This window comes from Parachitinimonas caeni, from assembly GCF_030129945.1.
Lineage (GTDB): Bacteria > Pseudomonadota > Gammaproteobacteria > Burkholderiales > Chitinimonadaceae > Parachitinimonas > Parachitinimonas caeni.
Genome location: NZ_JARRAF010000004.1, coordinates 230,686 through 271,159 on the forward strand (window position 1 = coordinate 230,686; position 40,474 = coordinate 271,159).

21 protein-coding genes (1 of these 21 cut by a window edge) are annotated in these 40,474 nt (G+C 62.7%); 15 read left to right on the forward strand and 6 right to left on the reverse strand.

Annotated elements, in window-relative coordinates; translation table 11 throughout:
• The 5 genes from thiL to PZA18_RS05265 all read right to left on the reverse strand — a co-directional run.
• A protein-coding gene (gene thiL / locus PZA18_RS05245) for a thiamine-phosphate kinase (protein WP_284099743.1) crosses the window boundary here: on the reverse strand, positions 1–858 show its 5' portion. It extends 99 nt beyond the left edge of the window; the window shows 858 of its 957 coding nt (coding positions 1–858); the start codon lies at positions 856–858; the stop codon falls past the left edge of the window.
• Positions 859–867: 9 nt separating this feature from the next.
• Positions 868–1,368, reverse strand: a complete 501-nt coding sequence (gene nusB / locus PZA18_RS05250) for a transcription antitermination factor NusB (protein ID WP_284099744.1) — start codon at positions 1,366–1,368, stop codon at positions 868–870.
• Entirely contained in the window at positions 1,365–1,847 is a 483-nt protein-coding gene (gene ribH / locus PZA18_RS05255) for a 6,7-dimethyl-8-ribityllumazine synthase (protein WP_284099745.1), read from the reverse strand. Before ribH ends, nusB begins: the two co-directional genes overlap by 4 nt.
• A gap of 112 nt (positions 1,848–1,959) precedes the next feature.
• The gene (locus PZA18_RS05260; protein WP_284099746.1) at positions 1,960–2,421 is read right to left on the reverse strand and encodes a type II toxin-antitoxin system death-on-curing family toxin; all 462 of its coding nucleotides are present in this window, start codon (positions 2,419–2,421) and stop codon (positions 1,960–1,962) included.
• The gene (locus PZA18_RS05265; RefSeq protein ID WP_284099747.1) at positions 2,414–2,641 is read right to left on the reverse strand and encodes an AbrB/MazE/SpoVT family DNA-binding domain-containing protein; all 228 of its coding nucleotides are present in this window, start codon (positions 2,639–2,641) and stop codon (positions 2,414–2,416) included. Before PZA18_RS05265 ends, PZA18_RS05260 begins: the two co-directional genes overlap by 8 nt.
• Before the next feature lie 152 nt (positions 2,642–2,793).
• Between PZA18_RS05265 and gltX the strand changes: the two genes are divergently transcribed.
• Positions 2,794–4,206: a glutamate--tRNA ligase gene (gene gltX, locus PZA18_RS05270; protein WP_284099748.1), complete on the forward strand. Its 1,413-nt coding sequence runs from the start codon at positions 2,794–2,796 to the stop codon at positions 4,204–4,206.
• Positions 4,207–4,329: 123 nt separating this feature from the next.
• Here the strand turns inward: gltX and PZA18_RS05275 are convergent, their stop codons facing one another.
• Positions 4,330–5,583, reverse strand: a complete 1,254-nt coding sequence (locus PZA18_RS05275; RefSeq protein WP_284099750.1) for an Hsp70 family protein — start codon at positions 5,581–5,583, stop codon at positions 4,330–4,332.
• A 217-nt stretch (positions 5,584–5,800) separates the two neighbouring features.
• Between PZA18_RS05275 and holB the strand changes: the two genes are divergently transcribed.
• The 14 genes from holB to PZA18_RS05345 all read left to right on the forward strand — a co-directional run.
• On the forward strand, positions 5,801–6,814 hold the full coding sequence (gene holB, locus PZA18_RS05280) for a DNA polymerase III subunit delta' (protein ID WP_284099751.1): 1,014 nt from the start codon (positions 5,801–5,803) through the stop codon (positions 6,812–6,814).
• 29 nt (positions 6,815–6,843) lie between these two features.
• A complete protein-coding gene (locus PZA18_RS05285) occupies positions 6,844–7,224 on the forward strand; it encodes a PilZ domain-containing protein (protein WP_284099752.1) in 381 nt (126 codons plus the stop codon).
• A gap of 59 nt (positions 7,225–7,283) precedes the next feature.
• A complete protein-coding gene (locus tag PZA18_RS05290) occupies positions 7,284–8,060 on the forward strand; it encodes a TatD family hydrolase (protein ID WP_284099753.1) in 777 nt (258 codons plus the stop codon).
• Positions 8,057–8,824: an MBL fold metallo-hydrolase gene (locus PZA18_RS05295; RefSeq protein ID WP_284099754.1), complete on the forward strand. Its 768-nt coding sequence runs from the start codon at positions 8,057–8,059 to the stop codon at positions 8,822–8,824. The genes PZA18_RS05290 and PZA18_RS05295 overlap by 4 nt, the downstream gene beginning before the upstream one ends.
• Positions 8,825–9,639: 815 nt before the next feature.
• Positions 9,640–9,891, forward strand: a complete 252-nt coding sequence (locus tag PZA18_RS05300) for a phosphopantetheine-binding protein (RefSeq protein WP_284099755.1) — start codon at positions 9,640–9,642, stop codon at positions 9,889–9,891.
• Entirely contained in the window at positions 9,884–11,047 is a 1,164-nt protein-coding gene (locus PZA18_RS05305; RefSeq protein WP_284099756.1) for an acyl-CoA dehydrogenase family protein, read from the forward strand. Before PZA18_RS05300 ends, PZA18_RS05305 begins: the two co-directional genes overlap by 8 nt.
• Positions 11,048–11,265: 218 nt before the next feature.
• Entirely contained in the window at positions 11,266–12,831 is a 1,566-nt protein-coding gene (locus tag PZA18_RS05310) for an amino acid adenylation domain-containing protein (RefSeq protein ID WP_284099757.1), read from the forward strand.
• The gene (locus PZA18_RS05315) at positions 12,828–17,300 is read left to right on the forward strand and encodes an AMP-binding protein (RefSeq protein ID WP_284099758.1); all 4,473 of its coding nucleotides are present in this window, start codon (positions 12,828–12,830) and stop codon (positions 17,298–17,300) included. The genes PZA18_RS05310 and PZA18_RS05315 overlap by 4 nt, the downstream gene beginning before the upstream one ends.
• Entirely contained in the window at positions 17,297–18,532 is a 1,236-nt protein-coding gene (locus PZA18_RS05320) for an ACP S-malonyltransferase (RefSeq protein ID WP_284099759.1), read from the forward strand. Before PZA18_RS05315 ends, PZA18_RS05320 begins: the two co-directional genes overlap by 4 nt.
• 2 nt (positions 18,533–18,534) lie before the next feature.
• A complete protein-coding gene (locus PZA18_RS05325) occupies positions 18,535–21,804 on the forward strand; it encodes an AMP-binding protein (RefSeq protein ID WP_284099760.1) in 3,270 nt (1,089 codons plus the stop codon).
• Positions 21,801–28,229: a type I polyketide synthase gene (locus PZA18_RS05330; protein WP_284099761.1), complete on the forward strand. Its 6,429-nt coding sequence runs from the start codon at positions 21,801–21,803 to the stop codon at positions 28,227–28,229. Before PZA18_RS05325 ends, PZA18_RS05330 begins: the two co-directional genes overlap by 4 nt.
• Positions 28,222–31,335, forward strand: a complete 3,114-nt coding sequence (locus tag PZA18_RS05335; protein ID WP_284099762.1) for a serine hydrolase — start codon at positions 28,222–28,224, stop codon at positions 31,333–31,335. The genes PZA18_RS05330 and PZA18_RS05335 overlap by 8 nt, the downstream gene beginning before the upstream one ends.
• On the forward strand, positions 31,325–37,741 hold the full coding sequence (locus PZA18_RS05340) for a non-ribosomal peptide synthetase (RefSeq protein ID WP_284099763.1): 6,417 nt from the start codon (positions 31,325–31,327) through the stop codon (positions 37,739–37,741). The genes PZA18_RS05335 and PZA18_RS05340 overlap by 11 nt, the downstream gene beginning before the upstream one ends.
• A 17-nt stretch (positions 37,742–37,758) precedes the next feature.
• Positions 37,759–40,474: AMP-binding protein (locus tag PZA18_RS05345; RefSeq protein WP_284099764.1), on the forward strand; the 2,716-nt coding region annotated here is incomplete at its 3' end.

Genomic DNA, 40,474 nt, shown 5'->3' on the forward strand with positions numbered 1-40,474 from the left:
ACGGCTGAGGCGTAGGCCAAGTGCCGGTGCCAAGGCCTCGATGACCGATCGTTGGGCGGGGGCAGCGGTAAAGCACAGCTCGTAGTCGTCCCCCCCAGCCAGCACTGCTTGTTCTATGGTCGGCAGATCAAGCTCGCTGGCCGAGGCGAGAGCGTGAGGCAGGCAGTTCCAATCCAGCTCCGCACCCAGGCCGGAAGCCTTACAGATATGGCCAAGATCCGCGACCAGACCGTCAGATATATCAAGACCGCAGCGCGCAATGCCCCTGAGTGCCAAACCCAGCGCGAGGCGAGGTTCCGGCCAATCCAGCCTTTGTTCGCAACCTCGGGCAACGGAGGCGGGGAGTCGGTATTTGCCATAACGGGCGCCCACCGCCAGCGCTGCGGCACCGATTTCACCCGAGAGCCAGATGTCATCATCCGGCCGGGCCTGATCCCGCCGCAGAGCCTGGCCAGCGGGCAAGCTGCCCATGACCTGGATGCTGATACTCAGCGGTCCACGTGTGGTATCGCCGCCAACCAGGGCAATCCGCTGTTGGTCCGCCAGCGCCAGCAGGCCTGCTGCAAAGTCCGCCAGCCAGGACTCGTTGGCTGCGGGCAAGGTCAGGCACAGAGTAAACCAGCGCGGTGTCGCGCCCATGGCAGCCAGGTCTGACAGATTGACCGCCAGGCATTTGTGGCCCAAGGCGCGAGGATCGACGTCGGCAAAGAAGTGGCGGCCCTCGACCAAGGTGTCGGCCGATACAGCCAGCGCCTCGCCTGCAGGAACCTCCAGCAGGGCACAATCGTCGCCGACACCCAGCAGGGCGCTGGTGGTGGGGCGACGGAAGTAGCGCTCGATCAGCTCAAACTCGGTCATGGGCTTTACTTAGCCGCGGCGTTTGGCGCGAGCGGCTTCCACCTCGTCCTGCCGTACTCGCAAGGCCAGCTTGTCGAGCACGCCGTTCACGAATTTGTGGCCATCGGTACCGCCGAAGGTTTTGGCGATCTCGATGCACTCGTTGATGATGACGGCGTAGGGGGTTTCCGGTTTGTGCAGCAATTCGAAAGTACCCATCAGCAATACGGCTTTCTCGACGGGAGAAATCTCTTCGATTGAACGGTCCAGACAAGGGGTGAAGCCGATCTGCAACTCATCGGCCTGTTTAACGGCACCGTAGAACACTTCACGGAACAGTTTTTCGTCTGCCTTGTGAAAGTAGGGGCTGCTTTCGCGCAGGAAGGTTTCGATGCGGGTAACCGTGTCACCCGACAGCTGCCACTGATAAATGCCTTGTACGGCAAACTCGCGGGCGCGGCGGCGAGCCGACTTGTGCGGAGCCTTGGCCTGGGAGTCGGTGGCGTCGGACGGTTGAGCAGCGGTGTTCATTCAGTGATTCCTTTCAGGGCAGCTTGCAGATTGACCATCTCTACCGCGACCCGGGCGGCATCGGTGCCCTTTTCGCTCATGCGCACCAGTGCCTGGTCGTCGGTGTCAGTAGTCAGAATGGCGTTGGCGACCGGAATGCCAAAGTCCAGGCCAACCCGGGTAACGCCGGCGCCTGATTCATTGGAAACCAGTTCGAAATGGTAGGTTTCGCCACGGATCACGGCACCCAATGCTATCAAGGCATGAAAGCGGCCAGACTCGGCCATGGCCTGCAGGGCCAGGGGGACTTCAAGTGCGCCAGGAACGGTAGCGATGTGCATATCAGCATCTGCTACGCCCAGGCGGCGTAGTTCTGCGACGGCCGCATCCAGCAAGCCTTCGCAGACGTCAGTATTGAAGCGACTCATGATAAGGCCGATGCGCAAACCCTGGCCTGCCAGTCTGGGTTCAGTTTCCGGGATCGTGTCGAAGTGGGGCATTGAGTTTCCTTCCGCTTGAGCGAGCCGTCAGCAATGTGACGGACGGTCGTGAAAAGCTGTTTGGCAAAAGCATTGCAGAAACGGCGATTGCCGGCCTGCCGTGCCGGGATTGTCAGGGTCCGTTTGCACATTGCGCCGGTAGCCGGTTACCCGATCGGGAATCCCGCTTGCCGGAGTCAGCTGGCGGGGTGTCGATGGGTCGAGCATGGTGGCGCAGGTGCTCTGCAAGGCCCGAACGGTCAAGGTCGCCCAGGGCGACCTCCATGATCAGGGTATAAAGTTGGGCGTTGATCAGGCTAAGTGTCTGGCCGTTGAGCCGGAGGTAGGTCAGGGCGCAGTCGGCAGCGGTACGAACATTGCCATCGTGAAAGCCATCCGCGCGAACCAGGGCAACGCAGTATTCGGCGGCCGTCTGGTAAAGATCACTGCTGACCAGCCAGCAATCGCCCGCCGCATTCAGCGCGGCTTCGAGCGCGGACTGGTTGCGCACGCCATGTTGACCACCGAACACGGCGATCTGTTCGTGGTGGATGGTAAGCAAGGCTGGCAGGCTGAGCAGGCGCACCTCAGGCATCCTTCATTTGCTGAAAGGCGCTGCGATATTTTTGCAGAATGGCACGATGCGCCTGTAATACCTCGTCCATTTCGGCACCAACCGGTACCAGTACCAGACGGCCATTCTCAATGGCGATCTCGAACTTCTGCCCTTCCTGCAGCTGTAGTTCCTGCACCAGTTCGGCGGGGATGGTGGTAACAAAGCTGGAACCCACCTTGCGCAATGAAACCTGGCTCATGGCAACTCCATATATATGTGCGTATATATTAGGCCATGTCAGGTCTGCCGTCAAAATTCGGTAATGTTTGCATTGGTTGCACGGGTTTTTTGTGCTGGCTGGCTGGCAAGGTAGAATCGGTTTTTTTGCACCTGATCGGAAGAAGTCGAATCATGACCCGTAACGTTCGTACCCGTTTTGCTCCCTCGCCCACCGGCCTTTTGCACATTGGTGGCGTGCGTACCGCGTTGTTCAGCTGGGCCTATGCCCGCAAGCACGGTGGCACCTTTGTGCTGCGGATCGAGGACACGGACCTTGAACGTTCAACGCCCGAATCGGTACAAGCCATTCTGGATGGCATGCAGTGGGTCGGTCTGGCCCATGACGAAGGCCCGTTCTACCAGATGCAGCGGATGGATCGTTATCGTGAGGTCGTCCAGCAGATGCTGGCTGCCGGTACCGCCTATTACTGCTACACCAGCAAGGAAGAGCTGGACCAGATGCGTGCGGAGATGGAAGCCCGTGGCGAAAAGGCGCGCTATGACCGCCGCTGGCGGCCAGAGCCGGGCAAAACCTTGCCCGAGCCACCCGCTGGCGTAAAGCCTGTGGTGCGCTTTCGCAACCCTGTTGACGGCGTAGTGGCCTGGGATGATGCCGTGAAGGGCCGCATCGAGATCAGCAACACCGAGCTGGATGATCTGATCATCGCCCGGCCCGATGGCACCCCCACCTACAATTTCTGTGTGGTGGTGGACGATCTGGATATGGGCATTACCCATGTTCTGCGAGGGGATGATCACGTAAACAACACCCCGCGCCAGATCAATATTCTGTCCGCCTTGGGGGGTGAACTGCCGGTGTATGGGCACCTGCCGATGATTCTGAACCCGGATGGCTCGAAGATGAGCAAGCGTAAAGATCCGGTATCGGTGGTTGACTACGAAAAGAAAGGCATTCTGCCCGAGGCGCTGCTGAACTATCTGGCCCGTCTGGGCTGGGGGCACGGCGATGATGAATATTTCACGCTGGATCAGTTCGTCGAGTGGTTTGATCTGGCCAATGTCAGCCCGAGTCCGTCACGGTTTGATCACAGCAAGCTGCAGTGGATCAATCAGCAGCATATGAAAGCCGCCGACAACAGCCGTCTGGCCACCCTGACCGCGCCGTTCCTGCTGGAGCGTGGGATTGAGCTTCAGGCAGGCCCGGCACTGGCGGACGTGATTGCGTTGTTGAAAGAGCGGGTAACCAATCTGGTCGATCTGGCCGAGCAGGCGGTGTACTTCTATCGCCACCAGGCTGCGCCCGCCGAGCTGGCTGAAAAACAACTGGGCGCCGAGGCACTGGCCATCCTGCGCAAATTACATGGCGCGCTGGCCGCGACGGATTGGCAAGCAGCCGCCCTTAATGATGCGATCAAAGCGTTTGTGGCAGCAGAGGGCGTGAAAATGGGTCAGGTGGGTATGCCGCTGCGGGCTGCTGTATGTGGCACGACCCAGACCCCGTCGCTGGACCTGACCCTGACTTTGCTGGGACAAGCAGAAACCTTGCGTCGCCTGGATAAGACCCTGACGGATGCTGGCGTTTGAACGCGGTCTGAGCAGTGGCTGATTACTCCCCTGCTTGTGAGGGAGGTTCGCCAAAAACAAAACAGCCCCGGTTCTCCGGGGCTGTTTTGTTTTGGTGGCGAAGTTTGGGCGAACGGGCTTGCTTCAGCCATAGCGCTTTCGTGCCTCGACGGCCAGCCCGGCGCCAATGCTGCCAAACAGGTCGCCTTCAACCGCCCGTGCTTCGGGGAGCAGGGCGCCAATGGTCTTGCGTAGATGCGGTACACCGCTGGAGCCGCCGGTAAAAAATACAGTATCGACATCCGCTGCCCGAATGCCGGCTGCTTGCAGAATGCCGGCTGCTGCATCTCTTACCTGCATGACTTCACCATCAATCGCGGCATCCAGTTCGCTACGGGTCAGGGCATGGCGCAGGCCAGGCTCGGCCATGTCGAGCGCCAGCTCGGTCTGGTCGGCACTGGACAGGGCGATCTTGGCTTCTTCAATGCGCATGGCCAGTTCGTGGCCGCTGCGGTTGGCGATGACTTTCAGCAGGCGCTCGAACTTGTCGCGCTCAACCACATCGCGTGAGAGATCTTGCAATTCAGACCAGATGCGGCGGGTATAGACGAAGTTGATGGTGTGCCAGGTCGAGAGGTTGAAGTAGTAGCTATTGGGAATCTCTGCGTTATTGCGCAGACGGCTGCGGTAGCCGAGCAAGGGCATGACGGATGCCAGATTGAGCCGGCGATCAAGATCGGTTCCGCCAATGTGGACGCCGGCATTGGCCAGAATGTCACTTTGGCGATCATCAACCTTGTGCCGCTCTGGTGAGAGGCGCAGCAACGAGAAGTCGGAGGTACCCCCGCCGATATCGACGATCAGGACCAGCTCTTCTTTCTGGATGGATTCTTCGTAGTGCAGCGCTGCGGCAATCGGTTCGAACTGAAAGCTGACTTCCTTGAAACCAACCTTGCGCGCCACCTCTGCCAGGGTGAATTCGGCCAGTCGATCAGCTTCGATATTGTCATCGATGAAATGCACCGGGCGGCCGAAGACGGCGTGATCGAAAGAGCGACCGGCCTCGGTTTCGGCCCGTTGCTTCAGCTCACCAATGAAATGGCCGAGCAGATCCCGAAAGGCCAGTGATCGACCATGTACCTCGGTCTGGCTATCCATCAGGCCGGTGCCCAGGATGCTCTTGAGCGAGCGCATCAGCCGGCCTTCATAGCCATCCAGATATTCAGCAATGGCTGCGCGACCAAATGATACCGAGTCTTCTTCGGCATTGAAGAACACCACACTGGGCAGGGTCGCCTTGCCACCCTCCAATGGGAGCAGGGCTGATACGCCAGGGCGCCACCACCCTACTGTGGAATTCGATGTGCCGAAATCCACGCCACAGGCTTTTGTCGCCATGCTGCTCTCCTTGTCATGTGTGCTATGTAAAGCGGGGGGCGGGATTCTACCGAGCTCGCCCCGGCATGACAAGAAATCCCGTAGATTCAGAGGGTTTTCAAATTTGCCGCCTGGTGCGCAGGGGCGGGGGAACGGCGAGGGGAGGGCGTGGTTCAGACGGGGCGGGCTGGCACCGGTATACTGCGGGCCAGTTGACCATTCAAACCCATCTGATCCCATGTATTTTCCCTGGCACGACGCGCAATGGCGATTGCTGAGCGCAGACCTCAACCGCCTGCCGCACGCCCTGTTGCTGACTGGCGAAGCCGGAATCGGCAAACGGGCTTTGGCGCAGACCCTGGCCAAGGCCCTGCTGTGTGAGTCTGGTACTGCCGACGCCGCCAAACCTTGTGGCCGGTGCGAGGGGTGCCACTGGTTCGACGCCGGCAATCATCCCGACTTTCGCTTGCTGGCACCGGCTGCCGACGAGGCTGGCGATGACGAGGAGGGGGGTAAGGCAAAGAAGAAGCCCTCGCAGTACATCACCATTGATCAGATTCGTGAGCTGGCGGATTTCGTCAATATCAGCTCGCATCGGGCAGGGCGCCGAATCACGCTGATTGCACCGGCGGAAGCCATGAATGTCGCTGCCGCCAATGCGCTGCTCAAGACTCTGGAAGAGCCACCTGCCGACGCTTTGTTCATTCTGGTCAGCCACCATTGGCGACGCCTGTTACCTACCATCGTCAGCCGTTGCCGTCGCTACGCTATGCCGGTCCCTGCCGAGGCGCCTGCACTGGCCTGGCTGGAGGCTCAGGGCCTGGCTCATGCTGCTGATCACCTTGCTCATGCCGGTGGTGCGCCATTGCTGGCGTTGGCGGAGGCGGATCATGACTTGATGGTGGCACGTAAGGAGTTGATTGCCGAGCTGGCGGCACCCCGTCAGTTGGAACCGCTGGCGACCGCCGAGCGGCTCGACCGGCAAAAGCTTGATCCGGCAGAAGTGATTGACTGGCTGGCGAGATGGGTGTTCGATCTGGCTGGTTTGAGCCTTGCCGACAAAATCCGCTATTATCCCGACAAGCGGCAGAGTGTTGCCGAACTGGCCTCCCGGCTTGATCCTATCCGCCTGATGCGCTACGCCGACAGTGTGCGCGAGGCGCGAGCCTTGGCCCATCACCCATTAAATAACCGACTGGTGTACGAACAGCTATTGTTCGGTTATCTGCAAGCAATCAGACCGGCGCGCTAATTGCGCGTGCTGTTTTCAGGAGAGTTCCCATGGCTGAAGCGCCCAAACCGACCCCCGCCGCAGCAGCTGCTGGCCGCCCAGGTGTGCTGTCGCTCAGCATCAAGGAAAAAGCTGCGCTGTTTGCGGCTTACATGCCGTTTGTCAAAGGGGGAGGGATGTTCATCCCGACTTCCCGGCCTTACAAGATTGGCGATGAAGTGTTCATGCTGCTGTCTCTCATGGATGATCCGGCACGGATTGCCGTGAGCGGTCATGTCGTGTGGATCACGCCACAAGGGGCGCATGGCAATCGTACCCAGGGCATCGGTGTGCAGTTCTCCTCGAACGAGGCCGGTGGCCAGGCGCGTGCCAAGATCGAGGTGCTGCTGGGTGGTGCCCTGCAATCAACCCGCACCACCCACACCATGTAGTTCAACCTGCCATCCAGTGCCGGGTGGCATTTGCCACCCATTAAAACTGCTATTTCTAGATGTTCATTGATTCTCACTGCCATATCGATTTTCCCGAGCTCGCTGAAAAGATAGACGCGCTGCAAGACGCCATGCGTGCCAATCAAGTCAGTCATGCGCTGTGCATTTCAGTCAATCTGGCCGGCCTGCCCGGCGTGCTGGATATGGCAGAGCGCTTTGACAATGTATTTGCCACGGTGGGTGTGCACCCCGATTATGAAGATTGCGAAGAGCCTTCTGTCGAGCGGCTGGTAGCGTTGGCCAAGCATCCGCGAGTGGTGGGTATTGGCGAAACCGGGCTTGATTACTATCGCCTGACCGGTGATCTGGAGTGGCAGCGTGAGCGCTTTCGCGTACACATCCGTGCTGCGCGCCAGACCGGCCTGCCGTTGATTGTCCATACTCGTTCTTCCGCAGAAGATACCTTGCGCATTCTGGAGGAAGAAGGTGCGGCGGAGGTGGGTGGGGTGATGCACTGCTTTACCGAAAACCGTGAAGTGGCTGCGGCGGCGATTGCGCTGAACTTTCACATTTCGCTGTCTGGTATTGTCACTTTCAAGAATGCGGTGGAGCTCAAGGAGGTCGCCCGCAGCATTCCACTGGAACGGATGTTGATCGAAACCGACTCGCCTTATCTGGCGCCGGTGCCCTTTCGTGGCAAGACTAACCACCCAGCCCTGGTCAAGCATGTTGCCGAGCACATTGCCGATCTGCGCGGGGTGCCGTTGGCGACCATTGCCGAAGCCACTACCCGTAACTTTATCCGCCTGTTTAAACCGCCAGGACTATCGCAATGAACGTAGAGGTGCTGTGTCTGGGTGTCGGGTCCAGTGGCGGTTCGCCCGCGCTGGGATGCCGTTGCCCAACCTGCACTTCTGCCGATCCACGCAATCAGCGCACCCGTTGTTCAGCTGTGATGCGTGCAGGCGGCCTCAACTTTCTGATTGATACCGGGCCAGACCTGCGGCAGCAGGCCCTGCGGGAAAACCTGCTGCAAGTCGATGCGGTGCTCTACACCCATCCGCATGCCGATCATATGAATGGCATCGACGATCTGCGGGCCTTCTGTTACCTGAATCGTGCCCCAATGCCGGTATTCGGCAATGCCTTTACCATGCAGGATATTCGCAGCCGGTTTTACTACACCACGCTGCCGCCTGCCCCCTACTGGGATAAGCCTTCCCTGCAACTGACTGCGGTGGATGGCCCTTTTACCCATCGCGGGGTGATGATCACCCCCATCCCTTTGCTGCATGGAAAATGGCCGATCTTCGGCTTTCGCATCGGCAATGCGGCCTTTCTCACCGATGTTTCCGAGATCCCGGAAGCCAGCTTCCCGTTGCTGGAGGGACTGGACGTTCTGCTGCTCGATTGCCTGAAAGCCAAGCCCTATCCCACCCACTTTGGTCTGGATCAGGCGTTGGCGGCCGCTGCGCGCATCGCTGCCCGCCGAACCGTGCTGATTCATATGACCCACGAGCTGGAATACCACGCCACCAATGCCTTGCTGCCTGCTGGTGTTGAGCTGGCCTACGACGGTATGCGCCTGAGCGCCGAATAAGCCCCCCTGGTCGGCGCTTCCATCTGGACCGGCCATCAGCCCTGCGACAAGCCATGCACGGGTTGTAGTCAGGTGCCTCCTCTTGATCAGACTCCTGAGTGATTGGGCTGTCTGTAAGCTGACATTCCTATCGCCAAAAAAACCACACTTCGCCGGTTCCGGTGGGGTGCTCCCATCCCTTTCTTGTTCGAAGCAGTAGACCGCATTCTTGCTGGGGCATCAGTAGATATCCGTTTGATTGTTCTACTAAATATGCCTGCATTGTCCGCATCTGACGCCAATTGGCCTCCTGCTTGATACGCCAATTTACCCATAAAGGTAAAAATTCTTTCTTTGTAATAAATGTGTGCAATGCGCACAGTCAAAGAAAATGAATCATGTAAAATTTCAGAACAATATGTAAGATGCAGGCCCCTGATGCTTGCTGATTCCTTACAAAATCTGAATTTTCTTGTAATCGACACTGGCCAAAATGTGATTAGGCTTAAGCAATCTGCGCCCCCAGGGGCGAGGCGCTGGTGTCGGATATCTCCAGCTTTTGCACGATAATTCGGCTGTTTTGCATGAAAGTCGGAACGTAATACTGTCTAACAAATAAATTTTCAGATGAATGCTTGGAAGTGGGGAGTGATTACATTCTCATGACGTTGTCACTGAAAATATTTACATATAGCATAACAATGTCGTTGACATTATTTGGTGTAAATATGGCTATCTGACTGATGTTTGGTGATGTTTTGTCATCTTTCATCAAATAGGCCGTGTTTGGTTGTTGAAAATAAGATTTAAGCCCTCAAAGAAAGTGTCAAACATTTATGGACGTGTTCGCTCGTAAGAAGTTGGTCTCTGACTATTTTTTCAAGCTCGCTGGCAAGCAGGATCTGGATGAGGCGATCGATATTTTCGAGACAGGCCTTGTCAACTCGCTGGCTACCATCCAGCTGATTTCTTTCCTCGAAAAGAACTTCAAAATCAAAGTTGAAATTGATGATCTGGATCGGGCCAACTTCCGCAGCATTCAGGCGGTCTGCGGCTTTCTCGACAGGAAGGTTGCTGTCAATGCTTAACCGGTTTCTGATCCCCGCGCAGAACGCATACCTGCAGGCGTTCGAGGATTTTGCAGCGACAGAAGTCGCGCCTTTTGCCGATGCGTGGGACTTGCAGGAAGCCACCCCCCACGCAGTGGTACAGGCTCTGGCCAGCAAGGGCTGGCTGGGTGGCCTGGCCAAGCCGGAAAACGGCGGGCTGGGTTTTGATGCGACGACCTTTGGCTTGCTCAACATGGCGATTGGTGCAGGTAGCGGTTCGCTGACTGGCTTGCTCAATGTGCACTCGATGGTGCTGAAAACCATCGAAGACTGGGGAACTGCTGAGCAGAAGCAGCGGTTCTTGCCTGCCCTGGTAAAAGGGGAGCTGCTTGGTGCCTTTGCGCAGACCGAAGTCGCTGCCGGCGGCGATTCGACCAATCTTGGAACCCGCTTTGAAGTGCAGGGCGACGCGCTGACCATTACCGGACAGAAAACCTGGATTACCTACGCACAGATTGCCGATCTGTTTCTGGTGTTCGGCAAGCTGCAAGGGCTTGATACGGCAGTGCTGGTGCCCCGTAGCACTCCCGGCCTGACCGTGACCCCCAAGAAGAACATGCTGGGCTTCAAGAGTGCCGGGTTGGCGATTCTGGATTTTGCCGATTGCAAGGTGCCGGTAAGCCATATCGTCGGCAAGCCGGGGTTCGGCCAAAGCCTGATCTCGACAGCCGCTCTGGACTACGGCCGGATCAGCGTGGCCTGGGCGGCGTTGGGTGTGCAGCAGGCGGCGCTGGCGGCTTCGGCACATCGGGCGCGCGCACGTTCCACCTTCGGCACCCTGCTGGCGGATCAGGGCATCATCCGTGGTTATCTGGCTGATATGTCAGGCAATCTGCTGGCATCGCAGCTGGTTTGTCTGTCGGCGACCCGAGCCAAGGAAGCACGCGAAGAAGATGCGCTGGAGCAGATTCTGCAAGCCAAGCTGCTGGCATCGCAACGGGCGGGCGAAGCGGCCGATAAAGCGGTGCAGATTCATGGCGGACATGGTTGTGATGAAGCCAATGGCGTCAGCCGTCTGTATCGCGACGCCAAGATTCTGCAGGTGGTTGAAGGCAGTAACGAGCTGCAGAAGATGCTGATTGGCCGTGCGGTTTGCGACCGCTATCACAACGGAACGGCGTCGGCGTTTTCATAGCCGCCTGTCTACAAGCGCTCATCCTCTGACCCTGGTTCATGACAGCCCCCGATGGGGGAGTTGCGAGTCAGGGTCGTCCGAAGAGGATCACTACCTGAATGATTTTTCATTCGGCCAGCGGGCCGAAGGGCCGCGTATTGCCTGCAGATTTGCATTGGCCGGGTGTTGGTAACGCAGCAAGAAAGCTCACAAAGCCAGCAGGCGGAGGACATCTCATCGTGAATACCAGTCAAGCCATGATTACCGAGTATTTCAAACGCACGGCAATGGATAACCCTGCACCGGCGCTCCGATGGGGCAAAGGCAGTGTTTTGAGCTGGAGCGAGTTGTACGCCAGAGCCAGCCGGCTGGCGCAGCATTTATTGCATGAACGCGATGTGCAGCCCGGCGAGTGCATCGCCATCGGCATGGAACGCGGTCCCGAATTCATGGTGGCGGCGTATGCCGTATTGCTGGCTGGCGCCGTCTACTTTCCGCTGGATGCCAAGACGCCGGTTGCCCGGATGGCCTCGATGTTGGTCACCGCCCGTTGTCGTGTCGCCTTTTGTACCGAGGCCCAGTCAGCCACCCTGCTGGCAGCCGAGCCCGATCTCGAACTGATTCTGCGCGAACAACTGTCGGCCATCGACGAGACAGGCCAGCAGCGCCTACATGACCGGCCATTGCCTGAGCTGAGCGCTGCCGGCCCGGCCTATCTGATTTTCACCTCGGGCAGTACCGGCGCGCCCAAAGGCGTGCTGGTCAGTCATGGCGCGTTGATCAATCGCCTGGAATGGCATCAGCATCACAGCGGCATGCAGGCGGATGAGGTGATCCTGCAGCGCACGGCGCTGACCTTCGATGTGTCTTTGTGGGAACTGTTCCTGCCCGCGCTCAATGGAGGGAGTCACTACCTGTTGCAGCCGGGGCTGGAAGCGTTTCCGCGAGGCATCGTCTCGGTGCTGGCGAGTGAGAAGATTTCGATCATGCATGTAGTGCCGAGCCTGCTCAAACCGGTATTGCAGGAACTGCAGGAGGGCGAGTCGGTGCTGCCGGCCCTGCGGCAGGTGTATGTCAGCGGTGAATCGTTGTCGGCCAGCCTGGTTGGGCAATTCCGCCAGTGGTTTGGCGATCGCTGCCTGTTGACCAATCTCTACGGCCCGACCGAAGCAGCGATAGATGTCACCTGGTACGACTGCAAGGAAGATGGGGTAGTGGCCATTCCTATTGGCCAGCCGCTGCCCAGCTGTGAGCTATTCATTGTTGACCCAGAAACCCGAGCGCTTAAAGGCGAGCACGAAATCGGCGAGATTGCGATTGGCGGCATCTGCCTCGCCGAGGGCTACTACAACCGCCCCGATCTGACCGACAAGGCATTCATCGTTCACCCAGCCTTGCAGCAACGCCTCTACCTGACCGGTGATCTGGGTTGGTACGAGACCGGCCGGGGCTTCTTCTGCCAGGGCCGCAAAGACACCCAGGTAAAGCTGCGCGGCTTGCGTATCGAGTTGGGTGAGATCGAGCATCACCTGCTCAATCATGCGGGTATCAGCGAAGCGGTGGCCTGCGTGGTGGAAGATGGCGACGGCGAGCAGTGGCTGGTGGCCGCGATAGCGGGCGATTCCCCGCAGGATACCCAGTTGCTACGGCAATATCTGGCCACCCTGATGCCAGCCTATATGCTGCCGGCCCGTTATTGGCAGACCGGAAAATTGCCGCGCAACAGCTCGGGCAAGCTCGACCGCAAAGCCGTTGCCACAGCTCTGCGCGAGCACTTCTTCGCTGAGATGGCGGTGTCGGCATGAGTCTGCAGACCTTTGCGCTATCCCGGTCACAACAGGCCGTCTTCAAGATGGAAGCATTCCAGCTGTCGGGCCATCGTTTCTACCTTGGCGGCGTGGCCCGCCTCACGGGCGAAGTTTCACTGGCCCAGCTGGCCCAGGCAGGCGCCATCGTGCGCGATACGCTGGATGTCTTTCGCATCGGTTTTGTAGCCAATGCAGCGGGTGATTGCTGGCATGGCGTGCGTCATGGCCAGTTGCCCGCACACATTGCCCAGATCGAACAGATCGACTTCAGCCGCCATGCCGATCCTGATCTCGCCTTTGCCCGCTGGGCCGAGCGCCAGCTCTTGCTGGATGAAGACCTCAGCCTGGCACCGATGCGGATCTTCGCCGTGCGCTACCGCGAAAATCAGGCGGGCTGGTTTGTAAAGGCCCACCACGCAGCGGCCGATGGTGCCGCGCTGGCGCTGATGATGGAGCACTTGTCGAGCGCGTTGGCATTGGGTCATTGCGTGGCGGATGCGCCGGAATTCACGGTGCTTGCAGAGCGGGAATGTGACTACGAGCAATCGCCACGCTGCGCAAAGGACGCCGAATACTGGCATGCCCTGTTTGGGGATCACGCCGGGGCGGCCCCGATACCGGTACACAGCCGCAGCCCGATTGGCGACTACCGTGGTCAGCAGGCGCGCTCCCTGCGCATCCGCTTTGAGTTGACCGATGCACATCAGCAGACGCTGGCGCGGTTCAAGCAGCAGGGCGGCTCACTGTTCCGCCTGTTCTGTGCTGCGACCGCCTATTCGCAGATGGTGATTGAAGACGGCGATGGCGTGCTGTTGCAGGCGCCCATGCTCAATCGCTGGGATGAAGCCGAAAAGCGGGCGGTCGGCATGGCGGTGGCGCCGGCTTTGTTCCCGGTCTCGCGGGCTGCCGGCGAAAGCGTGGCAGATTGCTATCAAACACTCAGGAAAACCCTGCAGAAAGCGGTGGTTCATTCGCGCTTCGCCCCTGGCGCACGCTGGGGCGAGTTGGCATCGCCTGCCTGGCGGCAGGTGGTGCCGGCCTTCGGCGTGTCTTACCAGACGGGGGCTTTCGAGAAATCCGTCTGCGGCGCCGAGGTCGAAATCGACCATCTGCAGGCGGTCGAGGCACTGTTCGCCACCTTGCATATTCACGACCGCTTTGATGGTGGCCACTTCCGGCTCGAAGCCGATTTCCGCCAGCAATGGTCGCCAGCGCAGTGTCACGCTTTTCTGGCTTCGGTGGTCGATCATGCCATGCAGGCCGCTGCTGCGGTTCTGGACTCATCGGATGCCCAGCTGATCGAGCCCGACGTCGAACCGGTGGCGCCAATTGGCCCGCAGTTGCGGACGGCTTTTCAGCGCTTTGCTGATCGTTGCCTGATCAAACCCGCTGCCGGCCATGCGCTGACCTACGCCGAGGGGCAGGCCTGGATCGCCAGTTTCCTCACCCGGTTGGCCTCGCACCGTGCTGCCGGCAGCCGGGCACCGGTACTGCTGCTGGGCCGCCGGCTGCCCGAAACCACGCTGGCTTATCTCGCTTGTCTGATCGGGCAGGTCACCGTCGTGCCTGTCTGCCCGACCACGCCACATGCCCGGCTGGCGACAATCGCCCGCAACTCGGGTGCCGCGCTGTGCATCCATGCCGCTGCCGATCAGACCCTGGCCGAATCGCTGGGCCTGCCATTGTTGCCGGTGGCGCTTGAGGCCGCTGCGCCAGCCGCACTGCCGGAACCGGATGCCGACCAGGGCCAGCCGGCCTATATCCTCTATACCTCGGGCTCGACCGGCGAACCCAAGGGCGTGGCCATCTCGCCGTCGGCGCTGGCGTACTACGCGCTGGCCGCCACCGATGCCTACGCGGCGGATTGCCCGTTCAGCGCGCCGTTGTTCACCTCCTTTGGTTTCGACCTGACCCAGACCAGCCTGCTGGTGCCTGTGCTATCCGGTGGCTTCATTCAGCCTTGGGAACAGGATATCCGCGACGAGCCGTCCATGCTGCAGGCGCTGCTGGCGGACGAAGCGCTGAGCGGCGTCAAATGCACACCGGCCCACCTTGCCTTGCTCACCGAGCATGCCCGGCCGCGCCGCAACCCGCTGACCTTTGTTGTCGGTGGCGAAAACCTGCTGGCCGGGCTGGTGAATCAGTCACTGAGCGTCTTCCCCGCTGGCAGCCGGATCATCAACGAATACGGCCCCACCGAAACCACGGTGGGCTGCTGCATTCATACCGTCAGCCACCCACACAATGCCGGGCTGGATGCCGGCCAGATCACCCCGATCGGCGAGGCGCTGGGGACGGCCGTCATGTCGATTCGCGACAGCGTGGGCCGGCCGGTGCCACAGGGCTTCAAAGGGGAAATCTGGATCGGCGGGCCAGTGCTGGCAGATGGCTATATCCATAACCCCGCCCAGACGGCGGCGAAATTCGTGACGGGGCCCGATGGCCACAGCCGCTGGTATCGCACTGGCGATCTGGGTGTGCAGGATGCGCAGGGGGTCTTCCACTGCCTGGGCCGGATCGACGATGAATTCAAACTGCGCGGCTTCCGCATTCACCCCTCTGAAATCGAAAAAGCCGTCGAAGCGGCACTGAGCCGCAGCCGGGGGCTCGGCCAGCGCTGTGAGTTGAAGGCGCTGAAGCTGGCCTTGGCCGGGCAGGAAACCGTGGTGCTGTGCAGCAGCGAAACAGTGCCGGCCGGTCAGCCAGACTTTATCGAAACCCTGCATGCCCTGCTGCCCGAGGCCTGGCGTCCGGGGCGTTACTGCGTGGTGCAACCGTGGCCGGTCAACGCCAATGGCAAGGTCGATGCCGCCGCCCTGGCGGCTGCCGTGCGGGCTGTGTTGGCTTCGGATGGCGGCGTAGCAGCCGCAACGGATGCCACTACCCCGGCAAGGCGCTATCAGCTGCCCGCGTGGCTTGATGCAGCCTTCCTGCAGCCGATCTGGCCGGATGCCATCGACTGGCAACGCTCGTTTCTGGAACTGGGTGGCGATTCGATCAAGGCTATCCGCCTTGCGGCCTTGCTGGCCAAACAGGGTGTACGCATCAGCGCGGCCGAGCTGCTGACATCGAAATCGCTGGGGGCTGTGCTGGAAGCCGCCTGTGCGGCGGTGGCCAACGTAGCGCCTGCCGTGACGGCCGATCCGGACGAGATCGACCCTGCCTGGATTGCTCATCTGCCGGCCAGCCGCTGGTTCCGCCAGCAGCCGTTCCAAGACCGCAATCATCTGCAGCAGGGGGTGACGCTGACACTGCCGGTAACGTTGCCTGCCGAGCGTATCCATGCGGCGGTGGAAGCCGTCAAGGCGCGCCACCGCATCTTTGCGTTACGGGCCGATGCCGGCACCGAGGGCTGGCATTTCGCTACGTCGGCCGGCCAGAGCCTGCGCCGCTATACCTTGTCTGGCAACGAACCGCTGGCAGAGCGGATGCACCAGCTGCAACGCGAGATCTGCCTGCAAACCCAGCCCAGCCTGCACGAAGTCGTGCTGACGCCAGGCGCGGCTACCCAGCAGCTGATCTGGGTCTGCCACCACCTGCTGTGCGATGTCCACTCCTGGATCTATCTGCTCGACGAGTTGGATCAGGCTCTGGAGGCAGGCGATGTTGGTACGGACCGGATGACCGAACACGGCGCCTTCCTGTGGGGGAAATGGCTGCATGACCAGCGCCCGGATACCACGCCTCACGCCGTGCAACCGGCACAAGCGCGGACCGGCGTGACCACCAGTCGCACCCTGAGTCTGCGCAGCAGCGATTTCACCGCGCTGGGCCAGCGTTTGAAAGCCGAGCGTAGCGAGCTGATTGCCGCCAGCCTGCTGGCCTTGCTGCATGAAGACCAGACGCTGCCAGCGCAGGCCACCGTCTTGTTTGAAAACCACGGCCGCCTGTTTGCCGAGGCCGAAGTCTCGTTCGGGCTGGCCGTGTCACTCACCCATGCCGTGGGCTGGTTTACCGGCTTCAACGCCTTGCGGTTGACGGCCGACTCGGCAGGGCAGGGCTGGCTGCATGCCCTCAAGGTGCAGCGCCACCAGCTCGGTGCCGACTGGGCGCGCCAGCTTGGCTTGCCGATGCCGCAGGATTTTCCCCTGTTATGTATCAACGACATCGGCCTGGGTCTCGCCAGTCAGACCGCCTGGCGGCATTTCACCCTTGATCCGGCCTTGTCCGGCGGCTTCCGGCACTCGGCAGAAGCCGTCAGTGCCGACTTTGATCTGCTGATCAGCGATGGCGCTGGTGCAGACAGCGGGCTTGTCAGCGTGCAGCTGACCGTGGCCGGCCCGGACACCCTTGCTGCCGCACGTTATCTGAAACGGCTGGATGTCCGCTTGCAGGCGCTGCGCGATGCCGTCCACGGTGGTCAGCCTGATGCCGTGCTGCAACAGGCGCTGCTGCCTGCCGATTTTCCTCACTGTCAGCTCTCGCAGTCGGAGCTCGATCTCATTCTTCATGGAGCTACAGCATGAGTGCCCCTCTCGACTCAGCGAAAACCGTCTTTTTATTTCCCGGCGTGGGCGCACAGCAGGCGGATATGTTTGCTGCGTTTCGTGACTTTCGCGAATACCACGACTGCCTGAGCGAAGTCTCTGATCTGTCCGGCGTGGACTTGATGGCCGTGATCCACGGCGAGCAGCGCGATGCGCTCAAGCAGGTACGGGTCTCGCAGCTGGCACTGACCGCCACCACGGTTGCGATTGCCCGCATCCTGCGCCAGCACTGCGGCCTGATCCCCGATTACGTGATGGGCCACAGCCTGGGCCAGTATCCGGCCTTGTGTGCGGCGGGTTATCTCGATCTGGCCACCGTCACCCGCGTGGTGAGCCTGCGCTCGGAAGCGGTCGAAGCCTGTGCCCGTCGCTTCGAGCAGGGGGAGATGTGCTGGGTGCTGCATGTGCCAGCCGAAACCGTGGTGCAAGCCGTTGAAACAGCCCGGCGTGAAGAAGGTATCGAGATCTACGTTTCGGCCATCGACGCTTACGACCAGGCCACCGTTTCGGGTGAAATGGCCGAGATCCGCCGGTTTGCGCCAAGGCTGGAAGCGGCCGGCGCCTTGTTCTTCCCCTTGAAGATCGGCGGGCCTTTTCACTCCCCGTTGATGGAAGCGGCGCGGGCCCAGCTGGCGGCAGCGCTCGATTTTCTACCGGATACGACGACAGACCAACGTGTATCGCGCCTTGTCTGCAATGTCAGCGCCGCTGAATTGCCAATGGCCGGGCTGAAGGCATCCATCCTGCAGCATCTGGTGTCGCCGGTGCAGTGGCTGCGCAGCCAGCAGTATCTGGCCGGGCAGGGTGTGACCCGGTATCTCGAAATTTCGCCCAAGGCGGTGCAGGGGTATCTGGTGCAGCGGGCGCGCCTGCCCATGCAGCCGCTGTGCGAGCCGCAGGCCTTGTTCAGCCTGCAGCAGCAGGCCAGCAGCGCCGAGCGGCGTGCCGCAAGGTTCTTCCAGCGTTGCTGCTTTCATTTGTATAGCGAGCCGCTCCCGGCGCTCGAAGATGACGCTGCCCTGCAGCGATTGCGGCAGATCCGCCAGGAGGTCAAACAGCGTCTGGCTGCCGCCCCCGCCACGGCCGAGGAACGCCGCTTTCTGCTGCAGCAAACCCGCCAATGGCTGGCCACTATCGAGGCCGAAGCCGGGGTCTCGCGCAGTCTGGCCCGCCAGTCGCTGCAGTGTCTGTATGAGGCGACGGAGGGTTGATCATGACCGTGCAGACCTACATCGAAGAAGTATTGCAGGCGATTCCGCAGGCCAATGGCCTGCTGTTTCATGCCCTGAAGGATGGCAATAGTGCTTATCACATCGGCGTCGCCTTCCGCCTGCGGGCCGAGGTGTCGGCCGAAGTCATCCATGCCACCTGGCATCGCATCCAGCAGGCGCAGCCGGCTTTGCGTTCGGTATTTGCGTGGCAGGGGCTGCGCACGCCGCACCAGCTGATTTTTGCGCAACCGCGCATCGCTCTGGCCTACTCGGCGCAGGGGCTGGATGGCGAGAGTGAGCAAGTTGGCCAACCCTGTCTGGATTGGCTGGCGCAATCCAAAGCCACCGCGTTTGATCTCAATCGCGAAGTATTCCGCATTGCCTGCTTTCATGATGTGGCAGCGGGCACCCTCGACATGGCGTTCTCCTTCCACCACATCCTGATGGATGGCTGGAGCAGTTCGCTGCTGATTTCGCTATGGGTGCGCGGCCTGCGCGGGCAGCCCTTGCAACCGCTGGCCGCACGTCAGTATTCGCAGCAATTGTGGAGCGGGCTGGAGGCGCAAGCTTTGCAGCAAAGCCGCGCTTACTGGGAATCGGTACTGGTGGCGCAGGATGACAGCGACGGCACCGTCGGCACCCTGTTGCTGGCAGAGCCGCTGTTTCGTGCGGCCAATGCCGACTCTGCGGCGCAAACCGGGCAGCGGATCAGCGCCCGCAGTCACTGGCTGACTGAGCGCAAGCAGGCGGTTGAAGCCCTGTGCCGACAAGCCGGGGTCACCCCCGCCAGTTTCTTTTACCTGTGCTGGGCGCTGACGCTGGCCAAGCTGACCTTCCAGCAGCGGGTGGCATTCGGCTGCGCCTTTTCGGGGCGCGAAGCGGCGCTGGCACAGGCTGCCGAAGACCAGCCGCTGGGGCTGTTCACCAATACGGTGCCGCTGGTGCTGTCGCTCGACAGCCAGTGGTCGCTGGCTGATGCGCTGCAGGCGGTGTTCCGCAGTCTGCAGCAGGCGCAGCAGCACGAAAAAACGCCACCGCTGGTAGTGCGGGAAGCCGCCGGTCAACGTGCCGAGCTCTACGACACGCTGGTGGTGTTCGATAACTACCCGATTGAAGCCGGCTTGCAAGATGCCGCTTGCGGGGTGCATCTCACTGCGTTGCACAGTGAAGAGAGCACCCATTTCGGTTTGACGCTGACGATCTCCGGTATCGACGACTGGCAGGTGGAGCTGGGTGCTGGCGACCACTATGCGGGCGAGCCAGCTGCTGTACCGGCCGTATTGGCCGCATTCGAGGCACTGGCGGACGATCTGGCCGCCTTACCCGCCGGGGCGTCGGTGGCGGCGCTGCCGCTCAAGCTTGCAACGGCCGAGACGGGGGCGGCCTCGTTGCAACAAGGCCCGGTCAAGACCCAGCTGCCCGACATCAACCAGTTGCTGGAGCGCATTTATCACGGATTGCAGCAGTCACCACAGGCGGTCCGCCTCGTCGATGGGGAGCGGCCCGTCAGCAACGCCGAGCTGTTGGCAGCCATTGCCCGCTGGCAAGGCCAGCTGCGGCAGGCGGGGTTTGTGGCGGGTGACCGGGTGGCGGTGCATCTGCCCAAGGGGCTGGCTTCCACCGCCGCGATTCTGGCGATTCTGTTCAGCGGCGGCAGCTATTGCTATCTGAACCCCAAAGACCCGGCGCAACGCAAGCAGACCCTGCTGACCATGACGGGCTGCAGCATCGTGATTGGTGGCGAGAGCCTGCGCGCCGAGCTGGGGGCGGAGGGCGGCTACCTGTTGTTATCTGCGGTAGCCGAGCCAGCGGCAGAGTCGGTGATGCCGACCTTGTGGCGGCAACGCCGGGCCGACGGCGAGTTTTATTTCATCTTCACCTCGGGTACCACCGGCACACCCAAGGGCATCGCCATCCGCAACGAATCGGTGGCCAATCTGCTCGATTGGTTTGTGGCCGATACCGGCTTGAGCGCCGCCGACAGGGTGCTGGGGCTGACCGACCTCAACTTCGACCCGAGCGTCGAAGATCTGTTTGCCAGCCTGCTGGTCGGTGCCACGGTGGTCTACCCGGCGCCGCAGATCGTGCAGGAGCGACAAGCGTTTATCGACCTGATGCAGCGCGAGGCGATTTCCGTCGTCAACTTCATTCCCGGTGCCATTGCCGAGCTGATTGCCGGTGCGCCCTTCCTGCCCGCAATGCGCTTGTGGATCTTCGGTGGCGAGGCATTGCCGCGCCGGCTGCGCGACGAACTGCTGCAGCACGGTTACGCCGTCGCCAATCACTACGGTCCCAGTGAAACCACGGTTGATTGCTTAAGCGCCCGCCAGTCGCTGCAGCAGGACATCGCCATCGGCTGGCCCATCCAGAACGCGGTGGCCTATTGCGCCGATGTATTCGGCCAGGTGCTGCCGGCCGGGGTGCGCGGCGAATTGCGGGTTGGCGGGCTGCCGGTGGCGCGTGGCTATGCCAGCAATCCGCTCGAATCGGCCCGTAATTTTGTGATGTTTGCGCAGCAGCCCTTCTACCGCACCGGCGATGCCGTGCTGTTCCAGCCTGCGCTGGGCTTTTGCTATCTGGGGCGGATCGACGATCAGGTCAAGATCAACGGCGTCCGCATCGAACCGCGCGAGCTGGAACGGGTGGTCGAGCTGCTGCCGGCGGTGAAGGCCAGCTGCTTGCTGCCGGTGACACTGGCCGACGGCCGGCGGCAATGGCAGCTGTTTATCGACAGTGCCGAAACCGGCGAAGACCGTATCGTCCAGCTGCGGGCGCATATCCGCCAGCACCTGCCCGAAGCCTGGATGCCGGCCCGGATTACCCGTATCGACGGCTTTGCCCGTACTCCGACCGGCAAGATCGACCGCCGGCAGTTGCTGGCGCAGGCCGTGCAGGCCGTGGCCGTCAGCCCGGCAGCCGCCAGCAGCCGTTGCCCGGTTGAAGCGCAGGTACAAGCCATCTGGGCTGCTGTGCTCGAAAGCGACGCGCCGGCTACCGATGTGAACTTCTTCGACGCTGGCGGCAACTCGCTCAAGATCATCGCCCTGCAATCGCAGCTGCAACAGGCATTTGGCCGCGACATCGGCGTGGCCGTGCTGTTCGAGCACCCGACGATTGCCGCCTTCGCTGCCTGGATCAAACAGGCGGATAACGCCACCGCCGAGGGCGCCCCGGCCTCGCCTTCCCAAGACCAAACCCTGTCCTCTGCCCGTTCCGGCCGCAACCGGCTGGCAGAGCGACGTAGCAAAGCCAAAGAAAGTGCTGTGTCATGAATCGTGAATATACGGGCAACGAAATTGCCATCATCGGCATTGCCTGCCGTTTTCCTCAAAGCCCGGACTGGCGTCTGTTCTGGCGCAATCTGCTCGAAGGCCGCGAGCTGGTGTCGTTCTTCTCGCGCGATGCTCTGCTGGCAACCGGTGTGCCGGCCGAGCTGGTGGACCTGCCCAACTACGTGCCGGCAAAGGCGGTGCTGGATGACGCTGACTGCTTTGACCACAGCTTCTTTGGTTATTCACAGCGCGAAGCCCAGAAGATGGACCCGCAACTGCGTGCCTTGCACGAGGTCTGCTACAACGCGTTGCGCGATGCTGGCATCCAGCCCGGCAGTGCCCCGCTCAATGCCGGCGTTTTCCTCGGCTCGACCCTCGACATGCAGCGCCTGCAGCAGTTTGGTGGCGCCAGTGGCGATATCGCCGAGATGTTTGATGTCGGCAACTACAACGACCCGGCGGCGTTTGCCACCCAGATCGCTTACCGGATGAAACTGAACGGCCCGGCCGTGCATGTGCAGACCGCGTGCTCGACCTCGCTGTCGGCCGTGCATCTGGCCAGCAAGGCGCTGCTGGCGGGTGAATGCAGCATGGCCCTGGCCGGTGGTGCTTGCGTTACCGAACCCGTTGCAGGTGGCTATCTGTATCAGGATGGCATGATCCTGTCGCCCGATGGCCACTGCAAAACCTTTGCCGATGAAGGGCAGGGCACGGTCAACGGCAACGGCGCGGGTGTGGTGCTGCTGAAGCTGCTGGATGACGCGCTGGCCGATGGCGACCCCATCCATGCCGTGATCGTCGAATCGGCCATGAATAACGACGCCGACCGCAAGGTGAGCTTCGAGGCGCCGAGTGTGCAGGGTCAGGCCGAGCTGATTGCCCGTGTCTACCAGCTGGCCGAAGTACCGTTCTCGTCGCTGGGCCTGATCGAAGCCCATGGCACGGCCACCGTGCTGGGCGACCCGATCGAGATTCAGGCGCTGAACAAGGTGGCCACCGAACTGCTGGCGCCGGATGAGCTCAGCCGCTTCCGCTGTGCGATTGGCAGCGTCAAATCGAATATGGGGCATCTGGATGCGGCCGCTGGTGTGGCGGGGCTGATCAAGGCGGTCCTGAGTGTGCGCTTTGGCAAGATTCCGCCTTCGCTGCATTTTTCACGCCCCAACCCGCATCTGGCGCTCGACAAGACGCCGTTCCACGTACCGACCCAAGCCGAAGACTGGCCGGCCGAGCAGCCGATCCGGCGTGCCGGGGTCAGCTCGTTTGGCATTGGCGGCACCAATGTGCACGTGTTGCTGGAGCAGGCGCCGCCGGTCGCCTCAGCACCGGCCGCTACCGACGAGGCCGTCTTGCTGCCGCTGTCGGCGCAGTCGCCAGCGGCGCTGGCACGGCTGATTGAAACCTGGTCGGCCCATCTGCAGGTGGCGACCGGGCCGGATGCGGCACTGACAGCGATTGCGCAGCAGCTATGCCAACGCCCGGCCTACCCCAGCCGCGCGGCGTTCGTCAGTACGGCGGGTGCCAACTGGCAGCCGCAACTCGATAACTGGTCGTTGCTTGATGGCGCCCAGCCGCAACGTGATCAGCAGGTCTGGCTCTTCCCCGGTCAGGGGACGCAGTCGCCACAGATGGGCCTGCAACTGGCCGAGCGCTTTCCCGAATTTGGCGAGCTGTACCACCGGCTGCTGACGCAGGCGGAACAGCTGCTGGCAATGCCGGCCGGACAACTGCTCGACTGCGTGCGCCAGCCCGAGCAGCTGTCCACGCTGCAGCTGCAGCCCATTCTGTATGCGCTGCAGGCGGCCCTGGGCTTGTGGTTGCGCCGCATTGTCGGGCAGCCGGTGGCGGTGTGCGGCTTCAGTCTGGGTGAGTTTGCCGCCGCAGCGGTAGCGGGTGTCTTCAGTGCCGAGACCGGCATGGCGTTGGTGGTGGCGCGTGCCCGCTTGATGGAAGCGATGCCGCGCGGTGCCGTGTTCGCCGCCAGCCGCAAGAAGGGCTTTGACGGCGAATTCCCCGATTTTCTGTGGCCGATTTCTGAATTGAGCCCCGGCACCTGGACGCTGGCGACCGCAGAAGCCGATGCCGCCAAAGCAGAAGCCTGGCTGGCCAGCGAAGGCTTTGCCAGCAAACGGGTCGCGGTGTCGCATGCCTTCCACACCCCGCTGATTGCGCCGGCAGCCCAGGCATTTGGCGAGCTGTTGCGTGGCGAGGCTTTGCAGGCCGCGCAATGCGATATCTATTCAACAGCGCGTGGCGGCCTGCTCGCGGCCGATGCCATGTGCCAGCCGCAGTACTGGGTGGAGCAGATGCTGGGCGCCGTGCAGTTTGGCCCAGCGCTTAAAGCGGCCGAGGCGGCGCACCCGGACAGCCTGTATCTGCAGATCGGCGCTGGCGGCGACTTGCTGCAGCACGCCCGCAAGTGGCTGGGCCTGCCCCCCGACCGGCTGCTGCCAACGCTGGGAAGCGGTGGCACCGCGCAGGAAGTCGCCTCGCAGCTGCAAAGCCTGGGGCGGATCTGGGTACAAGGCGGTGCGCTCGACTGGTCTTTGCTGCAGGCGACGGCCAACCGCGACCAAGCGCCCCCACGCAGCCATCTGCCCGGCCACGCTTTCGAGCGCCGGGTTTGCCCGCCTTTGCGCCAGGCCGATGCGGCTAGCGTTGAGTCACTCTTCTTCGGCAACCGCTTGTATGGCATGGCCTGGGAACAGGTCAGCGCGCCGGCCGAGCGGGTGACGGCCAGTGATGAGACGCCAGCTACCTGGATTATCAGCCGCCACACGGGCGAGCGGGAGCGCAGTCTGGCCGCTGCGCTGGGGCGTGAAGCCAGTACCGCGTTTATCGAATGCCCCAGCTGGGACGGCGACTTTGGCCAGATCGACGCCGCCTTGCAAAGCTGGCTGTCGCAGCAGGGCTTACGTGCCTCGGCAGCGATGGACGTTATCGTTACCCCTCTGCTTGATGAGCTGAGCCCGCGCGAGGCGCAGTTCTGGGCCTATTGGTTGCCACTGGCGCTGGCACGCTGGAGTGCCGCGCAACAGCCGGCACCACGGTTGCGCCTGCTGTTCCCGGCCAGCCGCCTGCTGGCCTGGCAGGGCACAGAGCCGGTCGAGGCTGAAAAGAGCCAGCTGATGGGCCCCTTGCTGATCGCCGCCGAAGAATATTCCGACCTCAGTGCCCTCTGTATTGATTTCGCTGACCCCGCTGTCGAAACCATCGCCCAGGCACTGCAGCCCTGGCTCGAACACGGCTGGGTGGGAGGGCAGTTTTATTGCTATCGCGAGCAGGGCTACTGGCGCCGCCGCATCAGCGCCGCAGTGCAGGCGCAGACCCTGAATCGTGCCTTGCCCGAGATCAGCCGTAACAGCTGGGTGCTGGTGACTGGTGCCAAGGGCGGCATGGGTACGGCGATTGCCCGGCATCTGGCCGAGGTCTACCGCTGCAACCTGCTGCTGCAGGTACGCAAACCGCTACCAGCCAGAAGCGACTGGCCGGCCCATATCGCCCAGCAGGGGCCGGAGCCGGACTTCCTGCAACATCTGCTGGCGCTGGAACAGGCAGGTAGCCGCGTGATCGTGCTCGAAGCCGATCTGGCCGATGAAGCGGCCCTGGCCAAATCGTTTGCGCCGGTGTTCCGGCTGGTCGAACGCGGTATCGCCCTCGATTACGTCTTCCACACCGCTGGCCGGGGCGAGGGCGCGATGATCCAGCTACGCAACGAAGCCGAGTCGCTGGCGACACTGGCGCCCAAAGTGACGGGCACCCGTTTTCTGTGCAATCACCATGCGCAGCTGGGCAAGCCGGCGCTGCTGCTGTTCTCCAGTCTGGGCAATCTGCTGCCAAAAGAAAAAGTCGGGCAGGTGGCTTATGTGGCCGCCAATGCCTGCCTCGAAGCCTATGCCGAGCAGGTGCGCAAGCAGGGCGGCAAGGCGCTGGCGATAGCCTGGGATGACTGGGCAGAGTCGGGCATGGCGACCCGCTCGGCGCAGCAGCTCGACCAGGCACTGGGCCAGACCGCGAGTGCCGCGCACGAGGGGGTGATCTGGCGGCGTGATCTCGACAGCCAGCGTGACTGGTGGCTGGACGAGCACCGACTGGATGCCACCACCACCGTGATGCCGGCGATGGGCATGCTGGCGCTGGTGCATCAGGCCCTGCTGGCCTCGCGTTCGCCTGCGATGGCGACGAGCTTGCAGGCCATCGCCATCGAGCGCCCCTTGGTAGTCAAGGTGGATGACGCGCTGCAGGTGGTGGTGGCGTTTGATGCGACCTTCAGCCATTTTGGCCTGTATTCCGGCCGTGGCGAGTTCAGTCGCGAAACCTGGCTTAAGCACGCCAGCGGCCGCCTGCGCGAGGCCGGGGCGGCGCCGGCGGCACCGGATGTTGGCGCAACGCCGCTACAAAACCTGTTCCGTAGCGCAGATGGCCACGGCGTCAGCCCCAAGGCGGCGCTGCAGTTTGGCCCGCGCTGGCGCACTGTGCAGGCGGTAGACCGGCTGGCGGCCGATGTGATCGTGTCGCATCTGCAGTTGCCGGCCGCTTACGCCGGAGAGGCTGCAGCCAGCGATCTGCATGTGGCGCTGCTCGATACCGCCACCCTCATCGGCTCGCCGCTGGAAGAGGACGCGCAGTTCGCGCCGGTGTCGATGGGTGGCTTTACCCGCTGCGCACCGATGCAGGACCGCGTACTGAGCCATGTGCAGATTGCTGATCTGGGCAGCAGCAAATTGCTGCAGGTGAAGATCTGTTCCGAAGCCGGCGAGCTGCTGGTGGCAATCGACGACTTGCTGCTGATTGATGCCTCCGCTGCGCTAAGGGGGGATGCCGCCGCTGCGCAGCAGGACGACGCCACGCCGCGCCATGCGGTGATGCGTCTGGCCGACGAGCCGGAACAGCGTGCCAGTTTTGTTTTCCACAACCGGCAGGAAGCCCGTCGTGCGCCGGGGCCGCAGGAGGTGGAAATCTGCGTCAAGGCGGCTGGCCTTAACTTCAAGGATGTGCTGATCGCCGTCGGCGTGCTGCCAGCGCCGACCGACCCGGCCATGACCTTTGGCCAGGAAGCCGCCGGTATCGTGACGCGGGTTGGCAGCGAAGTGACGGATCTGCAGGTGGGCGACCGGGTGATGTGTGCCGGCCACAGTTGCTTGGCCGAGCACGTCATCATGGCGCGGCGGGTGGTGGCGAAGATTCCGCAGACACTGGGCTTTCAGCAGGCTGCCGGTGTGCCAGTGGCCTTTACCACGGCCTGGATCGCCCTGCGCCATGCCGCCAATCTGCGGCGCGGCGAGCGCATTCTGATCCACTCCGCCGCTGGCGGTGTCGGCATGGCGGCGATGCAGATTGCCTTGCATCTGGGAGCGGAAGTCTGGGTAACCGCCGGTAGCGAGGAAAAGCGCCAGCTGCTGCTGCAGATGGGCGCCAAAGGCGCGGCGCATTCGCGCACCCGCGAATTTGGCGAAGTGTTCCGCCAGCAGCTGGGCGAGCGGCCGTTCGATGTGATTCTCAACGCGCTGGCTGGCGAGCTGCTCGAAGAGAGCGTATCGCTGCTGGCGCCGCAAGGCCGTTTTCTGGAACTGGGCCTGCGCGACATTCTGCAGAACTGGCAGCTGGGCTTATCAATTTTTGCCGAAGGCGGCAGCTTTCATGCGGTGCAGGCGGGGGCCGAGCACCCGGCCTACTCGCAAGCCTGGGCCGAAGTGGCCGCGCTGCTGGCGCAGGAAACCCTGCGCCCTTTGCCCACCCGCGTTTACCCGGCTCGCGACATTGCCGAAGCCTTCCGCTTCATGGCGCAGGGCAAGCACGTCGGCAAGATCGTGGTGGCGATGGAGGCGCGGGCCGAGTCGCGTGGCTTCAGCGCCAAGCTGCGGGAAGAGGGTTTGTCCAATGCCGAGGGCAGCCGGATCGCGCTTGTCATGGCTGCGCTGGTCCGCCAGCTGGCCGTGCCGTATATCGCGGTCTCGAAACTGCCAATTGGCGAAGTGCTGGAAAAACAGGCCAGCACCCAGCAGATGCTGTTCAGCAGCGCAGCGCCTTCGGCTGAGGCGGGTGTGACCACCGCTGGCGAGAGCTCCTTGCAGGGCGCGGATGCCGACACCCTGCTGCAGGCGATGCAAGCGATGCTGGAGGGCTTTCTTGGCGTGGCGGGGCTGGATGTCGATGCCAGCTTCTTCGCGCTCGGCGCGACGTCGCTTGATCTGATCCAGTTTGCCAAGCGGCTGGAACAGCGTCTGGGACGTGAGATTCCGGTGGCCTTGCTGTTCAAGGCAGCTTCGCTGCGTGAATTAAGCAAGGAGCTGGCACCAGCGGCGCCACAGGCAGTGAGCGAGGAGCCGGCCGCGCCGGTGCTCGACGACAAGCGCCGCGCCCTGCAGGCCCGCCGCAAGCTGCGTGGTGCCACCACCCGGCAGGAGAGCGAAGTCGATGACTAAGCCGCGCTGCTGGAATTACGGGGTGGCCCTGGCGGGCCTGTGCCTGTCGTTGACGGCTCAGGCAGCTCTGCCCACCCGTGCCGAGGTGGATCACCTGGTGTCCGATCTGCAGCAACGTTGGGATGCCTCGCAAGTGCCGACCGCCGCTCTGACCATCGTCGCAGGTGGCCAGACCCGTAGTCTGCGGCTGGGCAAGGCCGAAGCTGGTGCCTTCGAGCTGGCTTCCTGTTCGAAAGCGGTAACCGGCCTCCTGATTGCCTTGCTGGAGCAGGAAGGCAAGCTCCATCGCGACGATGCCATCACCAAATGGGTGCCCGAGCTGGCTGAGAATCCGCAGCTGGGTTACTCGGCGGTGCGATTGTCCAATTTGCTGGCGCACACCAGCGGCTTGTCCGAAAGCACCCTCGACCTGCTGCGGCCCGATAGCGGCGCCGGTGCACTGGCACGATTGCCGGCTTTGCTGAAGAACGTGCCGCTGGCCCATGCCGTCGGCACCCGCGAGGAATACGCCACGCTCAACTACAGCCTGCTGGGGCTGGTGGCCGAACGGGCGGCCGGCAAGCCGTTTGCCACCTTGGTCCGCGAAAAGATCTTTGTGCCGCTGGGGATGCTGCAGACTTTTGTCGAAGGCGACCCGGTGGCGGCTGATGCGGCGCGGGTGCCCGGCTACAAGATCAGCTTTACGGCGGCACGGCCGTATCAGGCCCCGCGTTATCTGCAGAACACGCCTGCTGGTTATGTGTTGAGTAATCCGGAAGACATGGGGCGATGGCTGCAATTCCTGCTGCAGCCGGCACCGGCTGCCGACCATCTGGCCGCGCTGTACGCCGCGCGTGAGGTTGCCAAGCGACCCAATGCCGTCAGTGGTGCCGGGGGCTATGCCTATGGTTGGGATGTCGAAACCGGCCAGACCACGAGCTGGAGTCATCCCGGCCAGAACCCCGATGCCGGCGCTTATGTGGCGTTTGATCCGCAAGCCGGTGTAGGGGTGGCGCTGCTGGGCAACAGCAACAGCCCGCAGGTGGTCCAGCTGGGCCAGTCATTGTTTGAACATCTGCGTGGCGGCGCCGCACCGGCGGTGCCTGCGCGCTTATCGGTCGATGCTGGGGACTGGATTGCCACGGTGACGGCGGCGCTGCTGTTACTGGCCAGTGCGCTGCTCTGGCCCTTGTGGCAGCGTCGAGGCCAGCTGGCCGGGCGCCGTCACCAAGTGGATGACCCGGCGCTGCCAAGCCGTGCCGAAGCGGCCATTGTTCAGGAAAGTCTGGTGCAATCGACCGGGACAGAGAGCGGGCGCCGTTTTGCTGCGCGCATGCTCTGCCAGAACGCCGCCTTGCTGGCTGCACTGGCCACGGCGCCGACATTGTGGGTGGGCCTGAGCTGGCCGAACCTGCTGGTCTGGGGGCCGCACAGTCTGCCTTGGGCAGCGGGTGGGGTGATGCTGTTTGCCAATGCCGTCAGCCTGTTCTTCTTCATGGTGACGCGGCGCAGCCAGGCTTTTGCCAGCAAGACCTATTCCTCGCTGATGATCGCAAAGGTGGTGGGGTTGACGGTGATTTCAGGGCTGCTCAACTCGGCGCTGATCCTGTGCATTCTGCAGGCGATTGAAGGTCGGTCGGCTAATTGGTTGCCCAGTGCCGGCCTGCTGCTCAGCTGCATCTATTTCTATATTGGCTCGCGCAAGGCGGCCGAAGAGCAGCTGATGCGCTTTGGCCATGCCTTTGTGCAGGGCTGGCGCATGGAGATCATCCGCCGTCTGCTGGCTGCCGATTACAAGAACGTCGAGCGTATCTCGCCTGGCAAGATTCAGGCGGTGGTGGGCGAAGATTCGCAGGAACTGGCCAAGAGCGTGCTGGCCTTCGTGCCTTTCTTCACCAATCTGCTGACCATCGTCTTTCTGTTCGGCTATCTGATGCTGGCCAAATCGGCCGTGGCCACCACGGTGCTGCTGGCCTGCGCCCTGCCGATGATCGCGCTCTATTACATCGTCTCGGAACGGGCCGACCGCATCATGCCGCAGGCCCTGCAAAGCCGCAGCGAGTTCATGGATGTGGTGGAAGACCTGCAGAAAGGCTACAAGGGCCTGCGCCGCGAGGTGGTCAAGCAGGGCTTTTACCGGCACGCGCTGGCGGTATCCGACCGCTTCAAGGCATTCCGCATTCAGTATGACCGGGGCTTTATCGGCGCCTTCTTCATTGGCGAATCGCTGCTGACGCTGCTGCTGGTGGCGGTGGCGCTGGTGTTTCCGCTGTTGTTCAGCAGCTTCGATGGCAGTGTGGCCAAAGAGTATCTGATCATCCTGCTCTACCTGATCGGCCCGCTGAATGCCGTGATGGCGGCCATGCCCGAGCTGATCCGCCTGCAGAGCCTGCAACGCAATATGGCCGAGTTCAGCCAGTCGATTCAGGCAGCGGAACCTGCACAGGCCCTGCCTGCCATTGCCGGGGTGAAAACGCTGGAGCTATCGGCCGTGCGCTTTTTCTACCCCTCGCTGGTAGAGGGCGAGAGTTTTGGCATCGGCCCGATCTCACTCAAGGCCGAGAGTGGCAGGACTTACTTCCTGACCGGCGGCAATGGCTCGGGCAAGAGCACGCTGGCGATGATTCTGGCCGGGCTGTACGCCCCGGCTCAGGGCAGCCTGAAGCTCAACGGCGTTGAAGTCTCGCCTGATCATCTGCAGGAACTCACCCGCACCATTTTCAGCGACAACTGGTTATTCAAGCGCATCTACGACCCGGCCCTGCTGCAATCGCGTGAGGCCATCAACCGCCTCATTGCCGAGCTGGGCTTGGCCGACAAGACCACCCTGCACGACGACGGCGCCTTCGCCAACATCAAGCTCTCCACCGGACAACGCAAGCGCCTGTCGCTGGCCATGCTGCTGGCCGACCCCAGCCCGCTGGTGGTGCTGGACGAGTGGGCGGCCGATCAGGACCCGCGTGCCAAAGCCACCTTCTACCGCGTCTGGTTGCCGCTGCTTAAAGCACAAGGCCGGATCGTGTTTGTGGTGACGCACGACGACGAGTACTTCGCCGAAGCGGATGCCCTGATCACCATGAAAAACGGACAACTGATCGAATCAAAGGTGGAAAGTTATGCTTACTGACGCATTCCAGGCCGCGCAGGCGCCGCAAATCCGGCCGGATAGTCCAGAGCCGGCAGGGCAGGGCGTTTGCGTGCATGCCCTGTTCGAGCGACAGGTGGCCGCAACGCCCGAACGGGTAGCGGTCAGTCTGGGCGAACAAACGCTGACCTATGCAGCGCTCAATCGCCGGGCCAACCGGCTGGCCCGCCTGTTGCGCCTGCAGGCTGGCGATACCCCGGCCGTCATCGGCATCTGCCTGGAACGCGGCATCGAGGCCATTGTTGCCATTCTCGCCACCCTCAAGGCTGGTGCGGCCTATGTGCCGGTGGACTCGGCCTACCCGGCTGAACGTCAGGCTTACATCGTGCAGGACTCGGGCGTTGCAGTGCTGATCAGCCGTCGGTCGCAGGCGCAAACCCTGCCCACCAGCGCGGCCTGCCTGTTTCTCGATGATCTGGATCTGAGCGACGACGGGCCGGATGCCGGGCGCAGCGGCCAGAACCTCGACCCGCTGGCCACGCCGGATGATCTGGCCTACCTGATCTACACCTCGGGTTCGACCGGTGCGCCCAAGGGCGTGTGCATGCCGCATCGCGCCCTGGCAAACCTGATCGACTGGCAATTGCATGACCAGCGCAGCCATTGGGGCGAGTGTCTGGGGCGGCGCACCCTGCAGTTTTCGCCGCTGAGTTTTGATGTGTCGTTTCAGGAAATCTTCGCCACCCTCGCCAGTGGTGGCGAGCTGGTGCTGATCACCCAGGCGCTGCGGCTCGATCCGCTGGCCTTGCTGGCCTTCATCGAAGCCGAGCACGTTGCGCGGATTTTTCTGCCCTATGTGGCGCTGAACAGTCTGGCGCTGGCGGCGACGGCGCAAGACCACTATCCGGCGAGTCTGATCGACGTAGTGACTGCGGGTGAGCAGCTGGTGATCACACCGGCCATCCGCCAGTTCTTCAAAGCCTTGCCGGGCTGTCGCCTGCACAACCACTACGGCCCGTCGGAAGCGCATGTAGTAACCGCCTGCACCCTGTCCGGCCCGCCCGAGCAGTGGCCGGCCTTGCCCAGCATCGGCCGGCCGATTGCGGGCGTAGAGATTGCGTTGCTGGGCGACGACAACCGTCAGCCCGAGCCGGGAGAGCCCGGTGAGCTGTGTATTGGCGGCGTGCAACTGGCTTACGGCTATCACCAAAGGCCGCAGGAGACCGCCGCCCGCTTTGTTGATCTGGATATTGATGGGCGTGGGCCGCGCCGGCTGTATCGCAGCGGCGACCTCGCGCGCCAGTTGCCCGATGGCCAGTTCGAGCTGCTGGGGCGTATGGATGCGCAGGTCAAGATCCGGGGGTTCCGGGTCGAGCTGGGTGAAGTCGAAGCGCTGCTGATGCGGCACCCGGCCGTCGATGACGCTGTGGTCGTGGTGCAGGGCGAAGCGGCCGATGACAAGCGGCTGGTCGCGTTCGTGATCGCCGCCGAGCGGGTATTGCAGCGCCAGACCGAAGCCAGCGCACGCGACAGCATCCGGCAGTTGCTGCAAGCCAGTGCGCCGGATTATCTGCAGCCGGCAGCTATCGTCTTCGTCAGCCGGTTTCCGCTGGCAGCCAGCGGCAAGATCGACCGGCGGGCGTTTCCGCAGATTGATTGCCGGACCCTGGCGCAGACGGCCGATGCACCCCCGCAAACCGAGCCGGAAGCCGTGCTGGCGACGGTCTGGGGTGAAGTGCTTGGCGTATCCGGCCTGGGCCGCAATGCCCATTTCTTCCAGCTGGGCGGCCACTCGCTGCTGATGGTGAAAGTGATGCTGGCACTGCGCCAGCGCGGCTATGCGGTCGATGTGCAGACCCTCTACCAACAGCCAGTGCTGTCTGAACTCGCCTTGCAGCTCAAAGCCGCTGCAACGGCCGAGGCTGACCCGGCCAGGCAGCCTGATGTCACCACTTCCTTGCTGGCAACGCTCAGCCCTGCCGAGCAGCAGTGCGTGGCAGCGGCCGTGCCGGGTGGGCTTGCCAATGTGCAGGCGGTGTACCCGCTGGGGCCCTTGCAGCAGGGCATGCTCTACCATGCGCTGGCGCACCCGGAAGGCGACCCCTATGTGCTGTGGCAACTCGTCCGCTTTGACAGCGAGAACCTGCTGCTACGCTGGCTCGATGCCCTGCGCGGCGTGATAGCCCGCCACGATGCCTTGCGTGTCAGCGTGCTGCATCAAGGTTTGGCGCAGCCCTTGCAGGTGGTCTGGCGTGAAGCGGCGCTGGAAGTCGAACGCTTGGCCAGTCCCGATCCGCTGGCGGAGATCCGGTATCGTTGCCAACCGGCCCGACAGCGGTTTGACTTGGCCCGCGCGCCACTGCAGCGCTGCTGCTACGGCTTCGATGCCACCAGCAACCAATGGGTATTGCTGCACCAGTTGCATCATCTGACGGTGGACCATGCCACGGTCGAGCACCTGCAGCAGGAAATCGAAGCCCAGTTGCGGGGCGAGACCCTCACCGCAACATCGACGCTGCCGGCGCCGGTCAGTGCCGCCCACGCGCCGCAGCACACTGCATTCTTTGACGAATTGCTGCAGGGCTTCGAGCCCGGCCCGGCGCCGCTGGATGCCGAGCGGCCGCTGGCTGGCGATGCCTGTGTGGTCGAAGCCTGGCAAACGCTGGATGGTGGCCTGGCCGAGCAATTGCGCCAGCAGGCACGCATCCACGGCGTCAGTGTGGCGGCCCTGTTCCATCTGGCCTGGGCCAAGGTTGTCGCCTGCCTGAGCGGCCGTGATGATGTGGTGTTCGGCACGGTGCTGCTGGGGCGCCTGCATCTGGGCGAGCAGGCCCAGACGGCGATGGGCCAGTTCATCAACACCCTGCCGATCCGCCTGCAGCTACAGGCCGGCTCGGTACTCGACGGCCTGTGGCAGACGCAGGATCGCCTGAGTCAACTGCTCGAACACGAACAGGCCCCGCTGGTGCTGGCGCAGAAGTCAGCCCAGTTGCCCGGCCATACGCCACTGTTCACCACGCTGTTCAACTATCGCCACAGCGAGATCAACCAGCTGCCGGCGGCCGATCCCTTCCAGACCGCACACCCTGCCACGATAGCCGGCATGGCGTATTCCGGGGTGATCGAGCGCACCACCTATCCGCTGTCGGTTAACGTCGATGACTTCGGCAAGGGCTTTGCCATCAATGTTCAGGTCGAGCAGGGGCAAGACCCGCAGCGGGTGGGCATGTACTTTGAAACGGCGCTGCACCAGCTGGCGACAGCCCTTGCCGCCAACCCGCAGCAACGACTCGGGCGTCTCTGCCCCATGCCCGCTGCCGAACAGGATGTGATCCTGCACCAATGGAACCAGACAGCGGCCGAGTTTCCGCAGCACCGCTGCCTGCATGAGCTGATCGAGGCGCAGGTCCAGCGCACGCCCTTTGCGATGGCCGTCGAATTTGACGGACAGTCGGTGACGTATCAGGCGCTAAACCAGCGCGCCAACCAGCTGGCGCGCCTGCTGCAGGCAGATATGGCGGTTGGCCCCGATACGCTGGTCGGCGTCTGTGCCGAGCGCAGTGTCGAAATGGTGGTGGCGCTGCTGGCGGTCCTCAAGGCGGGCGGGGCTTATGTGCCGTTTGACCCACACTACCCGGCTGATCGTCTGCATTACATGCTGCGCGATGCCCGCCCCGGCGTGGTGCTGTCGCACCGGCAGATCCCCGAAGCGGCACAGGCGCTGTTGCGCGACTACGCTGCCGAGACGGGCGCGCGGGTGGTCGATCTCAATGACGATGCCGACCGCTGGGCGCAACGGGACGACGCCGATTTGAGTATCGGCGCCACGGGTCTGATGGCCAGCCATCTGGCCTATGTGATCTACACCTCGGGCTCGACTGGCCGCCCCAAGGGCGTGATGAACGCGCATCGCGGGGTCGTCAACCGGCTGTTATGGATGCAGAAGGCGTATCCGCTGTCGGCCGCCGATGCCGTGCTGCAGAAGACCCCTTTCAGCTTCGATGTCTCGGTCTGGGAGTTTTTCTGGCCGCTGATGTTCGGTGCCCGGCTGGTGGTGGCCAAGCCGGAAGGCCATAAAGACCCGGCCTATCTGAACCAGCTGATTCATCAGCACCGCATTACCACCCTGCATTTTGTGCCCTCGATGCTGGCGGTGTTTCTGGAACACGTCGCAGCGGCGCCTGCGCCATCCTTGCGTCAGGTGTTCTGCAGTGGCGAAGCGCTGCCCCTGCATAGCGTGCGTCGCTTCCGTCAGCGCTACCCTCAGGTGGCGCTGCACAATCTGTATGGGCCCACCGAAGCGGCCATCGACGTCACCGCCTGGGATTGCAGTCAGGAAGCGCCGGGCGGGGTGATCCCCATCGGCCGGCCGATCGACAATATCCGTATTCATATTCTCGATGCGCACGGCCAGCCCTGCCCGGTGGGGGTGATTGGCGAGCTGTATATTGCCGGCGTTGGCGTGGCGCGCGGCTATCTCAACCGGCCCGACCTCACTGCCGAAAAGTTCATCGACGACCCCTTTAATCCTGACTCATCCGGCACCGAAGGGCGCATGTACCGCACCGGTGATCTGGCCCGCTATCTGCCCGAAGGCGATATCGAATACCTGGGACGCAATGACTTTCAGGTCAAGCTGCGGGGCTTTCGCATTGAGCTGGGCGAAGTCGAAGCCGCGTTGCGCTCGCACCCGGCGGTGCAGGACTGTGTGGTGCTGGTGCGCGAAGACACACCGGGCGATGCCCGTCTGGTGGCGTATCTGGTGCAGGCCAGCGGCGCAGATGAGGCAACGCAATCGCTGCGCCAGCATCTGCAAAGCCAGCTGCCGGCCTTTATGCTGCCATCGAATCTGATCTGGCTCGATGCACTGCCGCTGACCAGCAATGGCAAGCTCGACCGCAAGGCGCTGCCCACGCCGGCTGATCTGGCCGAAGCGATGGCCGACGAAACACCTCTGGCCGAAGGCACCGAAACGCAGCTGGCCGAGCTGTGGGGCGAGCTGCTGGGTAGGTCGGGTATTGGCAAAACCACCCACTTTTTCGAAGCCGGTGGCCATTCGCTGCTGGCCGTGGCGCTGATGACCAAGATCCAGCAGCGCTTTGGCGTTGAACTGCCCCTGAGTGCGCTGGTCGCCCATCTGGAGCTGGGGGCGATGGCTGCCTTGATCGACACCGAGCTGAGCCGGGGCGTCGAGCAATCCGGTTTGTCGCCCGCGATGCCTGCCGGTGGCCGCATTCTGGCCCTGCCGGCGCAGAAAGCCATCTACAAGGCGGTGAAACTCAATCCGCACGACCTGAGCAATAACAGCTTCGTGGCGCTGGCGTTTGCCGCAGAGCCCGATCCCAAAGCCTTGCGCCAACTGCTGCAGAGCGTGTTTTCGCGCCACGAGAGCTTGAGCGCCCGGTTCGTGCTCGACGACGGCGAGCTGGTGCTGCAGCCGGCGCCACGTTTTCTGTTCCGGATGGAAAAGCGACAGACGCTTGGTTCACTGGAAGAGGATCTGCGCGATTTCGTTCGGCCGTTCTCGCTCGAAGACGGCATCAATGTGCGCGGGCGCTGGGTGAGCGATGGCCCGCAGCCCTTGCTGCTGCTCGACTTCTCGCACGCCTGCATCGATGGCTCGGGCCTGCAGCACCTGCTCGCCGAGCTGGCTGCTGGTGAAGACAGCCTGCCGGCCGCAGGCAGCCTCGGCCGCTATTCGCAACGGTTCTACAGCGACGACTGGGCCAGCGAGCGCCAGCAGCATGCCGAGTTCTGGCATGGCCAGCTGCAGGATTGGCCAGCCAACCCGCCTGCCACCGCTACCCAGCCGCTCACCCGCTCCTGGCAGTTTGCGCTGGACGCCCCGTGCAAGGCGCGAATCGACGCGCTGGCGGCCCGGCTCAGGATCAGTGCCTCCGAGTTTTTCATGGCGGTGTTCCTGCACGCCAAGACGCAGGCCGAGGGCAGGGCAGACCAGCTGGTTTCGATGATCTTCCACGGTCGCGACCTGCTGGCGCAGCAGGCTGTGATGGCGCCGCTGATGACGGTGCTGCCGCTGCGGCTGGGCCATTCAGCCGCCACGCTGTCGGCAGCGACCTTGAGCGAAGTCAGCACGGCGGTACGCACTGCCTGCCGTCACTACCTGTTCGATGCCGAAGCGCTGGCTGCCCGCTGGCCTGCGCTGTCACGGCAGGCGCTGTTCCCTTCGGCGTTCTTCGGCTTTTTCCAGCGCGAAGGCTTTGCCGGGCAGATTGCCGGCCAACCCTGCCACCAGCTGGAGACACCCAATATCGCCGGCGGCGTGCCGCACTGGAATCTGACCTGTGAAATCGCCGAACACCCTGCTGGTTTCGATGTACGCCTCGAATGCCTGGCCTTTCCATGCCTCGATACGGGCCTGGATTGGGAAGCGCTGTTCCGATCGACCATCGACCAGGCGCTGGCCACTGACCGCGCTGAAAATTGATACTGGAAATCGCAGAAATGTCTTTGAATGACCCGATCGCGCTGAATGCCCGCAAACAGGCACTGAAAGCATTTGTTCACCAACAGCCGGCGCCGGAATATCGTGACTGTCCGTTCTTTGCATCCACCCGTCAGACTTCGGGGCCGCAAAGCTTGGTCAGCCAGTCGCTGCCGCTGCCGCCTGACCTCAATGCCCGCATCTTCAGCATGGCCTCGGCTTCGGTCCTGCACCGGCAGGCCCTGTTCTCGGCCTGCATCAAATATCTGGCTTATCTGCATTGTCGCAAGAGCGAGGGCCTTTTGGGGTGGGACCTGGCCGGTCAGCTGCTGCCAGCCCCCTGGCGCTTCACTGACGCCGAGCTGGCACAGCCAGTGAAGCGTCTGTTCGGCGCCGAACTGGCTTACTGGAAGCAGGCGGCAGAACTCACGGCCGGATTACCCCCCGCTGCGCAATCTGAACTGACACCGCTGCCGCAAGTGTGGGTGGCGTATTCAGAAACCGAGGCACCCTCGGCTGCGCCGCAGCATGAAGACGGGGTGCTGGGCATCAGTATTCAGGCCAGCTCCAAGGCCAGTGTCGTGACCTTGCACTTTGCCGCCGGCCTGCTGGCGCCAGCGGTGGCAGAGCGGCTATTGGCCCGCTTCAGCACGCTGCTGGGCAATATGGTGTTTGAACCGAATGCCAACCTCGGTGCGCTGGCCTGGATTCCCTCCGCAGAGCGGGCGCAGATCGCCGAGTGGTCGGCGCCTGTGCCAGCGCAGCCGCTGCAGTATCAGAATCTGGCGCAGGCCATTACGGTGGCGTTGCGCGATCGGCCAACGGCGACTTTTCTGGAATGCGCCGATCAACCAGTCAGCTTTGCCGAGCTGGCACGCTACAGCGACCACTTATTGCATGGCGGGGATTGGCCGCAGTGGCCTGACCTTGGCGACTGCCTGCTGATCGTCGGCCCCAAGGGCATCGAAACGACGCTGGCGGCGTTGGTCTGTATGCGTATCGGCAAGCCGTTCTGCCTGCAACCTGACAACGTGCCGCCTGCGCAGCTCGCGAGTGTGCTGGCCGTCCACCAGACGCGGCTGGTTTTGCTGGCTGCCGGCAGCGGACACCTCTCCACGCTGTTCGAATCGCACGGTTGCCGGGTGCTCCGGTTACCCATGCTGGACGAAGTGCGCGAGGCTGGTGCCGTGGCGTCAGCGCTCCGGGCGGACTGGCTGCAGCACGGGCTGGCGATGTTGCCCGATGCCGCGCTGTGCGTGGTCATGACTTCGGGTAGCGAAGGCACGCCCAAGGGTTGCGTAGCGACACAAAAAGCCCTGATCAATCTCACTCAGGAGAAGCAACGCGTATACGGGGCAGGGCACTGGCGCGTTGCTTCGGTCGCCAACCATGCATTCGACTACTTCGTGCTGGAGTGTGTCGAGGCGATGATGCTCGACATCACCCTGGTGCTGGTGCCGGAACAAGCCAGAATCGACGCGGAAAAAACCGTCTGTTTCCTTAAAGAGCGCCAGATTGACCAGCTCTTTACCACCACTGTGCTGGCCGAAGACATCATGGCGCAGGGGCCAATCCCCGGTCTGCGGCAACTGTTTTTCGGCGGCGAGAGTCTGCGACGCTTTCAGAAGCACAACTACGCGCTGTTCAATGTTTACGGTCCGAGCGAAACCGGGGTGCTCACCAGTTACGCGGCAATTCACCACAACGCGCAGCCGATTACCATCGGCCGTCCATTTGGCGGGTATCAGTGTGCGATTGTGTTACCCGGCACGTTCGAACCTTGCCCGATCGGTGTGGCAGGAGAGCTGCTGATCGGCGGGGTCGGAGTGGGGTTGGGCTATTTCAACCGGCCCGACCTGACGGAACAGGCGTTTATCCAGGTCGACGCTGCCTCGCTGCAAGGGCGCTTCTATCGCAGTGGCGATCTGGCGTGCTGGACGGCCGATGGCGAGCTGCAGATTCTGGGCCGGCGTGATCGGCAGTTGAAGGTCAATGGCTTCCGGGTCGAGCTGGATGCGATTGAGCGGCTGTTGCGGGCGCTGCCGGGCGTTGAACAGGCAGCGGTAATCGGCCTGACCGACCAGCAAGGCCATGCCCGCCTTGGCGCGCTGATCGTCGCGACCGACGCGAACCTGACCGAGCCGGCACTGCGCGCCGCACTGGCCGAGCAGGTGCCGGCGTATATGATCCCTGGCCAGATAGCCTTGCTGCCGGCGTTGCCCTTGTCGCGCAATGGCAAGCTGGACCGTCGGCAACTGCCGGCGCTGCTGAAACAGGCGGCGCAGCAACAGGACGTTCCGCCACAAGGCGCCACCCAGTTGTGGCTGGCTGGCTGCTGGGCCCGTCATCTGGAGCTGGATGCCGATCACCTGTCGGCCGACCGCAGCTTCTTTGCGCTGGGCGGCCATTCGCTGCGCGCGGCGCGCATGCTGGCCGAGGTCGAACAGGCTTTCGGACAGGCGGTTTCGCTGCTGGAGTTCTTCCGCCACGACACAATTGCCGGCCTGGCCCAGCTGATTGACGCGGAGACCGGCAAGCGCCCGGTTGCAGCGGGCGAGTCCTTCACCCGCTTTCTCGACAGCCTGCCAGCCGAAGTAGCGACGGTTGGACCGTTGTCGGCGCAGGAAGCGCGGTTGTATGCGCAGTACCGGTTGTACCCGGACTCATTGGCCTATCTGCTGGAGATGGACTTTCCGCTACCGGCCGGAATAGGCGCTGAGGCGGTGGCTGCCGCCC

What these genes read in the sequence shown, in the direction of transcription:
- PZA18_RS05260 (WP_284099746.1), bottom strand. Translation starts at nt 2,421, where the DNA reads ATGCCTGAGGTGCGCCTGCTCAGCCTGCCAGCCTTGCTTACCATCCAC.
- PZA18_RS05275 (WP_284099750.1), bottom strand. Translation starts at nt 5,583, where the DNA reads ATGGCGACAAAAGCCTGTGGCGTGGATTTCGGCACATCGAATTCCACA.
- PZA18_RS05300 (WP_284099755.1), top strand. Translation starts at nt 9,640, where the DNA reads ATGGACGTGTTCGCTCGTAAGAAGTTGGTCTCTGACTATTTTTTCAAG.
- PZA18_RS05285 (WP_284099752.1), top strand. Translation starts at nt 6,844, where the DNA reads ATGGCTGAAGCGCCCAAACCGACCCCCGCCGCAGCAGCTGCTGGCCGC.
- PZA18_RS05325 (WP_284099760.1), top strand. Translation starts at nt 18,535, where the DNA reads ATGACCGTGCAGACCTACATCGAAGAAGTATTGCAGGCGATTCCGCAG.
- gltX (WP_284099748.1), top strand. Translation starts at nt 2,794, where the DNA reads ATGACCCGTAACGTTCGTACCCGTTTTGCTCCCTCGCCCACCGGCCTT.
- PZA18_RS05315 (WP_284099758.1), top strand. Translation starts at nt 12,828, where the DNA reads ATGAGTCTGCAGACCTTTGCGCTATCCCGGTCACAACAGGCCGTCTTC.
- PZA18_RS05305 (WP_284099756.1), top strand. Translation starts at nt 9,884, where the DNA reads ATGCTTAACCGGTTTCTGATCCCCGCGCAGAACGCATACCTGCAGGCG.
- nusB (WP_284099744.1), bottom strand. Translation starts at nt 1,368, where the DNA reads ATGAACACCGCTGCTCAACCGTCCGACGCCACCGACTCCCAGGCCAAG.
- PZA18_RS05265 (WP_284099747.1), bottom strand. Translation starts at nt 2,641, where the DNA reads ATGAGCCAGGTTTCATTGCGCAAGGTGGGTTCCAGCTTTGTTACCACC.
- PZA18_RS05340 (WP_284099763.1), top strand. Translation starts at nt 31,325, where the DNA reads ATGCTTACTGACGCATTCCAGGCCGCGCAGGCGCCGCAAATCCGGCCG.
- PZA18_RS05335 (WP_284099762.1), top strand. Translation starts at nt 28,222, where the DNA reads ATGACTAAGCCGCGCTGCTGGAATTACGGGGTGGCCCTGGCGGGCCTG.
- PZA18_RS05290 (WP_284099753.1), top strand. Translation starts at nt 7,284, where the DNA reads ATGTTCATTGATTCTCACTGCCATATCGATTTTCCCGAGCTCGCTGAA.
- PZA18_RS05295 (WP_284099754.1), top strand. Translation starts at nt 8,057, where the DNA reads ATGAACGTAGAGGTGCTGTGTCTGGGTGTCGGGTCCAGTGGCGGTTCG.
- holB (WP_284099751.1), top strand. Translation starts at nt 5,801, where the DNA reads ATGTATTTTCCCTGGCACGACGCGCAATGGCGATTGCTGAGCGCAGAC.
- ribH (WP_284099745.1), bottom strand. Translation starts at nt 1,847, where the DNA reads ATGCCCCACTTCGACACGATCCCGGAAACTGAACCCAGACTGGCAGGC.
- PZA18_RS05320 (WP_284099759.1), top strand. Translation starts at nt 17,297, where the DNA reads ATGAGTGCCCCTCTCGACTCAGCGAAAACCGTCTTTTTATTTCCCGGC.
- PZA18_RS05330 (WP_284099761.1), top strand. Translation starts at nt 21,801, where the DNA reads ATGAATCGTGAATATACGGGCAACGAAATTGCCATCATCGGCATTGCC.